Genomic DNA, 56,416 nt, shown 5'->3' on the forward strand with positions numbered 1-56,416 from the left:
AATGACGGTCTCTGCCCCGCGCACGCTCTTCAACTCTAGCTCCCTCAGTTTGCTGCGCGACAGCGCGGCGTCGAAGACGAGGCGGCCCCTCCTACAGGGGTCATTCGTTTGGAATAAAAAAAGGGCCGCACCCTGCCAAGGAGACGGCCCCGGAAAACGAAAATCCGTTAACGCGCAGTAATCACCGACAACTTGGTAATCCCTGCCCGCTCAATCGACGCCATGGCCCGCGCCACTTCGCCGTAATTCACCCCATCGTCCGCCTGCAACTGCACACGCACCTCGGGGTCCTTGGCCTTCGCCGACTTGAGGTTGAACTCCAGCAAGTCCGGTTGTATCTCGTCCTTGTTGATAAACAGTTTGCCGGCGCCGTCGATGCTCACCACCAACGGGTCTTTCTGCTCCACCGGCGCCACCGCTTCGGTCTTGGGCAGGTTGATCGGAATCGCGTTGGTCAGCAGCGGCGCAGTGACGATGAACACCACCAGCAACACCAGCATCACATCCACCAGCGGTGTCACGTTGATCTCGCTCAGCACCTCATCAGAGTCTTGCGTGGAGAAGGCCATATCAGGACGCCTCCTTCACTTTCTGCGCATTGCCCTGGGCTGCCACCTTGTGCGCCTTCGGGTGGATCAGCACACGGAACGAACTCTTCTGCGCCAGGCTGTAGAAGTCATGGGCGAAGTCATCCAGGTCCGCCGCCGTCAGTTTCAAACGGCGCAAAAAATAGTTGTAAACCAGCACCGCCGGCACCGCGACGGCGATCCCCACGCCGGTGGCGACCAGTGCCGCGCCAATCGGTCCGGCAACCGTTTCCAGGCTTGCCGAGCCCGCCGCACTGATGCCTTTCAACGCTTCCATGATTCCCCACACCGTGCCGAACAAACCAATGAACGGCGAGGTGCTGCCAATGCTCGCGAGTACCGCCAACCCGGTTTCCAGCGACCGGCGCTCGCGCACGATCTGCTGATGCAAGGCCCGCTCCAGACGATCCTGATGATTGATCGCCTGACTCAAATCCGCCGCCTGTGGCGCCTCGCCCACCTGGATGGCCGCGTAACCGGCCTGCGCAACCCGGGCTGCCGCGCCGGGCCGGGTTTCGCTCAGTTCGGCCGCCGCGTCGAGGCTCGAAGCGGCCCAGAACTGTTGATGAAACTTTCGATCCTGTGCCTTCAGGCGACCGAACTGCACGCCCTTGAGCAACGCCAGCCCCCAGGTCGCGACGGAAAAAACCACCAGCAGCCAGATCACCGCGCTTTCGATGGATTCAAGTGGAGATGTCAGTAACGTCATGGTGTATTCCTCGTGTAAACGTTTAGCGCGAAATTGGTTTCGGTTTAATGAATCTTGAAATCGATGGGCACGCTGACCCAGCCGTCCCGGGCGACATCGCCTTGCTTGGCCGGCACAAAACTCCAGCGTTTCACCGCGTTCAGCGCGGCTTCGTCGAGCGCATCACGGCCGCTGCTTTTCTGAATCTGGATCTCGCCGGGCTTGCCGCTGGCCAGCACCTGCACGCGCAATAACACCGTGCCTTCCCAGCCTTTACGCTGGGCCAGCGACGGGTATTGCGGCGCCGGGTTTTTCAAGTAGCCGGCAGTGGCAGAGGCCGGTGTCACAGGTGCGGGCGCAGGCGGTGCAGGAGGCGCAGGGGCCGCGACTGGCGCTGCCGGTTGTGGCAGCGCAGGTGGTTGTTCAACGGCTTTTGGCGCCGATTTCGGTACCGGTTTGGCGACCGGCCTGGGCTTGGAAACCGGCTTCGGTGGAGGAGGTTTCACCGCCAGTTCGTCTTCCACTGGCACAGGCGGCTCCACCACAGGCTGGACCGGTTGCGGTGGCGGCGGCTCGACCACCGGGGGCGCCGGACGTGAGAACTCGATGGTCATCGGCGGAATCTGCGGCGGCACGACAGGCAGTACTGTGGTCGGCTGTTGATTGACCCAATAAATCACCGCGCCATGCACCAGCAACGCCAGCACTCCGAGCAGGATCGTCTCCCGTCGACTCAAGATGCCCTTGGGCGCGCACTGCAAACGCAACTGGCCCAAGGGCACCCGGTGTGGCTGGCCGAGGTCGACCAACTCGCCACCAGGTGCCGGGCGCCACAGCACTTCATGCGCACTGGCAGCGGTCTGGACATTGCCCATTGCTGAACCCCCTTCTTAGAAGTCGTATCGACCGGTCATGCCCAGCATTCGTGGCGTGCCGAGCAGGCCTTCATAACCGCCGTTGGCAGCCGTCCACAGCGTCGTGTAGTAGGTTTTGTCGAAGGCGTTTTTCAGCCATAACGAAACGTCCCACTGCCCCTGGTTGAAGTCGCCGCGAAGGCCCGTGGACAGGTTGACCACTGCATAACTCGGGATCTGCCCGAAATCGGAATCTTCCACCGTGCCCACCGCTTTGGAGCGGAACGCATAGCTGGCGGTGACGTACTCTTCGAAGCCGTTGCTCAGGTTCCACTTGTATTCGCCGTTGGCGTTGCCTATCCATTTCGAAGCGCCCACCACTTGATGCCCGCTGAGGTCGCAGGATGCCGGAGCGCCCGGCGCCAGGCTGACTTCCGGCGGGCAGGGTGCATCCTTGTACGAGAGGTAGCTGACGTCGTTGTACGAGCCGTTGATGTTCAGCGTCAGGCTGCGCAACGCAAGCAGGGTGCTTTCGAATTCCACGCCACGGGAGCGCACCGAGCCGGCGTTGGTCAGGAACTGTACGCGGTTGACGTCGTCGAAGGCGTTGGTCTGATAGCCGTTGACCTGGGTCCAGAACACGTTGGCATTCAGTTGCAGGCGACGGTCCCACAGGGTGCTCTTGAAACCGAGTTCGGCGTTGTTGGCGCGCTCGGTGCCGATCAGCAGCGAATCGGCGCCGGCCACCATCGCCGTGCCGACGGCCAGATTGACCCCGCCGGATTTTTCGCCGTGGGACAACGTGGCGTAGGTGAGCAGGTCGTCGGTGAGGCGGTAGCTGAGGTTCAACAGGCCCGAGGGACTGGAGCTGTACTGGTTCAAGTCGCCGGAATCGAAGACCCCCGCACGAGCGAGTCGTGCCGCGGCCGCCGCACCGGTGACCGCGGCACCACCGGCCGGCGCATCACGGGTCACCCTGGCGTTTTTCTCTTCATAGGTGCCGCGCAACCCGGCGGTGAAATCCAGGCGCTCGGTCAGGTGCCAGGTGCCTTGGGCGAACAGCGCGAAGCTGTTGGTTTCGATATGACCATTGCCGACACTGTCGATGTTGTTCAGTGCACCGTTGGGCGTACCGTTCCAGATGTCCGCTTGCGGGCCGTAAAAGGTGAAGGATTTGTTGTCCAGGTCGGAACCGAAGTAGTAGGCGCCGAGCACGTAATCGAAGAATCCACCGGTTGGCGACGCCAGGCGAAACTCTTGGGAATACTGCTTATCCTCCACCGAAACGCCGGCGTTGTGGAAGACGGATACGTTCAGGCCGTCATCATTGCGCGGGGTGAAATTCCACCAGCGCCAGGCGCTGATGGAGGTCAGGGTGAAGTCACTCGGCAGCGTCCAGTTGGCCTCGACCGACGTACCGCCCTGGTGCACGGTGACGTGCTGGTCATCGTTCAGGTTGACCTTGCGGTGTGTGCCGTCGACCAGTGTCGCCCCCACCGCATTGGCCCGGCGCTGGTAAAGATTGACGCCATTGATGGTCGGCCCGGTGCTGAACAACACACGGGTGCCGGCGCTGGAGTCTTCTTCGTTGTAGTCGCCGATCCAGCGCAGGTTGAATACTTCGTTCGGTTTGAACAGCAACTGGCCACGGAAGCCATCGCGGGAACCACCGTTCAACTCGTGGCCGTCGAATTCGTTCTTGATATCACCGTCGCTGCGGGTGCGGTACGCAGAAAAGCGTCCGGCGAGTTCGTCATTCAGCGGGCCGGAAATCGTGCCCTTGGTCTGGAAGTATCCGTCCTCGCCCACCGAAGATTCGATGCTGCGTTCCGGGGTAAAAGTCGGCGCACGGGTGCTGATGTTGATTACGCCCGCCGTGGTGTTCTTGCCGAACAAAGTGCCTTGCGGACCGCGCAGTACTTCGAGCTGCTCGATGTCCATCAGGTCGAACACGGCCATGCCCGGCCGGCCGAGATAAACATTGTCGATGTACAACCCGACACTGCCCTCCAGGCCATCGCTGGCCGGGTTGTTGCCCAGGCCACGGATCGACACGCTGGACTGGCGCGCATGCATGTAGGCGACGTTGACGCTGGGCACCAGTTGCTGCAAATCCTGGATGCGATAGATCCGCTGGGTTTCCAGGGTCTGGCCGCTGACCACGCTCATGGGTGTTGGCACATCCTGCGCACTTTCTTCGCGGCGGCGGGTGGTTACGGTCACGGTTTCCAGTTGTGCATTGTCGGCCGTGGCGGTTTTTGCGGGGGTGGTTTCAGGGGTGGTGCTGTCGGCCGCATAGCCTTGGGCCCAACCGGCGCTTCCTGCCAGCAGCAGGGCCAGAGGCAGGCGTTTGAGCCGTTGGGGTGACGACGTTGGGGCGAGGTACAACGGACTCATAAGGCGGGGTTCCCGATCAAAAGAAATGCTTTATTGCTTGCCCGGCCGCCATCGCGAGCAGGCTCGCTCCTACACTGATCCTGCGAACACCGAAGATCCCCCTGTAGGAGCGAGCCTGCTCGCGATAGCGTCGGCTCAGACACCGCCGATATCCGGCCCTTTCACGGTCTGGCTGACCTGCCCATTCACACCCACCGGCACTTCACCCTTGAGCGTCACCCGACGCACCACACGATCCTGAGTCCCGTAGTCATCCACTGCGTAATGCTGGGTGGAGCGGTTGTCCCAGATCGCCACATCGCCAGCCTTCCAGCGCCAGCGCACGATGTTTTCCTGGCGGATCACATGGCTTTGCAGCAGCCCGAACAGGTGCGCCGAATCGGTCTGGGAATAGCCCTTGATGCGTTTGACGAAATGCCCCAGCAACAGGCTCTTCTCACCGCTGATCGGGTGCACGCGGACCACCGGGTGTTCGGTCTCGTAGACGGTCGAGGTGAAGATCTTGCGATAGCGCTCCAGCTTCTCGGCCGAGACGTCTGGCCTGGTACCGGCGTAGTCGTATTCGTTGCTGTGTACGGCGACCAGTTTGTCGGCCAGTTCACGCAGCTCCGCCGACAAACCGTCGTAGGCGGCGGCGGTATTGGCCCACAGGGTGTCGCCGCCGAAAGCCGGGGCCACCACCGAGCGCAGGATCGAAGCTTTGGGGTAGGCCTCGACGAAGGTCACGTCGGTGTGCCAGGAGCTGGCTCGCTGGCCCTCGGCACCGTCCAGTTCCAGTAGAAAACGCGTGCCTTCGCGCACCGGCACGGTCGGGTGTGCCACCGGCTCGCCGAGCAGGTGGGCGAACGCCTCCTGGCGCTGATCGTCGAGCTGGGTCTGCTCGCGGAAGAAGATCACTTTGTATTGCAGCAGTGCCTGTTGAATGGCTTCGACGGTGGCGGCATCCAGCTCGCCCGAAAGCTGTACGCCACGAATTTCGGCACCGATGCGACCGGCCACCGGGTGGATTTCAAGCGCGTGAACAGCGGGTTGTACTGCGAAAGCGGCATTGCTCATGGGTAGACCCTCATCAGACTGCTTGCGGTTGAACCGGCCGCGAAACACTGCTCTATCTATATTCAATTTAGATCTAATAGATATCTACATGCTTCGTTGACGGAATAAGAAGTTGCATTTAAAACCTCAGTCAACCCTCGTCGCAAATGCCTTCGAGCTATTTTTAGGATGCCGGAAAAGCATATGGATCTTCGCCAGTTGCGTTACTTCATCGCCCTCGACGAACACCGCAGTTTCGTGCGCGCGGCCGAGGCCATGGGTATTACCCAGCCTGCCTTCAGCCGCAGCATTCAGGGGCTGGAGCACGAGTTCGGCTGCGTCCTGGTGGACCGCGGCAACAAGGATTTGCGCCCCACCCCCGAAGGCTTGGTGGTGCTGCAACATGCCCGCAGCCTGGTGCAAGGCGCGGCCCTCTTGAACGCCGAAGTGACGCAGATGACCAAGCTCGATGCCGGTGAGCTGCGTTTCGGTTGCGGCCCGGCACCGGCGGTGAAACTGGTGCCGGATGCAGTGGCGCAATTCATCAACGCGCACCCGAAAGTGCGCACCTGTTTCGAGGTGGATAACTGGGAAAAACTCAGCCGTGCCCTGAGCCGTGAAGAGATCGAATTCTTTATCGCCGACATCCGCCATTTCGAGTCCGATCCGAACTTCCAGACCCAGGCATTGACGCCCAAGCGCGGCGTGTTTTTCTGCCGCCCCGGGCATCCACTGCTGGCCAAGGAGAGCCTGTCGACCAACGACATGTTCGATTACCCGCTGGCGACCACGATGATCCCGCCAGGCATTCGCAAACTGCTGGCGAACCTCAGTGGGCGGGTGGATTTTTCGCCGACCATCGAGACCGAACACTTTCCGGCGCTGGTGAAAGTGGTGCTGCAATCGAATGCGATTGGCGTTGGCACCGAGGAGGCGTTTATCGAGGACATTGCCCATGGTTCGCTGGTGTTGCTGCACTGGCGCAATCTGCCGCAGAACATCGAGAGCATGAATGCACGGTGCGGGATCGTCAGCCGCACCGGGTTCAGGCTGTCGCCGGCGGCGCGGGCGATGATCGAGACGTTGGTGGCGGTGGACAGGCAGCAGATGGCCGTTGCGGTTTGAGGATCAAGAGATTTAAAGCCTGGCAGCAGCCAACTCCGGCGCCACCCAATCGCTCACCTTGAACGACTTGCGAATCAGCTTCTGCTGCGAAGCCAGATCCACGGCATCCTGCAACTTGCCGAGGAACACCGGGTCAAGCGTAGAGGGGAACACCTCACTCAGTTTCTGATCCTTCAGATCCTGCGTGAGGATCACCGCCGGATAACTCGCCAGCCCCGACACCAACTGAATGTAGGCGTCCTTGTTGCTGTCCTGGGTCAGCCACTCAACGGCCTGCTGTTGGGCCTTGAGCAGTTTCGACACCGCCTCCGGATGCGCATCGACAAACTTCCCGGTCCCTATCAGCACCGCCTGCACGCTGCCGGCGCCGCCCAGGTCCTTGGTGCTCAGCGGCAACTCGGCCAGCCCCTTGGCTTGCAATGCCGTGAGCCCGGAACCGCCCCACGAGGCATCGATCTGCTTCGCCGCCAGCGCCGCGACCGCCGCGTTGAAGTCCAGGTTGATGACTTTCAAGTCCTTCTCGCTCAAACCCTGACTGGCCAGCGCCGCATCGAAGGACAACTGGCTGGCGGTGCCACGAAAAATCGCCACGCGTTTGCCCTTGAGGTCCTGCAGGGTCTTGATCCCCGAACCCGGCACCACGCCCAGGTAATGCTTCACCCCGCGCGCCGAGGCGCTGAGCAACCGCGTATCCAGTCCATTGGACTTGCCGATGATGGCCGCCAGATCGCCGAGGTAGGCCAGGTCAACCTGACCGTTGGCGAACCCCTCGTTGATCACCGGGCCTGCGCCCTTGAAGAAGCTCCACTGAATCTTGATGCCCTGATCGGCGAAAGCCTTTTCGAAGATCTGCTGATCGCGCAGCACATCCACAACACCGCCGCCACTGTGCTGGGTACCGGCACTCAGGTCCGGCACGGCGATGCGGATTTCCTTGAGTTCGCCAGCGTTGGCCGTGAAGGCCAGCAGACCCGCCAGGGCCGGTACGGCGAACAGGCTGATGACACGTTTGAAGGGAAGGTTCATGGGTGCGGCTCCTTGGGCAACGGGCGTTGAGGAGCCGAAAGTAGGCCGAAGTAGACCCAACACTTAAATACTATAAATTCACATTTTTAGACTATTTAGATCTATATCAACGCACCCGGGGCTCTCCGCCGATATGCCCAAACGGCATCAAAAATATTCTTCGAATGCATTGGATGCGGAGGCTTAGGGAGGCCATAAATGGCCTCTCTTATCTCTCAATAGTATGAGTTTTGAATTTTATAGATCAATTTTGCATACACCTTGAACCCTTGTAGGAGCGAGCCTGCTCGCGAATAGCGGAAGGTCAATCGAGACATCTTTGCCTGACACACCGCTATCGCGAGCAGGCTCACTCCTACAAAAAAGCAGGCCTGTATTGCAACCCGACAACGGAGGTCGCCCATGGCCCGTGTTTCTCTTCTCAGCCTGCCACTGGCCGCGCCGCCACTTAAAAACAGGCAACGCTGGCCCAGCCCGGGCCAACGGTTGTTGCCGTGGTTGTTGCCCACTGCCCTGTTCACGCTCTGGTGGTTCGCCAGTCGCAACCACTGGATGAGCGAGCAGATCCTGCCGGCGCCGACCCTGGTCTGGAACAGCGCGCTGGAATTGTCCCAAGGCGAGTTGTGGAGTCATTTGTGGATCAGCCTGCAACGCTTGTTCTGGGGGCTGCTGGCCGGGATCAGCGCTGGTGCTGTTTTGGGTGCGGCACTGGGTTTCAGTCGTCGACTGGAGCGCCTGGTGTTTCCGACCTTCGCCGGGTTGGCGCAAGTCCCGACCCTGGCCTGGATTCCATTGTTCATGGTGTTTTTCGGCATCGGTGAAGTGCTCAAACTGGTGGTGCTGATCAAGGCCATCGTGGTGCCGGTGACCTTGCATACACTGGTCGGTGTGCGCGATGCACAACCCAAGCTGCGCGAGGCCGCCGCCGTGTTGCGCCTGCCCAGGCACCTGATGATCCGACGCCTGGTGCTGCCTGCCGCACTGCCGGCATTCATGGCCGGTGTACGCCTCGCGCTGGCCGCCGGCTGGACTTCGCTGCTGGCTGTCGAACTGCTCGCGTCCAGTGAAGGCATCGGTTACCTGATGGTCTGGGCGCGGCAGCTGTTCATGCTCGACATCGTCTTCGTGTGCATCGTGGTGATCGGCTTGATTGGCGTGGCGATGGATCGCGGCATCGGCCTGCTGGACAGGAAACTGGTGCACTGGCCGCACCCGGCCACCGCCGAAATCCGTCGCGGGCCGCATTATCAAGGTTGGCAACGCCTGCAACCGTGGCTGCTGCCATTGGCGCTTCTGGCGTTGTGGCAACTGACTTCGGATCAGCAGTGGATTGACCCGAACATTCTGGTCAGTCCTCTGGCCGTCCTGCAGACCACTCGGGATGGCTTGCTCGACGGCACACTGCTTGGCGGCATGGCCCTCAGCCTGGGTCGGACCCTTGGCGGATTGCTGCTCGGCGGCGGGCTCGGGTTTGCCTTGGGGTTGCTGCTGGGATTGTCGCGGACCAGTGAACGCGTGCTCGGCCCAACCCTCGCCGCCATCCGCCAGATCGCCATTTTCGCCTGGGTGCCGCTGCTCACCGCGTGGTTCGGTCTGGGGGAATTGGCCAAGTGGGTGTTCGTTGCCCTCGCCGCCTTTTTCCCGCTGTTCATCGCCACCCAACGCAGCGTCGCCCACCTGTCGCCGCAACTGAACGAGGCCGCGCAGGTGTTGCGCCTGAATCTGCGTCAGCGCCTCGGGCGACTGGTGCTGCCGGGCGCGGCGCCGGGAATTTTCGCCGGGCTCAGGCTGAGCCTGATCTACGCCTGGCTCGGCACCATCGGCGCTGAATATTTCATGCCGTCCAACGGCGGCATTGGCAGCCAGATGATCGGCGCCCAGCAACTGCTGCGCATGGACCTGATCATGGCCGGCATGCTGCTGGTGGGCCTGACCGGTGCCCTGCTCAACCTCATTGGCCAACGCCTGGAAATCCGCGCCACTCGCTGGAGACACGCATGAACGCACCGATTGTCAGCTTCAATCACGTAGGCAAAACCTTCGACGTCGACGGCTTCACACTTGAGGCCATTCGTGAATTCAACCTGGACATCGCCGAGGGTGAGTTCGTCGCCATCGTCGGCTCCAGCGGTTGCGGTAAATCCACTTTGCTGCGGCTCCTGGTGGGCCTCGATACGCAGTTTCGCGGGCAGATCAGCGTCGACGGAAAAGCCGTCACCGGCATCGGCGGCGAGCGCGGCATCGTCTTTCAGGAGCACCGCTTGTTCCCGTGGCTGAGCGTGGCCGACAACATCGGCCTGGGCCTGGTCAATGAGCCACTGAGCGCGGCACAAAAGCACAAGCGCATCGCTGATTTCATCGAACTGGTGGGCCTCGGCGACTTCGCCCGCGCCTATCCGCACCAGCTCTCCGGCGGCATGGCACAGCGCGTGGCCATTGCTCGCGGCCTGGTGGCCAGCCCACGGATTCTGCTGCTGGACGAGCCCTTCGGCGCCCTCGATGCGCTGACCCGCCAACAGATGCAGGACGAACTGCTGGCGATCCGCGCGCGGGCAAAAATCACCACGGTGCTGGTCACCCACGACGTCGAGGAAGCGATCTTCCTCGCCGACCGTGTGGTGGTAATGGAGCCGCGTCCGGGGCGGATCAAGCAAGTGGTCGACATTGCCCTGCCCCATCCGCGCCAACGCAGCAGTTTCGACTTCCACCAGTTACGCGAAGAACTGCTTCACGAACTCACCAGCGACGATCACTACCAGCCCCCCGTGCCGGTGCAGGTCCGCGATCTGCCGCTGTCCTTCATTGCCTACTGAAAAAGGAAATGCTTGATGCCGCAACGTCCCAACTTTCTAGTGATCCTGGCCGATGACCTGGGCTTTTCCGACCTCGGCGCCTTCGGTGGCGAAATCAATACACCAAACCTTGATGCATTGGCCAACAATGGCCTGCGCCTGACCGATTTTCACACCGCACCGACCTGCTCGCCGACCCGGTCGATGCTGCTCACCGGCACCGATCACCACATCGCCGGCATCGGCACCATGGCCGAAGCATTGACCCCGGACCTCATCGGCAAGCCGGGTTACGAAGGGCACCTGAACGACCGCGTGGTCGCCCTGCCCGAGTTGCTGCGCGAGGCGGGTTACCAGACCTTGATGAGCGGCAAATGGCACCTGGGCCTGACCGCAGAACTGGCGCCTCACGCCCGGGGTTTCGAGCGTTCGTTTTCTCTGTTGCCCGGCGCCGCCAACCATTACGGCTTCGAGCCGACCTACGATGAAACGACGCCACGGTTGCTGAAATCCACCCCGGCGCTGTACATCGAAGACGACCAATTCATCGACGAACTGCCGAAGGATTTCTATTCCTCAGATGCCTTTGGCGACAAGCTGCTGCAATACCTCAAGGAGCGCGACCAGACCCGGCCGTTCTTCGCTTACCTGCCGTTTTCCGCACCGCACTGGCCGTTGCAGGCGCCGGCCGAGGTGGTGGAAAAATACCGCGGGCGCTATGACGCCGGCCCTGAAGCACTGCGAATCGAGCGCCTGGAAAAACTCAAAAAGCTGGGGCTGATCGAGGCCGATGTCGAGCCGCATCCGTTGATCCAGTTGACCGCACAATGGGATGCCTTGAGCGACGAACAACGGCAGATCTCCGCGCGGGCCATGGAGGTGTATGCAGCGATGGTCGAGCGCATGGACTGGAACATCGGCCGCGTCGTCGACTACCTGCGCCAACAAGGGCAACTGGACAACACCTTCATCCTGTTCATGTCCGATAACGGCGCCGAAGGGGCATTGCTGGAGGCTTTCCCGAAATTCGGCCCGCAGTTGCTGACCTATCTCAACCAGCATTACGACAACAGCCTGGACAACATCGGCCGCGCCAATTCCTACGTCTGGTACGGGCCGAACTGGGCGCAAGTGGCGACCGCGCCATCGCGGCTGTTCAAGGCCTTCACCACCGAAGGCGGGATTCGCGTGCCGGCGCTGGTGCATTACCCGCAACTGCCGCTCAAGGGGCAGATCAGCCACGGTTTCGGCACCGTGATGGACATCACACCGACCATTCTCGACCTCGCCGGTGTGCGCCATCCGGGCAAGCAGTGGCATGGCAAGCCCGTGGCGCAAATCCGCGGTAAATCGTGGCTGGGGTTTCTGTCGGGCGAGACGACGCAAGTGCATGACGAGCACACCGTGACCGGGTGGGAATTGTTCGGTCGGCGGGCGATTCGACAGGGAAAATGGAAGGCGGTGTACATCCCGGGACCGGTCGGGCCGGCGACCTGGCAACTGTATGACCTGGGCAATGATCCGGGGGAGATTCATGACCTGGCGTCGAGCCAACCGCAGAAGCTTGGTGCCTTGATCGAGCACTGGCAGCGGTATGTGGATGAGACTGGGGTGATCCTGAGTGAGTCGCCATTTCAGCCAGACTAAACATTACCCCCTGTGGCGAGGGAGCTTGCTCCCGTTGGGCTGCGCAGTAGTCCCCTTCGTTTTCGGGATAAGGGGGCCGCTTCGCGACCCAGCGGGAGCAAGCTCCCTCGCCACAAATACGAGTCAGACGTGAGCGGTTTGTGTCCTCACACCTACCGCCTCTTCCTTGCCCTCAAACCGGTTGGCCCGCGCAAACGTGCCGAAATCATTGAACCGCACGCCCATCTCGCGCATCACCTTGTGCCCCACCAGTACGGTCAACTGGCGAATGTAGAACGGCTCCTTCACCACAAAGTGATGGATGCTGTGGCTGCTACCGAAGTTGAAGCAGAACGCCTGCAACGGCCACAGCCACCATGCGTTCAGCACCTGGGTCTGCTGCATCACATTGCCCGGTTCCACGTCACCGTAGTAGTGCATGTTCGAGCTGATGAAGTGAAGGCAGAACGTGCGCAACACGTTCGGACCGATGATTACCACAGCCGCAATGTCGATCACCTGCATCACCGACAACGTCATCGCTGACCACTCGATGGGAGCGCCCATCAGATGCGCAATGCCGTTCGCTGCGTGGATGCCGAGAAACACGTACCACGCGCCCCAATGCATCAGCGCCAGCGGTGCGTAGACCTTCAGCGTACGGTAAATGATGCTGAACTTCATGGCCAAGGTCTTGGCCCGCAGCATGCGGATGAACGACGACATGATGTTGTCGCCAATCATCAAAAACCGTGCGAAGCCCCAAGGTTCGCCGTTGGTGATGGCGCGTTCTTCCAGGTCGGCTTCGGAGCCGGAGACTTTGTGGTGATTGAGGTGCAGGTGTCGGCGAATCCATGGGTTGATGGTGCTCGGCCGCGCCAGCCACACCAGCCCCATCATCAGGTTGTGCGGCACCTTCTGCTTGCGAAAGTACATGCTGTGGATCAGGTCATGTTCCAGTTCATGGGTAAGCGAGGCGAAAAATGCATTGAGCAACAGGCACGCCCACCAGGCCATATGCCCGGTCATGTAGAGCGCGGCCGAACCGACCATACCGGCCAAGGCGAAGGTCAGAATGCCCGCGCCCATGGCGTCCTGATGCTTGAGAATCGGATAACGCTCGCGCAACTCGACGCCTTTGGCCAGTACCACTTCACGGATATGCGCTGATCGCTGTGATGCATTCAGTCGCTGGGGGCTTGCAGAAGTACCGTCCATGCTTCCATCCTCTGATTATTGATGGTTGCATCCTGCCTTGCGGACCCTCGCAATGCGGTAGCCGAGAACGCCAACATGTTGACCGGAAGCGCCAATCAGCATGACTGAACCGACCTCCCTCGCCAGCTGGACCCGCGCCCTGCGCAAGCAACTCGATGCCTTGGGCATCGACAGCACCGCCCTGTGCCAGCAAGCGGGGCTCGACCCGCAACTGATGGACGACCCGAACGCGCGCTACCCGCTGTCGGGCACCACGCACCTGTGGAATCTGGCGGTGCAGGCCAGCGGCGACCCGGCGATCGGTTTGCGGGTTTCGCGTTTCGTCAGCCCGACCACCTTCCATGCGCTGGGCTATGCACTGGTGGCCAGCGGCAGCCTGCGGGAAGTGTTCGAGCGCATCGTGCGCTATCACCAGGTGGTCAGCGATGCCCTGGAACTGGAACTGACCCGCACCGATGATCGCTACTGTTTCCGTCTGAAAGTTCCAATGGGTAATCCGGCCCCGGCCTTCGAAGCCATCGATGCGTTCATGGCGATTTACGTGCGCACTTGCCGCAATCGCCTGGGTCGCGACTACGCGCCGCTGGCGACCTACCTGCGCCGCCCGGAGCCGGCAGACGCGCACCAATGGCATAAAGTCTTTCGCTCGCCTGTGCACTTCGGCGCCGACGAGGATCGACTGGAATTCGCCCTCATCGACTTCGACAGCCACCTGGACGATGCCAACCCGGAGCTGGCCGAACACAACGAAACCGTGCTCAAGCGCACCCTGGCGCAACTCAAGCCGCTGACGTGGGAGCGCAAGGTCCGCGACGCCATTGAAGAACAACTGCCCGAAGGCGAACCCAGCGCCGAACACATCGCCAAGGCCCTGCACCTGAGCTTGCGCAGCCTGCAACGGCACCTGGCCGATGAAGGCTACCGGTTCGACACGCTGCTCAACGAAAGCCGCGAAAACCTCGCGCTACTGCACCTGCGCGACCCGCAATGTTCGTTGAGCGAGATCAGTTATCTGCTCGGCTTTGCCGACACCAGCAGCTTCAGTCGTGCGTTCAAGCGCTGGACGGGGATGACGCCGGGGCAGTTTCGGGATGGGTTGCGCTGATCTAGCCTGAGAATGGGTTGCCTGGACTGGCCTCTTCGCGCGCAAGCCCCACAGGATTATTGGCTAACCCCAAATCCGAGATTCACATAAACCCCCTGTGGGAGCGAGCCTGCTCGCGAAGGCGTCAGGTCAGGTACATCCGTATCGACTGACACTCCGCTTTCGCGAGCAGGCTCGCTCCCACATTGGGCCTGCGTGATCGGTTAAATCGTGGCTAACACCCGCAACCGGGCAGCATCAAGGATTTCAATTTCGCCGTAACTCAGCCCGATGATCCCCTGTGCCTGTAAATCCTTGAGAATCTGGTTGGTGGTCTGGCGTGACAGCGACAACATGGCGGCAAGCTGCTCCTGGGGCAGTTGCAGGACGCGGCGCGGTGGGGCGGTCTCGCCATAACCTTCAGCAATCATCAACAAGCGGTGCGCCAACCTCGCCGGGGCCGGCAACAGGCTCAGTTGTTCGAGGTTGATGAAGGTCATGCGCAGTTTCTGGCTCATCAGCAACGCCAGTTGCCGCCAGTGCTGCGGATGCTCGTCGAGCAGTGCCAGCAAGGTGTTCTGGGGAATGTGCAGCAGCGTGCACTGGCCTACGCCGTAGGCATCGTGGGTGCGTGGCTGGCCATCGAACAGGCAGATTTCGCCGAACCAGTGCGGCGGCTCCATCAGGCTCAGCAACGCTTCCTTGCCCTGCTCGCTCACGGCGCCGACGCGCACCGCGCCTTCAAGCACCGCGTACAGTCCGCAGGGCGGATCGCCACGCTTGAACAACCGCTGGCCCGGTGACAAGCGCCGTACCCTGGCCACCGACAGCAAACTATCCTGTAGGGAAACAGGCAAATGGCTGAACCACTGACCACTCATCAGGCGTGGACGCCAGACCTGCATATCCATGAAAACTCCTAGAGATTGTCGCCTGGCTGACAGTGCGGGAAGTGGCCCCGGGGCATGATCGATCACCCCACAGGAGAACAACAATGAAAAGCCTCGTCGACCACCTCAGTCAATACGCCGCCTACCACCGTGACCCACGCAACATCGCCTCGCACTTTATCGGCATTCCACTGATCGTGGTCGCCGTCGCGGTGTTGCTGTCGCGGCCGGAGTGGTCGCTGGGCGGCGTGTGGCTGTCACCGGCGGTGCTCGTCTCGCTGGCATCGGCATGGTTTTACCTGCGCCTGGAATTGCGCCTGGGCGTGTTGATGACCGTGTTGCTCGGGCTGTCCGTCTGGGCAGGACATGCGCTGGCGCAGCAAGGCACGCTGGTCTGGCTGGGCAGCGGTGTGGCGATGTTCATGATCGGTTGGGCGATCCAGTTTGTCGGTCATCATTACGAAGGGCGCAAGCCGGCATTTGTCGATGATGTGACCGGGTTGATTGTCGGGCCGCTGTTTGTGGTGGCCGAACTGGCGTTCATGCTGGGGATGCGGCATGAGCTCAAAGAGCAGATCGAGGCACGGGCGGGTGGTGTGCGGGTCAATCCGAAGCGTGCGGCTGTTTAGATTGCTATCGCGAGCAAGCTCGCTCCCACAGGGATCCGCGGTGCACACAGATCAATTGTAGGAGCGAGCCTGCTCGCGAAGCTTTTGCCTTAGATATTGGCGACTTTCTGCCAGACCTTCGGTTTGAAGAACAACGTCTCGCCTTTTGCCAAACCAACCAGGCTGTCGTGATCCTTTACCACTTCGGCTTCGATCAGATCGCTCTGCCCTTCGACCTTCAACGTCACCCGTGTTGTCGCGCCCAGCGGACGAATATCGCGCACTTCAGCCGCGTGGTGGTCTTCCAGTTCATGGCGCGACAGCGACACTTCGTGCGGGCGGAACAGCACATGTTTGTCTTCGCCCAAGTGCAGACGGTTCGAATCACCGAGGAAGTGATAGACGAAATCGCTGGCCGGGTTTTCGTAGACGTCACCCGGTGAGCCGATCTGCTCGATCACACCTTTGTTCATCACCACGATGCGGTCGGCGACTTCCATCGCTTCTTCCTGGTCGTGGGTCACGAACACCGAGGTCAGGTTGATATCTTCGTGCAGACGCGCCAACCAGCGGCGCAGTTCCTTGCGAACCTTGGCGTCAAGGGCGCCGAAAGGCTCGTCGAGCAACAGCACTTTCGGCTCCACCGCCAGCGCCCGGGCCAAGGCAATGCGCTGACGCTGTCCGCCGGAGAGTTGTTCAGGGTAGCGATCCGACAACCAGTCCAGTTGCACCATGTTCAGCAGTTCGTGGACCTTGGTGGCGATCTGGCTTTCGCTCGGGCGCTGGTTTTTCGGCTTCATGCGCAGGCCGAACGCGACGTTGTCGAACACCGTCATGTGGCGGAACAAGGCGTAGTGCTGGAACACAAAACCGACGTTGCGATCACGCACGTCGTGGCCGGAGACGTCTTCACCGTGGAACACGATGTTGCCCTGGTCCGGGGTTTCCAGGCCGGCGATGATCCGCAGCAAAGTGGTCTTGCCGCAGCCCGACGGCCCGAGCAGTGCGACGAGTTCGCCGCTCTGGATGTCCAGGCTGATGTTGTCCAGCGCCTTGAAGGCATGGAAGTTCTTGCTGACGTTACGCACTTCGATCGACATGAATTATTCCTCCGCGGCGCTGGCGCGCAGGCGGTTGATACGGTTTTCGCTCCACTGCTTGAGCAGCAGGATGAAGAGCGCCAGGATCAGCAACAGGCTCGCCACGGCGAACGCGGCCACGTGGTTGTATTCGTTGTAGAGGATCTCGACGTGCAGCGGCAGGGTGTTGGTCACCCCGCGAATGTGCCCGGAAACCACCGATACCGCACCGAACTCACCCATGGCCCGCGCGGTGCACAACACCACGCCGTAGATCAGGCCCCATTTGATGTTGGGCACGGTGACGTGCCAGAACATCTGCCAGCCGTTGGCCCCGAGCAGGCGCGCTGCCTCCTCTTCCTGAGTGCCTTGCTCCTGCATCAGCGGGATCAGCTCACGGGCCACGAACGGCACGGTGACGAAAATCGTCGCCAGCACGATGCCCGGCAGGGCGAAAACGATCTGGATGTCGTGGTCCTGCAACCACGGGCCAAACAGGCCCTGGGCGCCGAACATCAGCACATAGACCAGACCCGCGATCACCGGCGACACCGAGAACGGCAGGTCGATCAGCGTCACCAGCATGCTCTTGCCGCGGAACGAGTACTTGCTCACGCACCACGCGGCGCTGACACCGAACACCAGGTTCAGCGGCACCGAAATCAGCACGGCGATGACCGTGAGTTTCAGTGCCGACAGCGCGTCCGCCTCAAAGATCGCGGTGAAAAATGCACCGAGGCCGAGCTTCAGGCCCTGGGACACCACGATGAACAGCGGCAGCAACAGGAACAGGGCAAAAATCAGCCAGCCAAGACCGATCAGGATTCGCCGCGAAGTCGCGCTGCCACGGCGGGCAGCGTTCGAGGAAGCGGCAGCAATAGACGATTGGGACATGGGTGCGCCTCCTTATGGGGTTTCGATGCGCCGCTGCAACAAGTTGATCAGCAGCAACAGGACGAAGGAAACCACCAGCATCAGTACACCAATGGAGGTAGCGCCGGTGTAATCGTATTGGTCGAGTTTGACCATGATCAGCAGCGGCAAGATCTCGGTTTTCATCGGCATGTTACCGGCAATGAAAATCACCGAACCGTACTCGCCGACCCCGCGGGCAAAGGCCAAAGCGAAACCGGTGAGCCATGCAGGCAGCAGTGCCGGCAGCAGGATATGACGGAAAACCTGCAAGGGTTTTGCCCCCAGGCACGCCGCCGCTTCTTCCACTTCACGAGGGATATCCGCCAATACTGGCTGTACGGTACGTACTACGAATGGAAGTGTCACAAAAGTGAGGGCAAGGGTGATGCCCAAGGGGGTGTAGGCGATCTTGAAACCCAGATCCGCTGCAAATTGACCAACCAGACCGGTAGGGGTGTACAACGCCGTCAGTGCAATACCAGCCACTGCCGTGGGCAATGCGAACGGCAGGTCGATCATTGCATCGATCACTTTTCGTCCAGGGAAGGTATAGCGCACTAATACCCAGGCCAGCAGCGTACCGATGATGCCGTTGATGATCGCGGCACACAGCGCAGTGCCGAAGCTGAGCTTCAACGCCGCCAGCACCCGTGGCGCCGAGATGATTGCCCAGAACTGATCCCAGGTGAGTTGAGCGGCATGCACGAACATCGCCGCCAGTGGTATGAGCACAATCAGGCTGAGGTACACCAAGGTGTAGCCCAGCGTCAGCCCGAAGCCGGGTATGACGGGGGAGATACGACGCGACATAAAAGTCCTTGGTTAAAAAGCGTTCCGCTAAAACCATCCCTGTGGGAGCGAGCCTGCTCGCGAAGGGGGAGTACCCGTCGACATCCCTGTCGACTGAAACACCGCCTTCGCGAGCAGGCTCGCTCCCACAGGTTAAGCACCCAGGCTGACTGCATGGGTGCTCATTGATGGCTATTTAAGATTACTGCGCCTGGTAGATCTGGTCGAACACGCCCCCGTCATTGAAGAATTTCGGCTGCGCGGCTTTCCAGCCGCCGAAGTCCTTGTCGATGCTCACCAGTTCCAGTTTCGGGAACTGCTGGGCGTACTTGGCGGCCACATCCTTGTCACGTGGACGATAGAAGTTCTTCGCCGCGATTTCCTGGCCGGCCGGGCTGTACAGGTGCTTGAGGTAGGCTTCGGCGATCTGCTCGTTGCCCTTTTTCTCGGCATTTTTGTCGACTACCGCCACCGGTGGCTCGGCGAGAATCGACAGCGAAGGCACGACAATGTCGAACTTGTCGGCGCCACCCTCTTCTTTCAGGGCCAGGAAGGCTTCGTTTTCCCAGGCCAGCAACACGTCGCCTTGACCGTTGTTGACGAAGGTAATGGTCGAACCGCGAGCACCGGTATCCAGCACTGGCACGTGCTTGAACAGGGTTTGCACGTATTCCTTGGCCTTGGTTTCATCACCGCCGTTGGCTTTGAGGCCATAGGCCCAGGCCGCGAGGAAGTTCCAGCGCGCACCGCCGGAGGTTTTCGGGTTCGGCGTGATCACCGAGACGTCATTCTTGACCAGGTCGCCCCAGTCCTTGATGCCTTTCGGGTTGCCCTTGCGCACCAGGAATACGATGGTCGAGGTGTAAGGCGTGCTGGCGTCCGGCAGGCGTTTTTGCCAGTCCGCCGGCAGGGTCTTGCCGAGCTTGGCGATTTCGTCGATGTCACCGGCCAGGGCCAGGGTCACGACGTCGGCACGCAGGCCATCGATCACCGCCCGGCCTTGCTTGCCCGAACCGCCATGGGATTGCTGGACCTTCACGGTGTCGCCTGCGTGGTCCTTCTGCCAGAACTTGATGAATTCGGCGTTGTAGTCCTGGTACAGCTCGCGGGTCGGGTCGTACGACACGTTGAGCAGCTCGTAATCCTTGGCTACCGCGGAACCGGCAAAAAGGGCGCTGGCCAGGGCGGCCAAAGCGAAGTGGCGAATCGACGACATGATGAAAGCTCCTGGAATTCTTGGTTTGTTGGCTTTTTTATGGATTTCTGGAATCGCGTTGCCGATTCAAAGATCGCAGCCTGCGGCAGCTCCTACAGGTGATTGCGTGCTTCTGCAGGAGCTGCCGCAGGCTGCGATCTTCTTCAGCCCGGTTTGTTGCCCGGCTGCTGCAAACGGAATTTTTCTTTGCGTTCGATCTGCACCACCTGGGCGTTGTGCACGGTGATTTCCACGGCGCCAAAGCGCAGGTCGCGCAGGGCACTCTGGATTTCACGCAGGATGGTGGCTTCGTCTTGACCGTCGACGCTACGCAGGGATGCGCTCATATTGCTGCTCCTTCAACTGAGAGGTTGCCTCGCAGTGTCGGCACTGCTTGCGGCGTGAGAGCAATACTAGAGAGGAGTAGATATTCTTAAAAAGACTATTTGAGAATGTTTATATAACCAAAAGAAATTATTTGATGGGACAAGGGTTTGAGCTGAACAGCCCTCTTTCAGGCACACCAAAAAACCCTGTGGGAGCGAGCCTGCTCGCGATGAGGGAGTGTCAGTCACCAAAGATGTCGACTGATATTCCGCTATCGCGAGCAGGCTCGCTCCCACAGGTTTTTTGTAAATCAGGCGATCACCGGCGCATGATTCCAATCCAGCTGCGCCGCCGGCACCGGCCGCCCGAACCAGTAACCCTGACCAAAATCACATCCGTGCTCGAGGAGGAAAGCCGCCTGTTCGACCTGCTCGATCCCTTCGGCATGCACCTGCATGCCCATGCTCTGCGCCAACGCAATGATCACCCGTGAAATCGCCGCATCGTCCTCATCCCACGGCAATCCAGCGACGAAGCCCTGGTCGATTTTCAGCTTCTGCACCGGCAGACGCTTGAGTCGCAGCAGCGATGAATAACCCGTGCCGAAGTCGTCGATGGCCAGGCGCACACCCAGCTCGCGCAGTCGATGCATCTGTTCCAGCGCGACTTCCGGGTCTTCCATCACCGCGCTTTCGGTGACTTCCAGCTCGAGAAACGACGGCTCCAGCCCGGTTTCCCGCAGGACTTGCGCTACTTGCTGATACAGCTCGCGACGGGCGAACAGCCGCGAAGAAACGTTGACCGCAACGAACGACAGCATCACCCCGCCTTGCTGCCACTGGCACATCTGCCGGCACGCCTGCGCCATGACCCAGGCATCGATTTCAGCAATCAGGCCGGTTCGTTCGGCGACCGGAATGAATTCCGCCGGCGATACCAACCCCCGTTGTGGATGCTGCCAACGCACCAGTGCCTCGACGCCAATCAGGCAACTGGTCTTGAAGTCGTGAACCGGCTGGTAATAAACCCGCAGCTCTTGCCGGTCCAGGGCGCGACGCAATTCAAAGGCGATCTCGACCCGTTGCTGGGCGTGGGCCGTCAGCTCTTCGGTGTACAGGGCATAATCATTGCGCCCCGTGCTTTTGGCCTTGAAAAGTGCAGAGTCGGCATTACGCAGCAGTTGCTCGACGCTCAAGGCATCGCTGGGGAACAGGCTGATGCCGATGCTGGTGTTGATGGACAGCTGGTGCCCATCAATAAGGAACGGCTCTTTAAGGCCATCGATGATCCGCTGGGCCAACGCAGCGGCCTGAACCAGTTGCGGACAGCTTTCAGCGAGTATGCCGAACTCATCCCCGCCCAGCCTGGCCAGGGTGATACCCGGACCGAACATGGCGCCCAGACGCTCGGCCACAGCCTTGAGCAACTGATCGCCGATGGTGTGCCCAAGGCTGTCGTTGATCATCTTGAAGTGATCGAGATCGATCATCAGCAGCGCGCAGCCACGCTTGTGGGCCTGCGCCGAGGCCAGGGCCTGTTCGGCACGGTCGGTGAACAGCAGGCGGTTCGGCAGGTCGGTCAGCGGATCGTGGTGCGCCAGGTGCATCAACTCGTGTTCGGAGTTCTTGATTGCACTGATATCGGAAAACACCGCCACGAACTGGCTCGGCTGGCCATTGTCATCGTGGATCAGGCGGATCGTCTGCCATTGTGGGTAAATTTCGCCGCTTTTGCGCCGGTTCCAGATTTCCCCGCTCCACTCCCCTGTGCGTTCAAGCGCGGCGAACATCGCCTGATAGAAGTCAGATGGATGACGTCCGGACTTGAACATAGTGGGGCGCTGCCCGAGCACGTCCTCACAACCATAACCGGTGATTTCCATGAACGCCCGGTTCACATGGACGATCACACCTTCCCGATCGGTGACCAGCACGCCTTCGCGGGTGCAGTCGAAAACAGCCGCCGCCTGGCGCAGGCGCTCGCGATTGGTATTGCGTTCGTGCAATGTGGCGCCGATCCCCAGACACCGCAGCAGCCGCGCCCGTGCAACGAAGATCAACCCGGCGCTGAACAGCACCCAAACATAACCGTTGATCAGTTGCCATCGCAGTCGCTCAGCAGAGCTATCGAAGAAACTGTTTAATAAATAGCCACTGATCTGTAGCCAAACCACAGAAAGCAACAGATAGAGCAGCGCTGCACGCAAGGCATCGCGATAGGTGGCAGACATCCGACGATCCATGTCCCTACAATAAGGTGGGGATTATAGTTTAAAGACACATCCAGCCACTCTTATCTGAAAGGGCGACTGGTTTTCTGTGTGGGCTTAGTGATAATGCAATGGCTGTTTTTTTCTTTATCGAGGGCCCTATAGCCTATGTGGTACGAAGGTTTTCTTGGCTTGTCGCCCTGGTCTCTGGTTGCAGTCACCCTGCTGATGACCCACGTCACGATCATCGCCGTCACGGTCTATCTGCATCGTTACTCGGCCCATCGCTCCCTGGAGCTGAATGGGGGCCTTAAGCATTTCTTCCGTTTCTGGCTGTGGCTGACCACGGCACAGAACACCCGCGAGTGGACCGCCATCCACCGCAAGCATCACGCCAAATGCGAAACCGTCGATGACCCGCACAGCCCGGTCATCAAGGGTTTGTCCACAGTGCTGCGCAAAGGCGCCGAGTTGTACCGCGCCGAAGCGGAAAACCCCGAGACCCTGCGCATCTATGGCAAGAACTGCCCCGAAGACTGGATCGAGCGCAACCTCTACAGCCGCTATCCGCTGATGGGCATCGCGATCATGGGCGTCATCGACCTGCTGCTGTTCGGCACCATCGGCATCACCATCTGGGCCATCCAGATGATGTGGATCCCGGTATGGGCCGCTGGCGTGGTCAATGGCCTGGGCCATGCCATCGGCTACCGCAACTTCGAATGCCGCGATGCGGCGACCAACCTGGTGCCGTGGGGCATCCTGATTGGCGGCGAAGAATTGCATAACAACCATCACACCTACCCTAACTCGGCAAAACTGTCGGTGAAGAAGTGGGAGTTCGACCTGGGCTGGGCGTGGATTCAAGTCTTCAGCTTCCTGCGCCTGGCCAAGGTTCAACGGGTCGCGCCGATTGCCCATCGCGTCGAAGGCAAGGGCAACCTGGACATGGACACCGCCATGGCGATCCTCAACAACCGCTTCCAGATCATGGCCCAGTACCGAAAATTGGTGATCGGCCCGCTAGTCAAGCAAGAGCTGGAAAAGGTCGATCACTCGGTACGTCACCAGTTCCACCGGGCCAAACGCCTGCTTTCGCGGGAGACCAGCCTGCTGGATGACAAACACCATGTACGCATCCAGAACATGCTCGAGCACAGTCAGGCGCTGAAGGTAATTTACGAGAAACGCCTGGCCCTGCAGCAGATCTGGGTCAAGACCAGCTCAAATGGTCACGACATGCTGGCGGCCATCAAGGATTGGGTGCACGAAGCCGAAGCCAGCGGGATTCAATCGCTGCGCGACTTCGCCGATCAGTTGAAGACTTACTCCCTGCGCCCTGCCGCTGTCTGATTGCAGCGCCGGCCGCAAAACCTGTGGGAGCGAGCCTGCTCGCGAAAAGGGAATGTCAGTCAAATCAAAGTTGACTGATACGCCGCTTTCGCGAGCAGGTTCGCTCCCACATTGATTTGTGGACGCAAAAACTCGTGTCCAGTACCGCCCGGCGGGAGCCCTCTCCTTCGCCACAAAAAGCGGGAACTTCATCTAAAAAGCCCAATCTCAAAGACACTTCGCTTTCCCCCGGCGGGCTTGGCGTTGGCCGCCATTGAACACGCGGCATGCCCTTTGAGATTTGTGTCGATGGCCCCAAAAAACCTGCAAGACTCATCTCCGTCACATTGGCCCGAGGCCGCGCAGACCCTGATGGCGCTGATGCACGCCCAAGGCGAAGTCGCACGCCTGAGCGAACGCGAACAGTTGTTCAACACCTTGCTGGCGAGCGTCAACGCGGTGCTGTGGGCATTCGATTGGGAAACCCGCCGGGTGCTTTACGTCAGCCCAGCCTATGAGCGGATCTTCGGTCGCTCGGCCAATCTGCTGCTGGACGACTGCGATCAATGGCGCGACAGCATCTATCCCGACGACCTGGACTATGCCGAAAGCAGCCTGGCCGAAGTGCTGGACAAAGGCGCCGTGGAAGACCGCGAGTATCGAATCATTGCCGCCGACGGGCAGGTGCGCTGGCTCAGCGACAAATGCTACGTCAACCGCCAAGCCGAGCCGGGGCAACCAGTGATCATCGTCGGCATTGCTGAAGACATCACCGACAAGAAGCGGATGGAAAGCGAGCTGCACCGCCTGGCCACCACCGACGCGCTGACCCAGAGCAGCAATCGTCGGCATTTCTTCGAATGCGCCCACCGCGCGTTCGCACACGCCCGGCAACGGGGCGAGCCGCTGTCGTTCCTGATGCTGGACATCGATGACTTCAAAATAATCAACGACACCTACGGTCACCAGGAAGGCGACAACGTGTTGCAACGCATCGCCGATAGCGGCCGCGCAGCGTTGCGCCGTGGCGACCTGTTCGGGCGCATTGGCGGTGAGGAATTCGCAGCGGTATTTCCCGGCTGTACGCCGCAGATGGCCCTGCAAGTGGCTGAACGCTTGCAACAGCAGATTCAGCGATTGCGTTTCACCCATGAAGGCCAGACGTTCGGCATCACCGTCAGCCAGGGCCTGACCAGCCTGACCGCCGCGGACGAAAACGTGGAAAACCTGTTTTCCCGCGCGGATGCCGCGATGTACCAGGCCAAGCGCGAGGGCAAGAACCGGATTGTCACCGCCTGACAGGTCCTGCAACCTCCTGTAGGAGCGTCGACCGGCTGCTCCTACTTGCGCAAACGCATCAACTCCGGCAAGCCGATCTTGAGCAACCGCGCCGTCCGGCTCTTCGCCAGCGCCTCGATGCCCTCATGCTCGCTCAGGCGCGCCAGCTGCGCCGCCATGTTCATCACCAGCGATTCGCGCGAGTAAACCCCGCCACCGAGCTGGTAGGCCGCCGCAATCAGCTCCCGCAACTCCAGCGGTAGGCGCCAGCGCGTGCGCAGAGCCGAACCATAGGCCGCGCCATATTCAGCCAGCGCTTCGCCCACCTCCTCCTGCTCATCCAGTTCGCCGCCGGCCTGTTTCCATTCCTGCAAACAGCGCAGCAACGCCAGATCGCCGAGACGATGCAACATGCCGGCGCAATAGCAGCGCTCCTGATCCAGATCAAGCAAGCGCGCCAGGGTTCGCGCGTATTCGGCGGTGTGCAGGGACAGTTCCCAGTTACGCTCGGCATAGTCGGCCAATTGCGGATCGCTGAGCCGTGCGCTGCGCTTGAGCGCCAGCCCGAGAATCAGGTTCATGCTCTGCCCGGTGCCCAGGCGATGCAGTGCCTGGGACAGGGTATGCACAGCGGCACCGTGGTGCTGGGCCGCGCTGTTGGCAGCGGCGATCAGCACGGCCGTGACCTGCGGATCGGTGCGGATTTCGTCTTCCAGCACCGTCAGGTTGAGGCCATTGGGGTTTAGGCTGCGTTTGACCGCCACTTGCACGTCGGTCATCAGCGGCGCACCGTCGACCAATTCACGTCGACGCTCCAGATAAACCGACAATGTCATGCCCGGCGCCAGCGACGGCACTTCGCACGAAACCTCTTCACCGGCGTTCAGCAGTAACCCCTGCAACCGCTGAGTCAGGCTTTCCATGTTCAAGGGCTTGGTCAGGTACGCGGCCGGCGCCAGCGGCAAGGCCTCGCGCACGCTGGCACTGTCGTTGCGACTGCTCATCAGAATGAACGGCATGGGCGGATTACGTTTGCGCTGGCGGACGCTGCGCAGGACATTCAGCCCATCGACGCCCGGCAACTCCCAGTCGGCGATCACCAGGTCATAGGGGTTGGCGGCCAATAGCTCCAGCGCTTGCTGACCATCGGCGCACAGATCCAGCCGCGCATCGCAGCGTACGTTCAACAACACTTCCTTGAGCAGATCCCGGGACCAGGGATCGGCCTCGGCAATCAGTACTCTCGGAACCGCGGGTAAAATGACAGTTGTCATACAGCTCTCCCTGGCAATGCTGGAACCTTAGCCAATGCTGGCCATTCGATACAGCGCTAATGGGGTTCCAGGGGCATGAAAAAACCCGCCGAAGCGGGTTTTTTGTGGATCAGGTCACACTGAGCGATCAGAGCTCGGAGAAGCACTCTTCGATGATCGCCAGACCTTTGTCCAGTTGCTCGTCCGGCGAGGTCAGCGGTACCAGGACGCGCAGAACGTTGCCGTAGGTGCCGCAGGACAGCAGGATCAGACCCTTGTCGCGAGCCTTGGCCACAACGGACGCCACGGCGGCAGCGTTCGGCTTGTGGCTGTCGCCGTTTTCGAACAGCTCGACGGCGATCATCGCGCCCAGGGCACGGACTTCGCCGATCACCGGGTACTTGGCCTGGATGGCCTTCAGACCGGTTACCAGACGCTCGCCAACAGCCTTGCAACGATCCAGCAGGTGCTCTTCCTCGAACACTTCCATCACGGCCAGGGCCGCGGCGCAAGCGATCGGGCTACCGGCGTAGGTGCCGCCCAGGCCGCCTGGAGCGATGGCGTCCATGTATTCGGCCTTGCCGCACACACCCGCCAGCGGGAAGCCGCCAGCGATGGATTTGGCGAAGGTGGTCAGGTCGGCGGCAACGCCCATCTGTTCCATGGCGAAGAAGGTGCCGGTACGGCCAGCGCCAGTCTGTACTTCGTCAGCGATCAGCAGGATGCCGTGTTGGTCGCACAGGGCACGCAGACGCTTCATGAATTCTTTCGGAGCGACGTAGAAACCACCTTCGCCCTGAACCGGCTCGATGATGATCGCGGCGATGTCTTTCGGCTCGGCGTCGTTCTTGAAGATGCGTTCGATGGAAGCGATCGAGTCGTCGATGCTCACGCCGTGCAGTTCGTTCGGGTACAGCGCGCGGAAGATGCCGCCTGGCATCAGGCCCATGCCGGCCGAGTAAGGCACGACTTTACCGGTCAGGCCCAGGGTCATCATGGTGCGACCGTGGTAAGCGCCGGTGAACGCAATCACGCCGGCACGGCCAGTGGCGGCACGGGCGATCTTGATGGAGTTTTCCACGGCTTCGGAGCCGGTGGTCACCAGCAGGGTTTTCTTGTCGAAATCACCTGGGACCTTGGCGTTGATTTTTTCGCACACTTCCACGTACGGCTCGTAGGCCAGTACCTGGAAGCAGGTGTGGGTCAGCTTGTTCAGCTGCTCGGTCACGGCGGCGATGACTTTCGGGTGCAGGTGGCCGGTGTTCAGTACGGCGATACCGCCGGCGAAGTCGATGAATTCACGACCTTCAACGTCGGTTACGGTCGCGTTCTTCGCGGAATCGGCGAAAATCGGGTGAATCTGGCCAACACCACGTGGAACAGCAGCGGTACGGCGGGCCATCAAAGAAGCGTTAGTCTTGCTCATACATTCCTCATTCACCGCTCATCGGGCGGCGTGGTTCAAGGATAAAGCGACGGGGAGCAACGGCGGCAGCATGCGATGATCGACTGCCACAGCGTTCCCGGCCACCGAGAAAATTCCGGTTTGAAGCGGCGCAAAGGGACAGCGCTCTCGTGCCCTTTGCGCTTGAAGCAATGCTCTTGCTGGCTTAGATACCCAGGCAGAGGTATTTGATTTCCAGGTAATCTTCGATGCCGTACTTGGAGCCTTCACGGCCCAGGCCCGAGGCCTTGATGCCGCCGAACGGCGCGACTTCGTTGGAGATCAACCCGGTGTTGACGCCGACCATGCCGTATTCCAGGGCTTCAGCCACACGGAACACGCGACCCAGGTCGCGAGCATAGAAGTACGAGGCCAGACCGAACTCGGTGTCGTTGGACATCGCGATCACATCGGCTTCGTCTTTGAAGCGGAACAGCGGAGCCAAGGGACCGAAGGTTTCTTCCTTGGCCACGGCAGCGTTATTCGGCACGTTGGTCAGGATGGTCGGCTCGAAGAAGTTACCTTCCATCGGCTTGCCGCCGGACAGCACGGTGGCGCCTTTGGAAATGGCGTCGGCAATGTGTTCTTGCACCTTGGCCACGGCTTTTTCGTCGATCAGCGGGCCAGTGGTGGTGCCTGCTTCCAGACCGTTACCGATCTTGAGCTTGGCCACTGCGGCCTTGAGCTTCTCGGCGAACGCGTCGTAGACCGAATCCTGAATGTACAGGCGGTTGGCGCAGACGCAGGTCTGGCCGTTGTTGCGGTACTTGGAAATGATCGCGCCTTCGACGGCCTTATCCAGGTCCGCGTCGTCGAACACGATGAACGGCGCGTTGCCGCCCAGCTCCAGGGACACTTTCTTGATGTCCTTGGCGCATTCCGACATCAGTTGACGACCGATTTCGGTCGAACCGGTGAAGGACAGCTTGCGCACGATCGGGTTGCTGGTCAGCTCGCTGCCGATGTCGCCGGCGCTGCCGGAAACCACGCTGAACACGCCAGCCGGGATGCCGGCACGCTGGGCCAGTTCGGCCAGGGCGAAGGCGGAAAACGGAGTTTGCGAAGCAGGCTTGAGCACCATGGTGCAACCGGCGGCCAGGGCCGGGCCGGCTTTACGGGTGATCATTGCAGCCGGGAAGTTCCACGGGGTGATGGCAGCGGTCACGCCGATTGGCTGCTTGATCACGATCAGGCGCTTGTCTGGCTGGTGGCCCGGAATCACGTCACCGTAGATGCGCTTGGCTTCTTCGGCGAACCACTCGATGAAGGAAGCGGCGTAAACGATTTCACCCTTGGCTTCGGCCAATGGCTTGCCTTGCTCCAGGGTCATCAGGCGAGCCAGGTCGTCCTGGTTCTCGATGATCAGTTCGAACCAGCGACGCAGCTTGGTCGCACGTTCCTTGGCGGTCAGTGCACGCCAGGCCGGCAGCGCCTTGTCAGCAGCTTCGATCGCACGGCGGGTTTCGGCAGCGCCCATTTTCGGCACGGTACCCAGAATTTCGCCCGTCGCCGGGTTGTTGACCTTGATCGTCTGACCATTGTCCGCATCAACCCACGCGCCATCGATGAAGGCTTGCTGGCGGAACAACTGGGTGTCTTTAAGCTGCATGTCGGCTTTCCTTAACAGCACCGCAATAAGCGGAGCAAATTATGATTGTTGAAAGGCGCCTCGATAGGCTGCCGTCAGGGAAATCATTCACCGGGCTGAAGCACATAAATAGCGCACTGATTCAAATCGCGCGGTTCAGCACCCAGAGATGAGCGTTTGAAATCTCAAACGAATCCTAGGATCAAAGGGGGTAAAGGACAATAGCCTGTTCGAAAAAAAGAACGAAAACGACGCTTTTGCCTATTTTTTCTGATCAACGTAGCAAACGCGCGTTACAGCTTTAAAAAAACGCAGGCGATTCAGCAGCATGGACGCCCGCAGCGCATATGAGTATCATGGCGCCCGCTGCACCAGTAGCTCAGCTGGATAGAGTACTGCCCTCCGAAGGCAGGGGTCGTGGGTTCGAATCCCGCCTGGTGCACCATACGCTGTAACGAGAAAGCCTCAGGCCGTTAGGTCTGGGGCTTTTTTGTGGGTGTATGAAGGCTAAGCGCCTAATGATCAATGCTGTTTTTTTCAAACAGTCGGGCGATGTCTCTCGCGCTATGCAGCACGCGTTCGACCTTGATCCCATCGTCCATCAAACAGTAGAAAACCAGATATCGGCCATGGGGAAGCATTCGCAATCCCTTGGCGCAATCGTCTCTTGAAACACCCAAACTCGGTTGTTCGATCAATCGTGTGCACTGCATGCGTAGCTCGCCCACAAACGTCCGGGCCCGTTCCGGGTTGTCCCGGGCGATAAAACGAGCGACTTGCAGCAGATCGTCCCGTGCCAATGCAGAGAAAAGCAATTGCCTCATGGACGGTTTTGCTCGGCAGCTACCTCATCAATCAGTGCATCAAGCTCGGCAAACACGGTATCGGCAGCAATGGCCGGACGCGGATCGTTGCGGCTGGCTGCAATGGCTTCACGAAGTTCGGCAGCGTGTAGCCGATCCAGCAGCTGTTGATAGGCCGCGTGCGGTAAAAGATAGGCGGCTGGGCGATTGTGGTTGAGCACGGCAACAGGTTCAGAACCCGCTTGCTCGATCACCGTGCTCGGGCTGCGCTTGAGCTCGGTGATGCTGACCGAACGGCTTGCAAGTAGCTGCTCCATGGCGGCTCCAAAAAGTACGAAAAAAAGTACCTTATAGTGTTCCATTCTCTGCAGGGGGGTCAACGAATCTCCGACCGGTGCTGTCCTGGCCCACAAAAAAACCGCCGAAGCGGTTTTTTTCATTCTGTCGTCCAGTCGAACTCGTCGTACTCATCATCGTCCTCGTCTTCCTCGAAGAACTCCTCTTCAAGGTCGTCGTCTTCAACAACGTCTTCTTCCGGCTGGTTCAGCAGAAAATCCTTGCGACTCTCGGTAATCGCTCGCCGCAGTTCTTCACCCTTTTGCGGGCAGTTGAGCATTTGGGCGATGCGGTCGATTTTTTTTGCCACGGCATCCTCCAACGCATCGGCTATAGCCTGATAGTGCGCGCTTTCGGGTCGGGATGCCAAATTCCCCGAGCACTGCGCACTTCAGTTTATTCCTGAAGACGGTTAGCGGTGATAGCGCCGCACCACGCTGCTGTTTTTCAGGACGTGACCTTTGATTTTTTCCAGCAGCTGCGCACGGGTCAGGCCGGCGGGCAAGGCGTCCGGGGCCAGGTCCAGGGCGTAGATCTGGATGATGTAGTGGTGCGCGCTGTCGCCAACGGGTGGGCAGGGGCCGATGTAGCCGGTGGTGTTTTTGCTGTTGGTACCGCCGACGCCCTCGAGGCCGGGTTTGGTCCCGGCACCGGCCGGGATCTGGTGGGTAGCGGCCTTGATGCCGTAATGCACCCAGTGATCGACGCCCTGGCCTTTTTGGCCGTCCGGGTCGTGCATGACGATGGCGTAGCTTTGGGTGGCTGCCGGGCCGGTGTTCCAGTTCAACGCCGGGGAAATGTTGTGTCCACCGCAACCGGCGGCATCACTGGCGGCGACCGAGGTGAACAGACGGTCATCGGAGACACCGGGAATGTTCAGGGTGAAACGTTCCTGGGCCTGCGCCGGGAACTGCACGCAAAGGGCGACTGCCAAGGCCGCGAGCCAAGTGTTGATTGAGGTCAATCGGGTCATACCGGAGCACCTTGTGCGTGTTGGGCCGTCGTCGGCGTGCAAACTATAGCCGGACCGTTCACGCCGTGGCAGGGGCAATTGGCTGAACCTCGCGATAAGTACCAGACTCATAAGTGAAACGTCTGTCTGGAGAGTAATCATGACTCTGCATCGCGTTGCGCGTGTGGCCAATGTGCCCGAAGACCGGGGTCTGGAAGTGCAGGTCCAGGACAGCAAGATCCTGCTGTTGCGGGCCGGTGAGCAACTGCGCGCGTATCAGGCCGAATGCCCTCATGCCGGAGCCCCGCTGGCTGACGGTGCGGTATGCAACGGGCGCCTGACTTGTCCGTGGCACAAGGCGCAGTTTCGGATCGAGGATGGCGGGCTGTGTGAACCGCCAGCCCTGGACAGCCTCAAGCGCTATCCCCTCGAAGTCCGTGACGGCGACATCTGGGTCGGCGACCAGCCGTTGCCGGACGCCCACACGCCTCCGGCCGACGATCCACGAACCTTCATTATTATCGGCGCTGGCGCGGCAGGTACGGCGGCGGCAGCGGCGTTGCGCGAGAAAGGTTTCGGCGGCCGGTTGCTGTTGATCGACCGCGAAGCCGACGCCGGATACGACCGCACCGCGCTGAGCAAATACGTGATCGCCGGTGAGATGCCGCTGCACGAAGTCCCGCCGCTGCGCGACGAGGACTTTTACCGCGAGCAGCGGATCGAGCGCCTGCGAGGCGAAGTGGCAAGCCTGGATGCGCCAAACAGGACGCTGCGGCTGACTGACGGCCAATCACTGACATACGACGCCGCGCTGCTGGCCACCGGCGGTGTACCCAATCCGTTGCCGCTACCCGGCGCCGACCTGCCGCAAGTGTTCGTCTTACGCTCCAAAGCCCATGCACAGCAGATTCTGGACAGCGCCAGCGCCGGCCAGCGGGTCGTGATCATCGGCAACAGTTTCATTGCCATGGAGTCCGCCTCGTCCCTGCGCCAGCTTGGCCTGAATGTAACCGTGCTGGCCCGCCACGAAGTACCGTTTGCCAAGCAGTTCGGTGACACGGTCGGCAAGGCCATTCGCGTGCGGCATGAAGCCAATGGCGTCGTGTTTCATACCCAGGGCAATGCGGCACAGATCGAAGGGACGGGCAAGGTCGAAGCCGTGCGCCTGGACAACGGCCAACGCTTGCCGGCCGATCTGGTGCTGGTCGGCATTGGCGTCAAGCCAGCCACTGAGGCCTTCACCGGGCTGCCGAAAGAGCAGGATCACTCGTTGCGTGTCGACGGCACAATGCGCGTGGCCGACAGCCTCTGGGCGGCTGGCGATATCGCCACCTTCCCGCTGAACAACCAATACCTGCGCATCGAGCACTGGCGACTGGCCCAGCAGCAAGCACGGATCGCCGCGGCGAATATGCTGGGTGGTGACGAGCATTATCTCGACGTGCCGTTTTTCTGGACCTGGCATTTCGGCAAAACCTACGACTACCTCGGGCACGCCGAAGCCTGGGACGAGGTCGAGTTCAAGGGCGACCCTTACGATCCACCCTTCATTGGCCTGTTCGGAAATAACGGCGTGGTGTCGGCGGCGGTGGCCTGCGAGATGGACCGAGCCATGGCGACGCTCGCCGAGCGGATGAAACAAACGTTGGCATGGGAAGAGGCATGGCGACTGATCCGTGACGTTCCCTAGCGCAAAACGCCCGGCGCCTGCACGATGCAGAGGCCGGGCGTTGCCGGGTACAAGGTCGCCGTTATTCGGTGGTGCCAGCACCCTCGAACTTGCTCATGACAAAACCGGCAAACTCTTCGACGGTCATTTTCTGGCCGTTGAAGTCCACCTGATTGTTGGCGTAATGCAAATTGGTGACGATGTTGTTGCCGTCCAGTTTTGCCAGCTGGCTGCCGACCGCCATGCTGCTGAACATGTCTGCGGTGGCAGTGGCCTGGTCGGCAATCAGCTTGGCATCGGTCTGACCGTCGATTTGCGATTGCACGGTAAGCACATCGACCAGCATGGGCTTGGACACTTGCAACTTGAAGTCCAGCAGCGCAATCAGCTGCCTGACCAACTGATCGGTCGGCAGATCGATGGCTTGTGGCTTGGTCAGGTCGAGCACCATGTTGGCGCGGCTCTCACCGTTGGCGGTGTTGAACGACAGGTTTTCCAGGGCCACCTGTGGACCGGCCGCCAGCAGTTTTTCCAGGCTGGACTTGAGCAGTGCTTCTTCAGCTTCGGTCAGTTTCAGCTCCGGTGCCGGCAGACCGGCCGCCGTCGCTTCGGCCGCCGCCCGCTCATACGGCTGCAGTTTGGTCTGGTAAACCTGCATCAACGACAGGGTCGCCGGAATGTCGAGGTTCTTCAGGCTCATGGCCAGCGCGCCGGAACCGATGGTCTTACCGTTCAGGGAGACTTCGCCGACCTTGTAATCGGCACGCCCGGAAGCGTTGCTGCCCGATTCTCCGGTCAGGTTTTTCATCTCGAATTTCTTGAAGTCCAGCACCGACTGCTTGACGCCAAAGGTCGATTTGCCGCTGGCCAGTTCAAGGACGTTTTCGCCGGTGTAGAAACCGTAGGTACTTTTTGTCAGGTTGCTGGCCAGGGTCAGGCCATTCAATTCAACCTGCACCGGTGCCTGGTCTTCGGACACGGTGATCACTTTCAGGCTGTCCATGTAGCCGTTGGCCTTGACCTTCTGTGCCTGGGCGCTGGCATCGACGTCCATGCTCAAGCCGGAGAATTTCATGCTCGACTTGTCATCCAGCGCCATTTCCAGCGGCTGCAACTCGAAGGTGCCATTGGTAGCGTTGTCATAGCCGATGTTGACCACGCCGGTCAGCGGGGATTTGTCCTTGGCGGCGGCAAACCACTTCTCAGTGGACGGGGTCTTTTCCAGTTCGTAGTGATTGGTCGCCAGGACTGGCAACCACTTCAGTGACATCAGCCGCGAGAACGGCAACGGGCCGTGTTCGATGTGATCGACAAACAGCAACTCGACCGGCGCTTCGCCGAACATTTCGCCTTCGCCCTTGAGACGGTAGTGCGCGGTGCTGCTGAATACATGACGCTCCAGTGACACCAGTTCCAGAGACGCGGTGCCATTGGAACCGACCATGGCCGCCTGCAATTCCTTGTTGGCATTGGCAATCGAGGTGTTCAACACACCTTCGATTTTGGTGCCGGTGAACCAGGCTCCGCCTGCGCTGACGGCACCGATTGCGACAACGATTCCCAGTAGCACGCCTGCTGATTTATTCATGTATGACCCGTTCAATGTCCGTTGTTGAAAGCGAGGTCGTCTTCCCTGAACCCATGACAGGTTGCGGCTCGACTGCGCTGAAAGTGGAAAGCAGATTAGCACCGGGCGCGACGAACGGCCCAATGATTAAAGGTGAAAGAGTGTCTTGGGGGGATGTTCATGAAGGGCGGAGAGTTTCGGCGGATGTTATGCCGTCTTCGCGAGCAGGCTCGCTCCCACAGGGGAATGCATTCCAATGTGGGAGCGAGCCTGCTCGCGAAGACGGCATAACAGCCACCAAAGAATCAGGAATACTGGACCTCGATCTCATCCAGCTGATGATCAAAGCTTTTGAGCCGTGCAGTCCAGGTGTACACCAGCACTTCGAAGTCGCGGTTGATCACCGCCCCGCCCTTCACTTCCGCGCGCGGGTCGCAGACGTCCAGTTGATAACGTTCGCGGGCCATGGCCGTGGCGACATCGGCCAGTTCCCGGGCATTGCTGAGCCAGTGCCGACCGTCGTCAGCCACCTGCCGGTCCAGCGCCAGGCATTGTTTTTTCAGGCTCTCGAGGCTTTTTTCCAGCGGCGTGCCGGTCAATTCGCCCATGACTTCCTGAAACGTGCGCCCCGGCTGCCAGTAACTGCCCCAGAAATAACGGTCGAACACCGTTTCGACACGACGCAACGCCACCTTGGTGTCCCAGATCAGGACCAGGGTCTTGCCTTGTTCGAGTTGTCTTTTCTTGATGCGTTGATTCTGGACCGAGGCCCAGGCCACCACCGCAATGGACATCACCGCAATCAGCGCGACGGCACTGTCGAGGAACGCCAGAGCCTTGTCGATCTGGTGGGCCAGCATGATGCCGTAGAAATAAGTGGCCGACAGCAGCACTAATGCCACGATGGCGCACCAGAAGCCGAGAGCATAAGGGTTTTTCATTCTTGGTTTCCCCCTGACCTGCGCGTGCCTTGTGCGAAGAAAGGGCGCTTTGCACGGACGCCCGTCCAACACTTCAAAGCATAGCAATGGCCTCAGGGTTTGCCGGAGTTCGACGCTTGCGTTCGTCCGCTTTCCCAACCGCCGCCCAGCGCGAGAAACAAATCGATCTGGCTGGCGGCAACCTGGGTGTTCGCGGCCGCCAGTTGCGCCGTGACGTCGGTGTAGGTGCGGATGGCTTGCAGGTCAGCCAGGAAAGACTCTCGGCCAGCCTGGAAAAAGCGATGGGTCTGGTCGGCCGCCAGTTTCGCCGATTGCTCGGCATCGGCCAGAGCGTCGCGGCGTTGCAGCAATGCGGCGTACTGGGCGAGGCTGGTCTGGGTTTCGCGAATGGCATTGAGTACCACCCCATCGAAATGCGCCAGCGTCGCCTGGGTCACCGCTTCGGCTTCGCGGATGCGCGCCCGGGCGCCGTTGGTCGGCACCTTCCAGGTCAGCGACGGGCCGAACCCCCAGCGGTTGGTGGACGGGTCGCCGAGATCGTCCAGGATACCGACGGTACCGATGGTCGCGCCGATGCTGATATTCGGGTACAGCTCGCCCGTGGCGACACCGATACCGGCAGTGGCGGTCGCCAGTCGACGTTCCGCCTGCCGTACATCGGGACGACGCTTGAGCAATGCGGCGCCATCGCCTACCGGAATCAATTGCGCGATTTTCGGCAGCTCGTCGCAGGTGGCGGTGCCGGCCGGCAGTTGATCCACCGGTTTGGCCAGCAACATCGACAAGCGGTACAGCCCGGCCTGACGCGCTGCCTCATAACGCGGCATGTCGGCGCGCAGGGATTTGAATTGGGTTTGCGAGCGAGTGACCTGGGTTTCGTCACCACGTCCGGCATCGCGCAGGCGCTGGATCAGCGTGGTGCTCTGGGCTTGCAGGTCGAGGGAGTGCTGGGCAATTTCCCGCTCTTCATTGGCCGCGCACACTTGGGTGTAGGCGCGAACCACATCGGCCACTACGGTGATGCGTGCTGTATCGGCGGCGGCCTGCGTCGCATCAGCATTGGCCTTGGCCGCTTCGATGCCGCGTTGCAAGGTGCCGAACAGGTCGAACTGGTACGACGCGCTGATGCCGATATCGCCAATGTTGGCCACGGGCACTTTTTCCGGGATCAGGAACGCCTGGCCGGACTCCTGCAAGCGCTGGGCGCCCATCTGCACGCCGCCGCTCCAGCCGCCCGCCGCTTGCGCCTCATCGACCTGAGCGCGAGAGCGGGACAGACTGGCCGCCGCCACGCGCAAATCGGTGTTGGAGGCCATGGCCTGCTGCACCAACTGGTCGAGTCGCGGGTCCTGATACAAACGCCACCAATCGGCCGGCACCGGCGCGGACACCACCGTTTTGCCGTCGACCGCCAGATCGCCCTGGAAGTCTGGGCGATGGACCGCCGCCTCTTCAGGCAAATGATAATCCGGCCCGACCATCTGACATGCCGACAGCAGCAAGCCTAATCCGGCGACTGCCAAACCCGAGGCCCTGCTCATTGCGCCGACTCCCGCTTCTGATCGTCGATGATCGATACCGTGGCGGTGCGCCCGGCGATCATGCGGAAATCTTCCGGCACGTCATCGAAGGCGATGCGCACTGGAATTCGCTGGGCCAGCCGAACCCAGCTGAAGGCCGGGTTGACGTTGGGCAGCAGGTTGTTGCCACTGGTGCGGTCGCGGTCTTCGATACCGGCGACGATGCTTTCCACATGCCCGCGCAGGCGCGCATTGTCGCCGATCACCCGGATGTCGACGCTCTGGCCGATGTGGATGCCGTTCAGTTTGGTTTCTTCGAAGTAGCCATCGATATGGAACGAGTTGCTGTCGACCACCGACAACACCGGACGCCCGGCGCTGATGAACTCCTGGGCCCGTGGCGCACGGTCGTTGACGTAGCCGTCCACGGGGCTTCGGATCACCGAGCGGTCGAGGTTGAGCTGCGCACTGTCCACCGCCACCTGGGCTTCCATCAAGGCCACTTGGGCGCGGGCCACTTTCGACTGGCTTTCTTCCAGTTGCTCACCCGGCACCAGATTACCCAGGCCCTTGTTTCGCTTGGCCTCGCGCTGGGCCTGGGCCAGGGTTTCTTCACGGTCGGCGACCGCTGCTTTGGCCTGGCGCAGGGCCAGCTTGAAACGGTCCTGATCGATACTGAACAGCACCTGGCCGCGCTTGACCAACTGGTTATCGCGCACCTCCACTTGCTGGATCAGACCGGACACGTCCGGGGCGATTTGCACGATGTCGGCACGGATGTGCCCGTCGCGGGTCCAGGGCGCGAACATGTAATACATCACCATGCGCCAGACCACGACAACGGCGAAGCTCACGATCAGCAGGGTCAACACCACGCGACCCAGGGTTAGAAACGGTTTTTTCATGTCATCAGGTATCGACTGAGTGAGTCCACGGCGCCAAGCAGCAAGGCGTAGAGGGCCACGTTGAACAATGCCCGGTGCCAGACCAGACGGTAAAAGTGCAGGCGCGTCAGCACCCCGTGCACCAACAGGTACAACACATACGTAATGCCCATCAGCACCAATAGCGTGGGCAGGAACACCCCGCTCAGATCCAGGTCGCCGATCATAAAGGTGCTCCATCAATGCCATGGGGAAGCGGCTCTTCGGGCTCGGCGGCACCGACGAACTCGACGCCGGGCAACAGTGCCAGACGCAGGCCACTCAGGGCGTGCAGCAGATGCCGACGGGTTTCATCATCGCCGGCACCGCTGAGGGCGCGGCGCGTGCGGTCGAGGGTCATCAGCAACGGGCTCGGTGCCTGCAAGCGCTCACCAGCCTTGAGACAGGCCTTGAAGTACTCGCCCACTTCGGCCACCACCTGGCGCAACAGCACCTGCGGCACACCAAGGACCCGCGGCGTATAAGCGAGCAGGTCCAACAGATTCAGCGCCACTCGCACTTCCCGCAGCGCCACGCCGGAGTCCTGGCCGGTCATGGCCAGGCGCGGCAGATGCTGCATCAGCCGATCGAGCATCCGAATGCCCAGAAGTCGATGTTCAGACAACGTGGCCGGCTCGGAGAGGCTGACAATGTCACGCCAGCTGAAACGGGTCAGGCGCTTGGCCGCCAGTTCAGCACCGAACGGCCGGGCAATCAGGGTCCAGATGAACGCGAACAGCAGCCCCATGGGGCCGGCCAGGTTGGAGTTGGCGAAACTGAGGAAGTCCGCGTCGTAAGCGCCCTGAATACTGATGAAGGACGAGGTGTTGACCAGAGTCAGCAGCATGCCCAGGTAGAACTGCGGCTTGACCGTCAGGGTGCCGACGCAAATGAACGGCACGGCAAACGCCAGCACCAGCATCGGAAAGTCGTGCAGGTTGGGCAGCACCAGAAACAGATAAAGGCTGGCGAACACCACAGACATCGCTGTCCAGAAAAAGAACCGATAAATCTGCGGCGCCGGGTCGTCCATCGAGGCAAAGAAACTGCACGCCACCGCCGCCAGGATCACGGCGCTACCGCCATCGGTCCAGCCAAGCAGAATCCACAGCACCGAGGCCACGATAATCGCGGTGACGGTGGAAGCAGCGGAGTAGAACATCAGGCCGCGATCCAGAAACGGGGATAGCCGCCCCAGGCGCCAGTGCCGATACACCGCGCGCCAGCTGTCCTGGCTTTCGCACTGGATGGCGTATTGCAGGCTGCGGCAGTCCTGCCACAAATCGATCCACTCGCCGAGGCGGTAAATGGCGTTGGAGAACAGCAGTTGCTTGCGCTCATCCAGCGCTTCGGGAGCAGGTTGCAGGGCCTCAAGTCGATCCTTCAGGGCTTGCCAGCGGTCGAGATCGGCTTCCTTGTGCTCGAGCCATTCGGTGGTGGCGGCCAGCAACGGCGCGAACTTGTCCACAAGCTCGGGGGTGCGCCGTTCCAGGGCGTAAAGCGCATCGTCGAGGGCATCGATCACTGGCAGCAGGTGAATCATCCGTCCGCGCAATTCCTTGGTGTTGCGCACTGTCTGCGGACGCGAGCCTTCGTGGGGCAACTGACCGATCATCAACTCCAGGGAGTTGAACGTGGCGACCATCGACGCGCGCAACGCGCTGACTTCTTCAGGCTGCACGTTGCGGCTAAGGAAACGCAGGCTGCAGGTCGAGGCATCGGTAAACCATTTGCCCACCGAATCATTGAACACAGGCGCCAGGCGCCGGGGCCAGAACATCGCACCGACCACCGCCGCCACGACGATGCCGAGAAAGATTTCTTCGGTCCGCGCTTCGGCCACGTCCCACACGCCCAGCGGGTTGTTCACCACCGGCAGGGCGATCAACGGCAAGGTGTAACCGGCGAGCATCAAGGCGTAGTTGTTGGCCGTGCGCAAATGCAGGGACAGAAACAGCAGCGTGCCGGTCCACAGTGCAATCACCACCACCAGCACGTAAGGGCTCTGCACGAACATTGGCACGAACAAAACCGCCGCCGCAGCGCCGATAAAGGTGCCGACCGCCCGGTACAACGCCTTGGAACTGGTAGGGCCGAGAAACGGACTGGAAACGATGTACACCGTGGCCATCGCCCAGTACGGACGCGGCATTTGCATAAGCAAGGCGATGTACAGCGCGATCATCGATGCGGCGAAGGTGCGGACTCCATAGAACCAGTCCCGCGCCGGGGGCATGCCCGAGAAGAATCCGTTCACGAGTTAGCCACCGATGGCGGCGTGGCCGCTTCAAAAGCTCTCAGTACCCGCAGCGTAGCCTCCAGATCACTCTGGTCAATGCCTTCAAGGACTTCGTGGCGCAAGCGCACCAGCTCCACTTCGACCGCCTGCACCAGCTCCCGACCGGTTTCGGTCAGGCTCAGGCATTTGGCGCGGCGATCCTGTGCATCTTCGGTGCGGCAGACGTAACCGGCATGGCACAACTGATCGAGCAGGCGCACCAGCGACGGGCTCTCCATCCCTGCCGCTTGCGCCACCGTCACCTGGCGCACGCCCTCACCCAGACGCCCGATCATCAATAGCGGAACGGCGCAGGCTTCGGAGATTCCATAGTTGACCAGCGTGGTCTGGCAGATTTTGCGCCAATGCCTGGCGGCCACCACCATGGCGCTGCTGATGCTCATCTGGAGAACGTCGAGGTTATTCGGCACGAGGGAAAACACACACTGTTAGTTTGCTAACTATCAATATGGCATTGGAGGAGATTTTCCGTCAAGTTTTGAAACATATTGGCTTCCATCCGTCGCGAAGCCATAGGGGGTGAACCAGCCACAGTACTGAAGATGTATATACTTTGTCAGTATTACAACCGAGAAGGCAGCCATGTCGAAACAAGCCGTTTTTACAATGAAACTTGAGCCTGAATTGCGTGAACAGTTCATGGCAGAGGCAGAAGCCGCTCATCGCCCCGCCTCGCAGATCGTCCGGGAAATGATGCGTCAGTTTGTTCAATCCCAACGGGAGTCTCGCGAGTACGAAGCATTCCTGCAGCGCAAGGTCGACACCGCACGCGCTTCGATGCGCGCCGGCGACGGGCTGACGAATGATGAAATCGAGGCAGAGTTCGCTGCCAGGCGCAGGCGGGCCGAGCGACAAGAATGAAAATAATATGGACGAAAGAAGCAGCACAGGACCGTGCAGACATTTGGGATTACCTGCATGCCGTTAACCCGAAAGCAGCCATCGACATGGACAACCGGTTCAGCGATGCGCTATCCCGGCTTGCCCGATACCCGGAAAGCGGCCCAGCCGGGATCATTTCAGGCACTCGCGAGCTGATTCCACATCAGAGTTACCGAATTGTTTATGAACAGGGACTGGACGCCATCTGGATACTCGCCCTGGTCCATACATCCCGACGGTGGCCGCCCGGTCTATGACGATTCACCCCCCCGCCCCTTCCTCAGCAGCACATCCAGCTGATCAATCACTTCGGCCCAATCCGCGTCGTCGAGAATTTCGTCTCGCAGAAGCTCCGCCTGACTCGGGCTCCAGAAAAATGCATCCGCAAGGTGCAGTTCCGGTTTGAGCGGTGAATGGGTGGCGATGAATTGATCGATACTTTCGGCGTCGTCCGGCAGGCCGAGTTGTTTGAACAGGGATGGAAGGTTGTGGGTTGGGCTTTCCATGACAAACTCCTGATGACCAATTTAGGGACCGCTGCGCGGTCATCGCGAGCAGGCTCGCTCCCACAGGAAAATTCGATCTCCCTGTGGGAGCGAGCCTGCTCGCGAAAACGTCAGCATTGGCGACACAAAAATCAATGACTCAACTCCCGCACCTCGGCATGCGGCACCATTTTCAGAAACTCGGGCATGTCCATGCGCACCAGATTGACGTGGTTGCCGGCCTCCAGATAGATGTCTTTCTGCCGGGTCAGCAGCGGATCGATCACCACCTCCAACCCATAGGACTCACCCAGCGCCGGTACGGCGCCGCGTTCGCAATCGTCGAACAGATGCGCCAGGTTGCTTTCGCGAGACACCTGCCACTCACCGCTACTGCGGACTTTGCTCAGGTCAAGGTGACGGCTGGCGGGCAGCACGGCCATCAGGTAATGCCCATGGTGATCGTCGAGGATCACCGATTTTGCCACCCGTTCGGCAGGAATACCTGCGACCCGTGCCGTTTCGAGGCTGCTGGCCGAGTGTGGGTGGCTGACGATGTCGTAGTTGCATTGAGCCTTTTCCAGGCTTCGCTGCACGGTTCTTGCCATACGCATGATGCACCTCGGTGTCCGCAACAATCGCTGGCGGACGCTGGTTAACAATTCTTTCGGTACTGAAAGTCTAGGCCCGATGACGTGTTCCGGCGGGAAATCCGCCCATCGGATGTCGACGACAATTGAGCAAAATTCATACCGGCCAAGGCTCAACTAAACTGTGTTCAGAGCCACCCCAAGACTCTCTCGGAGGGTCAAGTGAACACGCGCTGTTGTGCCATTGCGCTGCTGTTGGCGTTGAGCGGATCGACCTGGGCCGCCGACACGGTTGTATTGCTGGTGCCCAACCCCCTCGGGATCTGGCTGATCACCTTCGGCCTCGCGTTTCTGATCGCTGAGGCGGCACTGCCCAATTACGGTGTGATCGGCCTGGGCGGCATCGTGATGTTCGTGATCGGTGCGGTGATTCTGTCCAATACCGAAGTGCCCGTGCCGTTGATGATCGGCCTGGCAGTGGTCAGCGCTCTGCTGCTGATCTACCTGGTGCTTCACGCCCTGAAAACCCGGCCGCGCCACACCGTCAGCGGTGATGCCGGGCTGGTCGGCAGCGAAACGCCGGTCACGTCAGTGCAGCTCGGCAACGCCTATGGCGGCTGGGTTCATCTGCAAGGAGAACGATGGCAAGTGCTCAGCGCGACGCCACTGCAACCCGGACAACGGGTACGGGTGGTGGGGCGCAAGGGTTTGCTGCTGCAAGTGGCCGCGGCTGACGCGGCGCCGGGTGGAGAATAGTCATGGGTTTGCAATTGGGTCTTGTCGCGCTCCTGCTGTTGCTCATCGCACTGGCGGGATCGACGTTTCGCATCCTGCGCGAATACGAGCGCGGCGTGGTGTTCCAGCTCGGGCGCTTCTGGCAGGTCAAGGGCCCTGGTCTGATCCTGCTGATTCCGGTGGTCCAGCAAATGGTCAGGGTCGATTTGCGCACCGTGGTGCTGGACGTTCCGCCGCAAGACGTGATCACACGCGACAACGTGTCGGTCAAGGTCAACGCGGTGCTGTATTTCCGCGTGCTCGATCCGCAAAAGGCAATCATCCAGGTTGAAGACTTTCTGATGGCCACCAGCCAATTGGCGCAAACCACGCTGCGGGCGGTGCTGGGTAAACACGAACTGGACGAACTGCTGGCCGAACGCGAACGGTTGAACCTGGACATCCAGCAAGTACTCGACGCCCAGACCGACGCTTGGGGCATCAAGGTTGCCAACGTCGAGATCAAACACGTGGACCTCAACGAATCGATGATCCGCGCCATCGCCAAGCAGGCCGAAGCAGAACGGGAGCGGCGAGCCAAGGTGATCCACGCCGAAGGCGAATTGCAGGCCTCGGAAAAACTCATGCAGGCCGCCGAAATGCTTGGCCGCCAACCGGGTGCCATGCAGCTGCGCTACATGCAGACCCTGAGTTCGATTGCCGGCGACAAGAGCTCGACCATCGTCTTTCCACTGCCGATCGAGTTGCTCAAGGGCATGGCGGACTTGTCATCGAAACCCTGAAGGTTGCGATGACGCCACTCATTGCCCGGTATTGCCGGACAGGTACAACCTCGCGGCAACACCACCGGCTTTCATTTGACGAGCGATCTGCCATTGCGCCGGCAACGGTGCAAACTCGTCAGGTACGTCGGCGGTACCGATCAGCCAGATTCGCCCCGTGCCCTTGGGCAGGTCGCTCAAGTGTTCCAGATACACGTCTGGCGTCGTCAAGGTACCGAAACCATAGTCGTTCGGCCGGCTCGAAGTGCCATCGGCCCGTGGCGGGGTGTACAGCAGGGGCTGGGTATTGGTGCGGTTGTAGTAGACGTAACTCAAGTACCAGAGCATGTCACTGGTGACGATCCGGTCCCCCGACTGAAAATGCAGGTTAACGTCTTCCACCAGGACATTGACCTGATCATGGACGTCCACCGTCGCGTTGTTTTTCAGGCCCACCAGTTCAACACCGACAAACAGCACCAGCACCGTCAAGGCCAGCACCCGGGAACCGGAGTACAGGCGGTCGATTGCCAATGCCGCCAACAGCGGCAGGCCAAGGGCATACGCGGTGAGGTAGCGCTCGATGAATATCGGCGAAAAATAGGACACCGCAAACACCAGCAGCATCGGGACAAAGGTGTAGACCGCGAGCAACGCACTGCCGCGGGACACGCTTCGATCACGTGCCAGCGCCACCCACACCAACACAGGCAGGGCCAGCGGCAAGGCGATAAATACCAGCGAGGGCAGGGTTTCGCCGTCGTCTTGGGTCAGTATCGTCCAGACCATCGACGGTAAAGAATCCAGGCTGACGGGCAACTCCCAGCCGACATCGCCATTGGCCTTGAGTTGATCCACGTGTCGTAGCAGGTCGACAAACCCCGGCAGCCAAGGCAGATAGAGCGCCACGATAGCCACATTGGCCAGCCACCAGTCACCCCGCTGGATGTGCCGCAGGCGATGCCCCGGCTGCACACGGATGATCCCCAGGTACAGCCAATGGCACAGCACGCAAAGGGCCGTGAAGTAATGGGTGTAAAACGCCGCGCTCATCAGCACGACGTAGATCACCAGGTAGCGCCGACGCTGGGGCCTGCGGATCCAGTACACCAGCGCAATGGTTGCCCCCAGCAACCACAGCCCCAGCAGCGAATACATTCTCACTTCCTGGCTATACCGCACAGCCGTGGGAAGCAGGGCCAACAGGAAACCGGCCAGTATCGCGGCACGGCAGGTGGCGAGCCGATCGACCAGCCACACACCGAGTCCGACCGAGGCAATCCCCGGCAGGGCGCTGAGACAGCGGATTGAAAAGATGCCGTCGCCAAACATCGCGATCCAGCCGTGCAGCAACATGAAGTACAGCGGCGGGTGGACGTCGTAGGCAGCATGCAACCAGATATCAGGTATCGAATAACGGGCCAGCAGCAGGCTGGAACCCTCGTCGCCCCAAATCGCGGCGGCAGTGAGATCGTAAAAGCGCACCAGCGCGGCCAACACCAGAATCGGCACCAGCCAATGCTCCCGAGTCCAGCGGATCAATGGTTGCGCACACCTGGCGAAACCAGGATTGGCGTGCGGTCCCTGAGTGTCGCCCATTGGCGTTTCTCTGCGCGCCTCCATTGCCTCCCCTTGCGACGTTGAGTGAAGAGCCAGATTGTTTGCGTATCACTTTAGCCCTTCAAGCCGAGTAACGTCGATGCTGACCCGGTAATGGAGCGATGGCCGGCGGTGGCACCGTCAGCGCAGCGTCGTCTGCGCCACGGGATACACCGACTCCCAACCGCCACCCAACGCCTTGTACAACCCGACGGCCGCCAGCGACACGCCGGTCGAACTCTCGACCCACTGCTCCTGCGTCGCCAGCAACGCCCCTTGCACGGTGAGTACGCTGACGAAATCCACCACGCCCTCGACGTACTGCTGTTGCGCGGTGTCCAGAGCAATGCGGTTCTGGCGCACGGCTTCGGCCAGGCTGTCGCGACGCAACTGGCTGGCGTTGTAGGCGGTCAGTTGGTCATCGATTTCATGCCAGGCGCGCAGCACGGTTTGCTGATAGGCGATAGCGGCTTCCTGTTGTTGTGCTTCACGTAATTCGAGCACACCGCGCAAGCGGCCGCCGTCGAACAACGGCAAGCTCAATTGCGGACCGATCCCGAACGAGCGCGAACCCCAGGAGCCGAAATCGCTCAGTTGCATGGCCTGGGAACCGATGTTCCCCGACAGGGTGATGCGCGGATAGAAATCGCCCTTGGCCACGCCAATGCTGGCCGTGGCGGCATGCAGCCGTGCTTCGGCCTGGCGAATGTCCGGCCTGCGCTCAGCCAGTTGCGAGGGCAAGCCAATGGCGACCTGACGCGGAGTCTGTGGCACCGGTGCGTCTGTGGATAACTCCGCCGCCAATGCCTGGGGCGGTTCGCCCATCAACAGACTCAAGGCGTTGATCAGTTGCCACTGGCGCTGCTCCAGTGTGGGCAGGCGCGATTCGATGGCCGCTACCTGCGCGGCGGCTTCGGCGACATCCAGATCCGTCGCGACGCCGTCGGCCAGGCGCAGTTGCGAGAGCTTCAGGCTATGACGGGCGACGTCGAGATTCTGTTCGGTGACGAGCCGGGTGTTCTGCACGCCGCGTAGTTGAATGTAGTCCTGGGCGGTTTCGGCCAGCACCGACAGCAGCACACCGCGTCGGTCGTTCTCGGCGACTTCCAGGTTGGCGTCGGCCGCTTCGGTTTCCCGCCGCACGCGCCCCCAGAAATCCAGCTCCCAGGAGGCGGAAAAGCCGGCATCCCACAGGTTGAAGGCAGATTGGCCGTTGTGCCCTGACGGGTCGTTCAGGCCTTCACCACTGTTACGGTTGCGTCCGTAACGGCCGCTGGCGGCCGTGTTGGGGTAGCGCTCGGCGGTGATGACCTGACGCACTGCGCGACTTTGCTGCAAGCGGCTGCTGGCCAGCTTCAGATCGAGGTTGTCGGTCAGGGCGCGCTGGCTCAGGGCCGAGAGTTTCGGGTCGTGGAACACCTCCCACCAGCGCTCGGCCATTGTTTCGGCGACGGCCTGGCTGGCGGCTGCCTTTGATGGTTTCGACCATTCGGTGATTTCGGTGGCTTCGGGCTTTTTGAAATCGGGGCCGACGGTGCATGCGCTGAGACTCATGATGAGCAAGGCACTGAAGGTGAGTGGCTGCCACTGCCCTCTTCGCGAGCAAGCCCGCTCCCACAGGGGAATGCGGTCAACTGTGGGAGCGGGCTTGCTCGCGAAGGCGTCAGCACGATCAACGAAAATCTTCATCGCTGAACAACCTCCTTCTCCTTGGCGGTAGCCGTATCAATACTCGCCTCCACCGACATCCCCACCCGCAAGCGCTCGGCCAGCGACTGCCCCGGCTCCAGCACGATCTTCACCGGAATCCGCTGCACCACCTTGGTGAAGTTGCCGGTGGCGTTGTCCGGTTTGACTGCGGCGAACGTCACCCCGGTGGCCGGTGCAATGCTTTCGACACGACCGTTCAATGCCGCACCGCCCAGGCTGTCGACGCGCACTTGCACAGCCTGCCCAGGCTGCACATCCGTCAATTGGGTTTCCTGGAAATTGGCCATCACATAAGCCTGCGCCAGCGGCACCACTGCGAGGATTTTGCTGCCCGGAGTGACGTAGGCACCGACCCGCACCGCGCGTTCGCCGACCATGCCGTCCTGAGGCGCGACGATCCGCGTGTAAGACAACTCGTAGCTGGCCATTTCCAGCTTCGCTTGCGCCCGCTTCAGCCCCCCTTCGGCGGCATCGCGCTGAGCCGCGAGGATATCCACCTGCTTGCGTTCCGCCGCCAGCACTGCCGTGGCGTTGGCCAGCCGTGCGGACGCCTGGTCGATGCGCGTTTGCGCCTGTTGCGCATTTTGCACCGTGCCGGCGCCCACCCCGGCGAGGTGGTTGTAGCGATTCAATTCATGCTCGGCAAAGGCCATTTCCGCCTTGGCCGAAACCACCGAGGATTGCGCCTGGGCAATCACCGACGCCTGGCGCTCCAGGGTCGCCCGGGCATTTTGCAGTTGCGCCCTGGCCACCAGCGTTTCGGCATCGGCGGCCTCGGCGGCGGCGCGTAGATCCCGGTCATCGATCAGCGCCAGCAACTGCCCGGCCTTGACCTGCTGGTTGTCCTCGACCAGCACTTGCTTGATAAACCCGGCGACCCGCGGCACGACCAGGGTGAAATCCGCCGAGACATAAGCATCGTTGGTGTTCTGCTGAGTACGCTTGCCGAACAGGCCGGGCATCGTCAGGTACAGCAATACGCCAACGGCCAACGCGGCGACCACGGCCACCGCGACTTTCTGCTTTGCTTGAGTGTTCATAAAAACCTTCTGTATCAGTGGAGCATTCAGGTCGGTGCACGCGGCGGATAGATCCGCGTCGGCAGCCAGAAAATCAGCAGGATCAAGGTCACAGCGATACCGGCCATGCACAGGTAAAGATCAGAGGAAGTGAGCACCACCGCTTGCTCATGCAGACGATGAGCGAGGCTTGCGCTGTCGCGCTCGGCCAGCGGCGAGTTGCCGAGGCGATCGACCAGCATGGTCGAGTGAAAATGCAGACGTGCCGTGGTCAGCGCTTCGATCACACCGGTAGCGATGACCGCCGAAAGGCCTTTGACGGTGTTGAACCAGGCCGATGCGAATGGCCCTTGCATCGGGTTGATGCTGCCGGTGGACAGCATCAGCAGCGGCAACACCGCCATGGGCTGGCCGAAAATCTGCAGCCATTGCAGCACATAGAAATCGTCGCGAATCCACGCGGACGTCAGTTGCGAACCGCCGACGCACGACAGCGCCAGCATGCTCAGGCCAAGGCCCAACACCCAGCGGCAATCGACCCAGCGAAAGTTGCACAGCGCCGCCACCAACGGCAGCGCAATCAATTGCGGCAGCGCCGCCAGCAGCATGATCGGCGCGGTCTGCACCGGACGATAACCCTGGACCTGCGCCAGGTAGCTGGACGGGATAATGATCACCGCCTGCAACACCACCAGCACGCCCGCCAGGGTCAGCAGGGCGAAAGACAGGTTACGGATGCCGAGCATCTGCATCTTGAAAAACGGCATCGGCTGCGACCATTCGCCGGTCAAGAACAGCACCAGCAGCAACAGCCCGCCGCCGAGCAATCCGCAGATCAGGTTCGACTCGAACCAGTCCAGGCGATTGCCCTGCAAGATGCCGATCACCAGCATGCAGATGGCGGGAAAACCCAGCAACACACCGCGCCAGTTGAAGGACTTGAAGCGTTCCAGACGCAGCGGGTCCCGGGGTAAGCCATACGCCACCGCGGCCATGGCAATCAGGCACGGCGCGATGATTTGCCAGAAGGTCCATTGCCAGCCGACATATTCGGTCCACAACCCGGCCAATGGCGTGCCCAGGCCAGGGCCGAACGTCGCCGTCAGGGCATAACCGGCCAGGCCATACAACTTCACATTGGCCGGCAAAAACCGCAGGGCCACGGTCATCAACATGGGCGGCAATGCGCCACCCGCCAGGCCTTGCAAGGTGCGCAGCAACAACAGGCTTTCGTAATTCGGGGCGAACGGGCACAACACACCCAACAGGGTGAACAGGCCGATGGCCCACAGGGTGAAACGCCGCAACGAGAACGTCACCGCACACCACGGCGCGAAGGCCATGGCCGCCACGGAAGTCGCGGTGTAACAGGCGACCAGCCAGGTGCCTTCGTCGTAGCCGATGGCCAACGCACCGCGGATGTCGGCCAGGGCGACTTTGGTCACCATCTCGTTCAGGCCCGACACCAGCACCGCCAGCAGCACGCCCACCAGGCCGATGATGATTCGCGGACCGAAGACCTGTGGTGAAGCTGTCGGGCCGGTCGCGGCGATGGGGGCCGGGGCCGTGAGGGAAGTCATGTATTGCAAGCTCCGGCGTGGAAAGACCGAAGCATTCTAGGAAGCGTGATGCCTGACGAAAATCAACTTATTGGCAGGTTATAAGTGTGCCAGACGCAACGATACAACCCCCTGCCCCTGTAGGAGCGAGCTTGCTCGCGATGGACGCCAACGATAACGCGTGCTGACTGATTGATCGTGTCGTTCAGACGTTTTTCGCGAGCAAGCTCGCTCCTACAGGGGGGGGAAATTGCGTTCACCTCAGTCCGGCTGTGCAGCCAGCCAGGTTTCATCGCAGCAGGATTTCAGCGTTTCGCGCAGCCAGCGATGTGCCGGGTCCTTGTCGAAGCGCGGGTGCCAGGCTTGGGTCAGCATCAAGGTCGGCAACGGGATGGGCAGGTCGAACGAGCGTAGCTTCAACCCCAGCCGCCGCACACTCAGCAAGGCCTCCTTGGGCACCGGCAGTATCAGGTCGGAATCGGGCAAGGCGAACATCGCCGCATGAAAACTGGGCGCGATCACCGCCACCCGCCGCTCCAGCCCCAGGGCATTGAGCGCGGTATCGATGGGCCCACGGGCAATGCCACGCCGGGACATGCTGATATGGGAATAACCGGCATAGCGCTCTGCCGTGATCTCTTCGTCCAACAGCGGGTGATCCTCACGCACCAGGCCGACGAAGTGGGTGGAAAACAGGTTCTGGACTTTCACTTCCGGCGTCAGCGGACGGGTGTTACTGATGCTCAGATCGATCCGCCCTTCGCGCAACGCCTCATCATCGCCATCGCCTTCGGGTACGAAACGCAATTCACAGTGCGGTGCCTGTCGGTCAAGGGTGTCGAACAGTTTGCCGCCGTAGACGCCGACAAAAAAGTCGTTGGCCCGAATACTGAAACGCCGCCGCAACGAACTCAGTTCCACCGCATCAGCCGAGCGAAACAGCAACCCGGCCTGCTCCACCACACTGCGCACTTGCTCGCGCAATTCCAGCGCCTTGGGGGTCGGCACCAGGCCACGCCCGGCACGCACCAAAATCGGATCGCCAATGGCTTCGCGGATGCGCGTCAACGTCCGGCTCATTGCCGCCGGACTCAGGCTCATCCGCCGCGCGGCGCCCACCACACTGCCCTCGTCGAGCAAGGCGTCGAGGGCGACCAACAGGTTCAAGTCTGGCAATTGCATTGCGAGCACTCGTGTCTGATCAGGGTTGATTCAGACGCAATGCTAGCAAACATCACCGAACCATCCCCCACCGTTTCACCGTCACCCGCTCCAAAGAATCAAACACCAGATTCTCCACCAGCAACCCAATCAGAATCACCACCGCCAACCCGGCAAACACTTTGTCGGTATACAGCTCATTGCGGTTCTGAAAGATGTACCACCCTAGCCCGCCCTTCCCACTGGTCGCACCAAACACCAGCTCAGCAGCAATCAACGTACGCCAGGCAAACGCCCAGCCGATTTTCAGCCCGGCGAGGATCGACGGCAGTGCTGCCGGGATCAGGATGAACAGCACGAAACGCATGCCCTTGAGGCCGTAGTTGCGCCCGGCCATGCGCAGGGTTTCCGAGACGCCGAGGAAGCCAGCGTAGGTGTTCAGCGCCAGCGCCCAGAGCACCGAATGCACCAGCACGAAAATCAGGCTGTTCTGGCCCAGTCCAAACCACAGCAGCGCCAGCGGCAGCAGGGCGATGGCCGGCAACGGGTTGAACATCGAGGTCAGGGTACTGAGCAGATCACGACCCAATTGCGTCGACACCGCCAGTGTGGTCAGGGCAAATGCCAGGGCGATGCCGATCAGGTAACCCTTGAGCAACACCACAAGGGAAATCCACACCTTGCCCAGCAATTCACCGCTGAGCAGGCCGTCGTACAACGCGTGAGCGGTTTGCACAAAACTCGGCAGCAGCAGGTCGTTGTTCTGATACCGCGCAACCGCTTCCCAAAGCACGGCGAGCAAAATCAGGATCAGGCTCTTACGTAGCCAGCCCTGTTGCCACAGACGTTGGCCGAGGAGTAATTCACGCTCCAGCCGCACGCTGGTCAGTGGCTGAAAAACCGTTTCGAACTCTTCACGCGGGGATGATAAATGGCTCATCGGGCCCTCCTTTCAACTGGCTCAATAAGCGATGCGGATGTCGGCGAAACCCAGTTCATGATCGGCTTGGGTCGGCTGGCCTTCGTCGAACAACAGCCGATGGATGCGCCGCGCTGATTCCTGGAACGCCACCCCGCCAAGGCTGTGCAAATCGTATTGATGGCTGTGGACTTCCGCCCGCACCCGCCCCGGATGCGCAGACAGCAACAGGATGCGGTTGCCCACCACCAGCGCCTCTTCGATGGAGTGCGTGACGAACAGCAGCGTGAAACGCACTTCCTCCCAGAGCAGCAATAATTCTTCCTGCATCTTGCGTCGGGTCAGGGCATCGAGGGCGGCGAAGGGTTCGTCCATGAGGAGGATTTTCGGCTGCATCGCCAGTGCCCGAGCAATCGCAACCCGCGCCTTCATCCCGCCCGACAGGGTATGCGGATAAGCATCGGCAAACGCTGCCAGACCGACCTTCTCCAGATAGTGCAACGCCCGCTCTTCGGCCTCTTTGCGCTTGAGGGTTTTCGAGGCCAGCAGCGGGAACATCACGTTCTGCTTGACGGTTTTCCACGGCGGCAGTTGATCGAACTCCTGGAACACCACGATCCGGTCCGGCCCCGGCGCATCGACGCGCCGGCCTTGCAGGCGGATCTCGCCTTCCACGGGCTGGATGAATCCAGCCGCAGCCTTGAGCAACGTCGACTTGCCGCAACCGGACGGTCCGAGCAGGACAAAACGGTCCGCCGGATCGATCTCGAAACTGACTTGATGGGTCGCCCGCACCACACGCTGCCGCGTGCGGTATTCGAGGCTGACGTTATCGACCGACAGCAGCGCCTGGGCTGCCGCGATCGATTTGCTGACCGTGTGGCCTTGCAAAGGGGCATTCATTTCGGTCAGCTCCCTTGCAGCGGTTTGGCGTCCTGGAAGAAGTAGTCCTTCCATGAATCCGGTTTGTTTTTGATCGCGCCGACACGGTAGAGGAACTCGGCCAGCGGGTAAGTGTTTTTCGGCGTGACGCTGAATTCGAACTGCGGGTTGTCGATGATTTTCAGCAACGCGGCGCGGTCGATCTTGGCCTTGGTAACGCGGATGTAAGTGTCCGCCGCCGCGCCTTTGTCGTGCTGGGCAAACGCGGCCGCTTCGGTCAGCGCATCAATGAATGCCTTGTAGGTTTTCGGGTTCTCGTCGCGGAATTTCTCGGTGGCGAACAGCACCGTCGGCGAGTTCGGACCGAGCAGGTCATAGGTGTTCAGCACCACGTGCACGTTGGGATTGGCCAGTTCCTGATCCTGGAACGGCGGGTTGGAAAAGTGCCCACTCAGCTCGGTGCCGCCGGCCACCAACGCCGCTGTCGCGTCGGGATGTGGAACGGCGATGGTGTACTTGTCGAGGCGATTGAAGTCCTTGTCACCCCACTGCTTGGCCGCCGCGTATTGCAGGAAGCGCGACTGCACCGACACGCCCACCGCCGGCACCGCAATACGGTCCTTCTCGGTGAAGTCAGCGATAGTTTTGACCTTGGGGTTATTACTCACCAGGTAGTACGGAAAGTTGCCCAGGGAAGCCACGGCCTTGACGTTCTGCTTGCCATGGGTGCGGTCCCAGATGGTCAGCAGCGGGCCGACACCGGCACCGGCAATATCGATCGAGCCCGACAGCAACGCATCGTTGACCGCCGCACCGCCGGAGAGCTGGGTCCAGTCGACCTTGATGTCGATGCCCTCCTGCTTGCCGTACTTCTCGATCAGGTTCTGATCGCGCACCACATTGAGCAGCAGGTAGACGATACCGAACTGCTCGGCAATGCGGATTTCACCTTCGGCGTGGGCCACGGTCGGCGCCACCAGGCTGCCGGCAATCAGGCTCAAACCCAGGCCGATGGCGGCGGCCAGCGGTGCGAATGGAAGACGTTTGGACATGATCAGATCTCCGACAAATCAGAAAGGCGCGTCGCCCTGGATGGTGGTGCGATACAGCTTGCGGCGCAGATGGCTGGGGCATCCGGCGGCGAGGTGGATCAGCGAACGGTTGTCCCAGAACACCAGGTCATGGGGCTGCCATTGATGGCGGTAGATGTTTTGCGGCAGCACGCTGTGGGCGTAGAGCTCGGTCAGCAGTTGCTGGCTCTCGTCTTCCGGCAGGCCAACGATGCGGGTGGTGAACCCTTCGCTGACGAACAGTGCCTTGCGGCCGTTTTCCGGATGGGTGCGCACGACCGGGTGCACCACTTCAGCGACCTGGGCGAGTTGCTCCGGGGTCAGGGTCGGGCGCCAGTTGCCTTCGAATTTTGTTTCGCTGTATCGCGCCGTGTACGAGTGTGCCGCCGAGCGGCCTTCCACCGCTTTGCGCAATGCGACCGGCAGGTTGTCCCAGGCTTTGTGCATGTCGGCGAACAGCGTGTCGCCACCCTCCGCTGGCAGCTCTTGGGCATGCAGCATCGAGCCCAGGCTCGGCAGCTCCTTATAAGAAAGATCGGAGTGCCAGAACTTCCCGGCATCACCGAGGCCGATGTTCTGGCCGTTCTCGATGATGTTGGAAACGATGAGGATTTCCGGATGCCCTGCCAGCAGGAACTGCTTGAGCACGTGGATCTGCAACACGCCAAAGCGACGGCTGAAATCGATGTGCTGTTCGGGGGTGATGCGCTGGTCGCGGAACACCACCACATGATGGTCCAGGTGCGCGCGGTGAATGCGTGCGAAGTCCTGATTATTGATTGGACGGGACAGATCGAGGCCGATGATTTCGGCCCCCACCGCTCCGCTGAACGGGCGGATTTCAAAGAACTGTGGCGCGATGCTTGGCGAAGCTGAAGCTGCAGACATAAATCACTCCCACGCACGGCACGCTCAAAGGCGCGCGCGTCGATCAGAAACTCACGGAGATCCCGTGTTGGTTCGTGTCGTGCGGCGCGCCGATTGGTCGGCAGGTACGCAGGAGGTTGACTTTATAGACATAAGAATTGAAATTTAAATACCGATAGCGAATAACGATATGGCGATTGCTAAGGAGATGGGGGGAATCGTGGTGTGACTTTATTTGTCACTTTCTGACAGGATTGTGGTGTTTTGGCGGACGCTATCGCGAGCAAGCTCGCTCCTACAGGGGTTCTCCGTTGGGCACAAAATTGTGTTCCAGCAAAAATCCATGTGGGAGCGAGCTTGCTCCGGGCGGCGTTCCGACGAAGAGGCCATCAGCCTCGATGAATTTCTAGCGCTCGTGCAGCGCCTCGGCTCGCGCGCGGATGATCGGCTTGAGCAGGTAGCTGAGGACAGTCTTCTTGCCGGTGATGATGTCCACCGAAGCCACCATCCCCGGAATGATCAGCAACGGCTTTTCATCGGTGCCCAAGTGACTGCGGTCGGTGCGCAGCTTGATGATGTAGTAGGTGGTCTTCTTGTCTTCGTCGGTGATGGTGTCAGCGCCGATCTGCTCAAGCCTGGCCTTCAGACCGCCGTAGATGGTGTAGTCATAGGCGGTGAATTTCACCGTCGCTTCCTGCCCCGGATGCAGGAACGCGATGTCCTGCGGGCGGATCTTCGCCTCGACCAGCAAGGTGTCGTCCAGCGGCACGATTTCCACCATGTCGCTGCCTGGCTGGATAACCCCGCCGATGGTATTGACCAGCAACTTGTTGACGATACCCCGCACCGGCGAAGTGACCAGCGTCCGGCTGACCCGGTCTTCCAGGGCCTTGCCGGTGGCCTGGGCCTTGTTCAGGTCGGTGCGTGCTTCGTTGAGTTGGGTCAGGGCTTCGCTACGGAATTTGCCACGGGTTTCATCGACCTTGCGCTGCACTTCCTTGATTGCCGATTCGGCACGTGGAATGGCCAGGGTGGTGGCGTCGAGCTGACCACGGGTCTCGGCTTCGGCACGCCTGAGGCGCAGGACTTCCACCGGCGATACCGCGCCCTGGGCCACCAACGGCTCGGACATGCTGATTTCCTGACGCTGGAAGCCCAATTGCTGGCGATACTGCGCCTGCTTGGACGTGAATTCGCGCAGCTCCTGCTGGCGCTGGATCAGCTGCTCCTGCAAGCCGCCAATCTCGTCGTGCAACTGTTGGCGGCGGCTTATATAGAGCGACTCTTCGCTCTTGGCCTGACCCGGCACGGCCTTGAGTACATCTTCGGGGAAGTTCAGCGGGCGATCTTCGACCTCGGCGCTCAGGCGTTCGACCCGCAGCAGCATCGACAACCGATCGGCCTCGGTTTCACCGACGTTCGAAGCAAATCGCGTGTCGTCCAGGCGAATCAGCGGTGCGCCGGCCTCGACGATCTGGCCTTCCTTGACGAACAGCTCGGCAACGATGCCGCCCTCGAGGTTCTGGATTTTTTGGATCTTCGACGATGGAATCGCCTTGCCGTCGCCCTTGGTCACTTCGTCGATGACCGCGAAGTTGGCCCAGAGCATCAGGAATACAAAGAAAGCGATGATCGCCCAGATCGTCAGCCGCACCACTCGCGGCGCATCCTCGATCAGCGCCTTGTTGACCTCCGGCAGCGGCTGGCCCTGCAGCGAAGCAGCGCCTTTGAAGTAGCGACGGATCGAATCCTTACCCGACTTAAGCAACACTGATCTGCCCCTTCTTCAACGCTTCCATCACCGCGGCTTTCGGGCCGTCGGCGAGTA

General features: G+C 60.7%; 54 protein-coding genes and 1 tRNA gene (1 of these 55 cut by a window edge). 14 read left to right on the forward strand and 41 right to left on the reverse strand.

Translation table 11 applies throughout. From position 1 onward, the window contains the following. Window positions 1-167: 167 nt before the first annotated feature. From C8K63_RS28505 to C8K63_RS28525, 5 genes are all read right to left on the reverse strand, one after another. Entirely contained in the window at window positions 168-569 is a 402-nt protein-coding gene (locus tag C8K63_RS28505; protein ID WP_003220570.1) for a biopolymer transporter ExbD, read from the reverse strand. A gap of 1 nt (window position 570) precedes the next feature. After that, entirely contained in the window at window positions 571-1,296 is a 726-nt protein-coding gene (locus tag C8K63_RS28510; RefSeq protein ID WP_108219734.1) for a MotA/TolQ/ExbB proton channel family protein, read from the reverse strand. Window positions 1,297-1,340: 44 nt separating this feature from the next. Then, window positions 1,341-2,150 carry an energy transducer TonB gene (locus tag C8K63_RS28515; RefSeq protein ID WP_108219735.1) on the reverse strand — a complete coding sequence of 270 codons (810 nt, stop codon included), beginning with the start codon at window positions 2,148-2,150 and terminating at the stop codon, window positions 1,341-1,343. Between the two features lie 15 nt (window positions 2,151-2,165). Beyond that, window positions 2,166-4,526, reverse strand: coding sequence for a TonB-dependent receptor (locus C8K63_RS28520; protein ID WP_108219736.1), 2,361 nt, complete (start codon window positions 4,524-4,526; stop codon window positions 2,166-2,168). A gap of 135 nt (window positions 4,527-4,661) precedes the next feature. Next, window positions 4,662-5,582, reverse strand: coding sequence for a TauD/TfdA family dioxygenase (locus C8K63_RS28525; protein WP_108219737.1), 921 nt, complete (start codon window positions 5,580-5,582; stop codon window positions 4,662-4,664). Window positions 5,583-5,765: 183 nt separating this feature from the next. Between C8K63_RS28525 and C8K63_RS28530 the strand changes: the two genes are divergently transcribed. After that, window positions 5,766-6,686, forward strand: coding sequence for a LysR family transcriptional regulator (locus C8K63_RS28530; RefSeq protein WP_108219738.1), 921 nt, complete (start codon window positions 5,766-5,768; stop codon window positions 6,684-6,686). Window positions 6,687-6,698: 12 nt separating this feature from the next. On the opposite strand, the gene C8K63_RS28535 is transcribed toward C8K63_RS28530, so the two are convergent. After that, on the reverse strand, window positions 6,699-7,712 hold the full coding sequence (locus tag C8K63_RS28535) for an ABC transporter substrate-binding protein (RefSeq protein ID WP_108219739.1): 1,014 nt from the start codon (window positions 7,710-7,712) through the stop codon (window positions 6,699-6,701). 402 nt (window positions 7,713-8,114) lie between these two features. On the opposite strand from C8K63_RS28535, the gene C8K63_RS28540 reads away from it, so the two are divergent. From C8K63_RS28540 to C8K63_RS28550, 3 genes are read left to right on the forward strand one after another with little or no spacing between them, the layout of a single operon-like run. Further along, window positions 8,115-9,713, forward strand: coding sequence for an ABC transporter permease (locus tag C8K63_RS28540; RefSeq protein ID WP_108219740.1), 1,599 nt, complete (start codon window positions 8,115-8,117; stop codon window positions 9,711-9,713). Continuing rightward, entirely contained in the window at window positions 9,710-10,525 is an 816-nt protein-coding gene (locus C8K63_RS28545) for an ABC transporter ATP-binding protein (RefSeq protein WP_108219741.1), read from the forward strand. The genes C8K63_RS28540 and C8K63_RS28545 overlap by 4 nt, the downstream gene beginning before the upstream one ends. A 15-nt stretch (window positions 10,526-10,540) precedes the next feature. Then, on the forward strand, window positions 10,541-12,151 hold the full coding sequence (locus C8K63_RS28550; protein WP_108219742.1) for an arylsulfatase: 1,611 nt from the start codon (window positions 10,541-10,543) through the stop codon (window positions 12,149-12,151). A gap of 123 nt (window positions 12,152-12,274) precedes the next feature. Here the strand turns inward: C8K63_RS28550 and C8K63_RS28555 are convergent, their stop codons facing one another. Further along, window positions 12,275-13,348: a fatty acid desaturase gene (locus C8K63_RS28555; protein ID WP_108219743.1), complete on the reverse strand. Its 1,074-nt coding sequence runs from the start codon at window positions 13,346-13,348 to the stop codon at window positions 12,275-12,277. Window positions 13,349-13,448: 100 nt separating this feature from the next. Here C8K63_RS28555 and C8K63_RS28560 point away from each other — a divergent pair, with 100 nt between their 5' ends. After that, window positions 13,449-14,453 carry an AraC family transcriptional regulator gene (locus C8K63_RS28560; RefSeq protein WP_108219744.1) on the forward strand — a complete coding sequence of 335 codons (1,005 nt, stop codon included), beginning with the start codon at window positions 13,449-13,451 and terminating at the stop codon, window positions 14,451-14,453. Window positions 14,454-14,656: 203 nt separating this feature from the next. On the opposite strand, the gene C8K63_RS28565 is transcribed toward C8K63_RS28560, so the two are convergent. Then, window positions 14,657-15,343, reverse strand: coding sequence for a Crp/Fnr family transcriptional regulator (locus C8K63_RS28565; protein WP_108219745.1), 687 nt, complete (start codon window positions 15,341-15,343; stop codon window positions 14,657-14,659). A gap of 83 nt (window positions 15,344-15,426) precedes the next feature. Between C8K63_RS28565 and C8K63_RS28570 the strand changes: the two genes are divergently transcribed. Beyond that, complete coding sequence (locus C8K63_RS28570) at window positions 15,427-15,951, forward strand: DUF962 domain-containing protein (protein WP_108219746.1); 525 nt, start codon at window positions 15,427-15,429, stop codon at window positions 15,949-15,951. Window positions 15,952-16,040: 89 nt separating this feature from the next. Here C8K63_RS28570 and C8K63_RS28575 read toward each other — a convergent pair whose 3' ends face one another. From C8K63_RS28575 to dibA, 6 genes are all read right to left on the reverse strand, one after another. Next, window positions 16,041-17,030, reverse strand: a complete 990-nt coding sequence (locus tag C8K63_RS28575; RefSeq protein ID WP_046040728.1) for a sulfate/molybdate ABC transporter ATP-binding protein — start codon at window positions 17,028-17,030, stop codon at window positions 16,041-16,043. Window positions 17,031-17,033: 3 nt separating this feature from the next. After that, window positions 17,034-17,903, reverse strand: a complete 870-nt coding sequence (cysW, locus tag C8K63_RS28580) for a sulfate ABC transporter permease subunit CysW (protein WP_008045439.1) — start codon at window positions 17,901-17,903, stop codon at window positions 17,034-17,036. A gap of 12 nt (window positions 17,904-17,915) precedes the next feature. Then, window positions 17,916-18,734, reverse strand: coding sequence for a sulfate ABC transporter permease subunit CysT (gene cysT, locus C8K63_RS28585; RefSeq protein ID WP_007972956.1), 819 nt, complete (start codon window positions 18,732-18,734; stop codon window positions 17,916-17,918). 181 nt (window positions 18,735-18,915) lie between these two features. Further along, window positions 18,916-19,929, reverse strand: coding sequence for a sulfate ABC transporter substrate-binding protein (locus tag C8K63_RS28590; RefSeq protein ID WP_108219747.1), 1,014 nt, complete (start codon window positions 19,927-19,929; stop codon window positions 18,916-18,918). 143 nt (window positions 19,930-20,072) lie between these two features. Beyond that, window positions 20,073-20,255, reverse strand: coding sequence for a sulfur starvation response protein OscA (gene oscA, locus C8K63_RS28595; RefSeq protein WP_007975618.1), 183 nt, complete (start codon window positions 20,253-20,255; stop codon window positions 20,073-20,075). Between the two features lie 290 nt (window positions 20,256-20,545). After that, a complete protein-coding gene (dibA, locus tag C8K63_RS28605) occupies window positions 20,546-22,465 on the reverse strand; it encodes a phosphodiesterase DibA (protein WP_108219748.1) in 1,920 nt (639 codons plus the stop codon). Between the two features lie 147 nt (window positions 22,466-22,612). On the opposite strand from dibA, the gene desA reads away from it, so the two are divergent. Together desA and C8K63_RS28615 are read left to right on the forward strand one after the other, a co-directional pair. Beyond that, the gene (gene desA, locus C8K63_RS28610; RefSeq protein ID WP_108219749.1) at window positions 22,613-23,797 is read left to right on the forward strand and encodes a delta-9 fatty acid desaturase DesA; all 1,185 of its coding nucleotides are present in this window, start codon (window positions 22,613-22,615) and stop codon (window positions 23,795-23,797) included. Between the two features lie 288 nt (window positions 23,798-24,085). Next, on the forward strand, window positions 24,086-25,075 hold the full coding sequence (locus C8K63_RS28615; protein WP_108219750.1) for a sensor domain-containing diguanylate cyclase: 990 nt from the start codon (window positions 24,086-24,088) through the stop codon (window positions 25,073-25,075). A gap of 41 nt (window positions 25,076-25,116) precedes the next feature. Here the strand turns inward: C8K63_RS28615 and C8K63_RS28620 are convergent, their stop codons facing one another. The 3 genes from C8K63_RS28620 to gabD all read right to left on the reverse strand — a co-directional run bounded on the left by C8K63_RS28620 (window position 25,117) and on the right by gabD (window position 29,360). Further along, window positions 25,117-26,328: a response regulator gene (locus C8K63_RS28620; RefSeq protein ID WP_108219751.1), complete on the reverse strand. Its 1,212-nt coding sequence runs from the start codon at window positions 26,326-26,328 to the stop codon at window positions 25,117-25,119. A 127-nt stretch (window positions 26,329-26,455) separates the two neighbouring features. Beyond that, window positions 26,456-27,733: a 4-aminobutyrate--2-oxoglutarate transaminase gene (gabT, locus tag C8K63_RS28625; RefSeq protein ID WP_108219752.1), complete on the reverse strand. Its 1,278-nt coding sequence runs from the start codon at window positions 27,731-27,733 to the stop codon at window positions 26,456-26,458. Window positions 27,734-27,917: 184 nt separating this feature from the next. Then, on the reverse strand, window positions 27,918-29,360 hold the full coding sequence (gabD, locus tag C8K63_RS28630) for an NADP-dependent succinate-semialdehyde dehydrogenase (protein WP_108219753.1): 1,443 nt from the start codon (window positions 29,358-29,360) through the stop codon (window positions 27,918-27,920). A 347-nt stretch (window positions 29,361-29,707) separates the two neighbouring features. On the opposite strand from gabD, the gene C8K63_RS28635 reads away from it, so the two are divergent. Then, window positions 29,708-29,784, forward strand: a tRNA-Arg gene (locus C8K63_RS28635). A gap of 70 nt (window positions 29,785-29,854) precedes the next feature. Here C8K63_RS28635 and C8K63_RS28640 read toward each other — a convergent pair. The 4 genes from C8K63_RS28640 to C8K63_RS28655 are packed head-to-tail and all read right to left on the reverse strand — an operon-like array spanning window position 29,855 to window position 31,451. Further along, on the reverse strand, window positions 29,855-30,163 hold the full coding sequence (locus tag C8K63_RS28640; protein ID WP_108219754.1) for a type II toxin-antitoxin system RelE/ParE family toxin: 309 nt from the start codon (window positions 30,161-30,163) through the stop codon (window positions 29,855-29,857). Beyond that, window positions 30,160-30,582 (reverse strand): type II toxin-antitoxin system Phd/YefM family antitoxin, encoded by a 423-nt coding sequence (locus C8K63_RS28645; RefSeq protein WP_223530027.1) that lies wholly within the window; start codon window positions 30,580-30,582, stop codon window positions 30,160-30,162. Before C8K63_RS28645 ends, C8K63_RS28640 begins: the two co-directional genes overlap by 4 nt. Continuing rightward, window positions 30,579-30,848, reverse strand: coding sequence for a hypothetical protein (locus tag C8K63_RS30555; protein ID WP_256595032.1), 270 nt, complete (start codon window positions 30,846-30,848; stop codon window positions 30,579-30,581). Before C8K63_RS30555 ends, C8K63_RS28645 begins: the two co-directional genes overlap by 4 nt. A 42-nt stretch (window positions 30,849-30,890) precedes the next feature. Further along, window positions 30,891-31,451: a YbhB/YbcL family Raf kinase inhibitor-like protein gene (locus tag C8K63_RS28655; RefSeq protein ID WP_108219757.1), complete on the reverse strand. Its 561-nt coding sequence runs from the start codon at window positions 31,449-31,451 to the stop codon at window positions 30,891-30,893. A 139-nt stretch (window positions 31,452-31,590) separates the two neighbouring features. On the opposite strand from C8K63_RS28655, the gene C8K63_RS28660 reads away from it, so the two are divergent. After that, window positions 31,591-33,120: an FAD-dependent oxidoreductase gene (locus tag C8K63_RS28660; protein WP_108219758.1), complete on the forward strand. Its 1,530-nt coding sequence runs from the start codon at window positions 31,591-31,593 to the stop codon at window positions 33,118-33,120. A 61-nt stretch (window positions 33,121-33,181) separates the two neighbouring features. Here the strand turns inward: C8K63_RS28660 and C8K63_RS28665 are convergent, their stop codons facing one another. The 7 genes from C8K63_RS28665 to C8K63_RS28695 form a co-directional block, all read right to left on the reverse strand. After that, a complete protein-coding gene (locus C8K63_RS28665; protein WP_108219759.1) occupies window positions 33,182-34,687 on the reverse strand; it encodes a YdgA family protein in 1,506 nt (501 codons plus the stop codon). Window positions 34,688-34,971: 284 nt separating this feature from the next. Continuing rightward, complete coding sequence (locus tag C8K63_RS28670) at window positions 34,972-35,607, reverse strand: NADH:ubiquinone oxidoreductase subunit N (RefSeq protein WP_108219760.1); 636 nt, start codon at window positions 35,605-35,607, stop codon at window positions 34,972-34,974. Between the two features lie 92 nt (window positions 35,608-35,699). Continuing rightward, the gene (locus C8K63_RS28675) at window positions 35,700-37,148 is read right to left on the reverse strand and encodes an efflux transporter outer membrane subunit (protein WP_108219761.1); all 1,449 of its coding nucleotides are present in this window, start codon (window positions 37,146-37,148) and stop codon (window positions 35,700-35,702) included. Next, window positions 37,145-38,032 carry an HlyD family secretion protein gene (locus C8K63_RS28680; protein ID WP_108219762.1) on the reverse strand — a complete coding sequence of 296 codons (888 nt, stop codon included), beginning with the start codon at window positions 38,030-38,032 and terminating at the stop codon, window positions 37,145-37,147. Before C8K63_RS28680 ends, C8K63_RS28675 begins: the two co-directional genes overlap by 4 nt. Then, on the reverse strand, window positions 38,029-38,238 hold the full coding sequence (locus C8K63_RS28685; RefSeq protein ID WP_007987399.1) for a DUF1656 domain-containing protein: 210 nt from the start codon (window positions 38,236-38,238) through the stop codon (window positions 38,029-38,031). The genes C8K63_RS28680 and C8K63_RS28685 overlap by 4 nt, the downstream gene beginning before the upstream one ends. Then, window positions 38,235-40,307 (reverse strand): FUSC family protein, encoded by a 2,073-nt coding sequence (locus C8K63_RS28690; RefSeq protein ID WP_108219763.1) that lies wholly within the window; start codon window positions 40,305-40,307, stop codon window positions 38,235-38,237. The genes C8K63_RS28685 and C8K63_RS28690 overlap by 4 nt, the downstream gene beginning before the upstream one ends. Continuing rightward, the gene (locus C8K63_RS28695; RefSeq protein ID WP_177413324.1) at window positions 40,304-40,732 is read right to left on the reverse strand and encodes a MarR family winged helix-turn-helix transcriptional regulator; all 429 of its coding nucleotides are present in this window, start codon (window positions 40,730-40,732) and stop codon (window positions 40,304-40,306) included. The genes C8K63_RS28690 and C8K63_RS28695 overlap by 4 nt, the downstream gene beginning before the upstream one ends. A gap of 199 nt (window positions 40,733-40,931) precedes the next feature. On the opposite strand from C8K63_RS28695, the gene C8K63_RS28700 reads away from it, so the two are divergent. Further along, the gene (locus C8K63_RS28700) at window positions 40,932-41,210 is read left to right on the forward strand and encodes an antitoxin of toxin-antitoxin stability system (RefSeq protein WP_108219764.1); all 279 of its coding nucleotides are present in this window, start codon (window positions 40,932-40,934) and stop codon (window positions 41,208-41,210) included. Next, entirely contained in the window at window positions 41,207-41,488 is a 282-nt protein-coding gene (locus C8K63_RS28705) for a type II toxin-antitoxin system RelE/ParE family toxin (RefSeq protein WP_108219765.1), read from the forward strand. The genes C8K63_RS28700 and C8K63_RS28705 overlap by 4 nt, the downstream gene beginning before the upstream one ends. Here C8K63_RS28705 and C8K63_RS28710 read toward each other — a convergent pair. After that, a complete protein-coding gene (locus C8K63_RS28710; RefSeq protein ID WP_108219766.1) occupies window positions 41,483-41,737 on the reverse strand; it encodes a DUF2789 domain-containing protein in 255 nt (84 codons plus the stop codon). The genes C8K63_RS28705 and C8K63_RS28710 overlap by 6 nt on opposite strands. Window positions 41,738-41,868: 131 nt before the next feature. Next, window positions 41,869-42,330: an aminoacyl-tRNA deacylase gene (locus C8K63_RS28715; RefSeq protein WP_108219767.1), complete on the reverse strand. Its 462-nt coding sequence runs from the start codon at window positions 42,328-42,330 to the stop codon at window positions 41,869-41,871. A 198-nt stretch (window positions 42,331-42,528) separates the two neighbouring features. On the opposite strand from C8K63_RS28715, the gene C8K63_RS28720 reads away from it, so the two are divergent. Both C8K63_RS28720 and C8K63_RS28725 read left to right on the forward strand, forming a co-directional pair. Beyond that, the gene (locus C8K63_RS28720; protein WP_108219768.1) at window positions 42,529-43,062 is read left to right on the forward strand and encodes an NfeD family protein; all 534 of its coding nucleotides are present in this window, start codon (window positions 42,529-42,531) and stop codon (window positions 43,060-43,062) included. Between the two features lie 2 nt (window positions 43,063-43,064). Next, window positions 43,065-43,823: a slipin family protein gene (locus tag C8K63_RS28725; RefSeq protein ID WP_108219769.1), complete on the forward strand. Its 759-nt coding sequence runs from the start codon at window positions 43,065-43,067 to the stop codon at window positions 43,821-43,823. An 18-nt stretch (window positions 43,824-43,841) separates the two neighbouring features. Here C8K63_RS28725 and C8K63_RS28730 read toward each other — a convergent pair whose 3' ends face one another. From C8K63_RS28730 to C8K63_RS28780, 11 genes are all read right to left on the reverse strand, one after another. Further along, entirely contained in the window at window positions 43,842-45,425 is a 1,584-nt protein-coding gene (locus tag C8K63_RS28730; RefSeq protein WP_108219770.1) for a glycosyltransferase family 39 protein, read from the reverse strand. A 117-nt stretch (window positions 45,426-45,542) separates the two neighbouring features. Further along, the gene (locus C8K63_RS28735; RefSeq protein WP_108219771.1) at window positions 45,543-47,090 is read right to left on the reverse strand and encodes an efflux transporter outer membrane subunit; all 1,548 of its coding nucleotides are present in this window, start codon (window positions 47,088-47,090) and stop codon (window positions 45,543-45,545) included. Further along, on the reverse strand, window positions 47,087-48,151 hold the full coding sequence (locus C8K63_RS28740) for an HlyD family secretion protein (protein ID WP_108219772.1): 1,065 nt from the start codon (window positions 48,149-48,151) through the stop codon (window positions 47,087-47,089). Before C8K63_RS28740 ends, C8K63_RS28735 begins: the two co-directional genes overlap by 4 nt. Before the next feature lie 26 nt (window positions 48,152-48,177). Further along, on the reverse strand, window positions 48,178-49,710 hold the full coding sequence (locus tag C8K63_RS28745; protein ID WP_108219773.1) for an MFS transporter: 1,533 nt from the start codon (window positions 49,708-49,710) through the stop codon (window positions 48,178-48,180). Between the two features lie 240 nt (window positions 49,711-49,950). After that, window positions 49,951-50,871: a LysR family transcriptional regulator gene (locus tag C8K63_RS28750; RefSeq protein ID WP_108219774.1), complete on the reverse strand. Its 921-nt coding sequence runs from the start codon at window positions 50,869-50,871 to the stop codon at window positions 49,951-49,953. A gap of 52 nt (window positions 50,872-50,923) precedes the next feature. Further along, on the reverse strand, window positions 50,924-51,790 hold the full coding sequence (locus C8K63_RS28755) for an ABC transporter permease (RefSeq protein WP_108219775.1): 867 nt from the start codon (window positions 51,788-51,790) through the stop codon (window positions 50,924-50,926). Between the two features lie 21 nt (window positions 51,791-51,811). Further along, window positions 51,812-52,672 (reverse strand): ABC transporter ATP-binding protein, encoded by an 861-nt coding sequence (locus C8K63_RS28760; RefSeq protein WP_108219776.1) that lies wholly within the window; start codon window positions 52,670-52,672, stop codon window positions 51,812-51,814. A 5-nt stretch (window positions 52,673-52,677) separates the two neighbouring features. Beyond that, window positions 52,678-53,703, reverse strand: coding sequence for an ABC transporter substrate-binding protein (locus C8K63_RS28765; RefSeq protein ID WP_108219777.1), 1,026 nt, complete (start codon window positions 53,701-53,703; stop codon window positions 52,678-52,680). Between the two features lie 18 nt (window positions 53,704-53,721). Next, entirely contained in the window at window positions 53,722-54,609 is an 888-nt protein-coding gene (locus C8K63_RS28770; protein ID WP_108219778.1) for a TauD/TfdA family dioxygenase, read from the reverse strand. 385 nt (window positions 54,610-54,994) lie between these two features. After that, entirely contained in the window at window positions 54,995-56,359 is a 1,365-nt protein-coding gene (locus C8K63_RS28775) for an HlyD family type I secretion periplasmic adaptor subunit (protein ID WP_108219779.1), read from the reverse strand. Further along, a protein-coding gene (locus C8K63_RS28780; protein WP_108219780.1) for a type I secretion system permease/ATPase crosses the window boundary here: on the reverse strand, window positions 56,349-56,416 show its 3' end. Its footprint extends 2,089 nt past the window's final position; only the last 68 of its 2,157 coding nucleotides appear in the window; the start codon falls outside the window, past its right edge — the gene reads right to left on this strand; it ends in the stop codon at window positions 56,349-56,351. The genes C8K63_RS28775 and C8K63_RS28780 overlap by 11 nt, the downstream gene beginning before the upstream one ends.

The sequence above is a fragment of the Pseudomonas sp. GV085 genome (genome assembly GCF_003050925.1).
Lineage (GTDB): Bacteria > Pseudomonadota > Gammaproteobacteria > Pseudomonadales > Pseudomonadaceae > Aquipseudomonas.

Bases quoted from the DNA above. Each gene is read 5' to 3' on its own strand.
- C8K63_RS28615 (WP_108219750.1), top strand. From the start codon at position 24,086: ATGGCCCCAAAAAACCTGCAAGACTCATCTCCGTCACATTGGCCCGAG.
- C8K63_RS28700 (WP_108219764.1), top strand. From the start codon at position 40,932: ATGTCGAAACAAGCCGTTTTTACAATGAAACTTGAGCCTGAATTGCGT.
- C8K63_RS28710 (WP_108219766.1), bottom strand. From the start codon at position 41,737: ATGGAAAGCCCAACCCACAACCTTCCATCCCTGTTCAAACAACTCGGC.
- C8K63_RS28505 (WP_003220570.1), bottom strand. From the start codon at position 569: ATGGCCTTCTCCACGCAAGACTCTGATGAGGTGCTGAGCGAGATCAAC.
- C8K63_RS28745 (WP_108219773.1), bottom strand. From the start codon at position 49,710: ATGACTTCCCTCACGGCCCCGGCCCCCATCGCCGCGACCGGCCCGACA.
- cysT (WP_007972956.1), bottom strand. From the start codon at position 18,734: ATGTCGCGTCGTATCTCCCCCGTCATACCCGGCTTCGGGCTGACGCTG.
- C8K63_RS28590 (WP_108219747.1), bottom strand. From the start codon at position 19,929: ATGTCGTCGATTCGCCACTTCGCTTTGGCCGCCCTGGCCAGCGCCCTT.
- desA (WP_108219749.1), top strand. From the start codon at position 22,613: ATGTGGTACGAAGGTTTTCTTGGCTTGTCGCCCTGGTCTCTGGTTGCA.
- C8K63_RS28570 (WP_108219746.1), top strand. From the start codon at position 15,427: ATGAAAAGCCTCGTCGACCACCTCAGTCAATACGCCGCCTACCACCGT.
- C8K63_RS28640 (WP_108219754.1), bottom strand. From the start codon at position 30,163: ATGAGGCAATTGCTTTTCTCTGCATTGGCACGGGACGATCTGCTGCAA.
- C8K63_RS28730 (WP_108219770.1), bottom strand. From the start codon at position 45,425: ATGGAGGCGCGCAGAGAAACGCCAATGGGCGACACTCAGGGACCGCAC.
- C8K63_RS28540 (WP_108219740.1), top strand. From the start codon at position 8,115: ATGGCCCGTGTTTCTCTTCTCAGCCTGCCACTGGCCGCGCCGCCACTT.
- gabT (WP_108219752.1), bottom strand. From the start codon at position 27,733: ATGAGCAAGACTAACGCTTCTTTGATGGCCCGCCGTACCGCTGCTGTT.
- C8K63_RS28675 (WP_108219761.1), bottom strand. From the start codon at position 37,148: ATGAGCAGGGCCTCGGGTTTGGCAGTCGCCGGATTAGGCTTGCTGCTG.
- C8K63_RS28755 (WP_108219775.1), bottom strand. From the start codon at position 51,790: ATGAGCCATTTATCATCCCCGCGTGAAGAGTTCGAAACGGTTTTTCAG.
- C8K63_RS28765 (WP_108219777.1), bottom strand. From the start codon at position 53,703: ATGTCCAAACGTCTTCCATTCGCACCGCTGGCCGCCGCCATCGGCCTG.
- cysW (WP_008045439.1), bottom strand. From the start codon at position 17,903: ATGTCCCAATCGTCTATTGCTGCCGCTTCCTCGAACGCTGCCCGCCGT.
- C8K63_RS28740 (WP_108219772.1), bottom strand. From the start codon at position 48,151: ATGAACACTCAAGCAAAGCAGAAAGTCGCGGTGGCCGTGGTCGCCGCG.
- C8K63_RS28555 (WP_108219743.1), bottom strand. From the start codon at position 13,348: ATGGACGGTACTTCTGCAAGCCCCCAGCGACTGAATGCATCACAGCGA.
- C8K63_RS28510 (WP_108219734.1), bottom strand. From the start codon at position 1,296: ATGACGTTACTGACATCTCCACTTGAATCCATCGAAAGCGCGGTGATC.
- C8K63_RS28705 (WP_108219765.1), top strand. From the start codon at position 41,207: ATGAAAATAATATGGACGAAAGAAGCAGCACAGGACCGTGCAGACATT.
- C8K63_RS28515 (WP_108219735.1), bottom strand. From the start codon at position 2,150: ATGGGCAATGTCCAGACCGCTGCCAGTGCGCATGAAGTGCTGTGGCGC.
- C8K63_RS28535 (WP_108219739.1), bottom strand. From the start codon at position 7,712: ATGAACCTTCCCTTCAAACGTGTCATCAGCCTGTTCGCCGTACCGGCC.
- C8K63_RS28545 (WP_108219741.1), top strand. From the start codon at position 9,710: ATGAACGCACCGATTGTCAGCTTCAATCACGTAGGCAAAACCTTCGAC.
- C8K63_RS28695 (WP_177413324.1), bottom strand. From the start codon at position 40,732: ATGAGCATCAGCAGCGCCATGGTGGTGGCCGCCAGGCATTGGCGCAAA.
- C8K63_RS28725 (WP_108219769.1), top strand. From the start codon at position 43,065: ATGGGTTTGCAATTGGGTCTTGTCGCGCTCCTGCTGTTGCTCATCGCA.
- oscA (WP_007975618.1), bottom strand. From the start codon at position 20,255: ATGAGCGCATCCCTGCGTAGCGTCGACGGTCAAGACGAAGCCACCATC.
- C8K63_RS28665 (WP_108219759.1), bottom strand. From the start codon at position 34,687: ATGAATAAATCAGCAGGCGTGCTACTGGGAATCGTTGTCGCAATCGGT.
- dibA (WP_108219748.1), bottom strand. From the start codon at position 22,465: ATGTCTGCCACCTATCGCGATGCCTTGCGTGCAGCGCTGCTCTATCTG.
- C8K63_RS28530 (WP_108219738.1), top strand. From the start codon at position 5,766: ATGGATCTTCGCCAGTTGCGTTACTTCATCGCCCTCGACGAACACCGC.
- C8K63_RS28645 (WP_223530027.1), bottom strand. From the start codon at position 30,582: ATGAAAAAAACCGCTTCGGCGGTTTTTTTGTGGGCCAGGACAGCACCG.
- C8K63_RS28520 (WP_108219736.1), bottom strand. From the start codon at position 4,526: ATGAGTCCGTTGTACCTCGCCCCAACGTCGTCACCCCAACGGCTCAAA.
- C8K63_RS28770 (WP_108219778.1), bottom strand. From the start codon at position 54,609: ATGTCTGCAGCTTCAGCTTCGCCAAGCATCGCGCCACAGTTCTTTGAA.
- C8K63_RS28680 (WP_108219762.1), bottom strand. From the start codon at position 38,032: ATGAAAAAACCGTTTCTAACCCTGGGTCGCGTGGTGTTGACCCTGCTG.
- C8K63_RS28565 (WP_108219745.1), bottom strand. From the start codon at position 15,343: ATGGATATGCAGGTCTGGCGTCCACGCCTGATGAGTGGTCAGTGGTTC.
- C8K63_RS28560 (WP_108219744.1), top strand. From the start codon at position 13,449: ATGACTGAACCGACCTCCCTCGCCAGCTGGACCCGCGCCCTGCGCAAG.
- C8K63_RS28750 (WP_108219774.1), bottom strand. From the start codon at position 50,871: ATGCAATTGCCAGACTTGAACCTGTTGGTCGCCCTCGACGCCTTGCTC.
- C8K63_RS28550 (WP_108219742.1), top strand. From the start codon at position 10,541: ATGCCGCAACGTCCCAACTTTCTAGTGATCCTGGCCGATGACCTGGGC.
- C8K63_RS28760 (WP_108219776.1), bottom strand. From the start codon at position 52,672: ATGAATGCCCCTTTGCAAGGCCACACGGTCAGCAAATCGATCGCGGCA.
- gabD (WP_108219753.1), bottom strand. From the start codon at position 29,360: ATGCAGCTTAAAGACACCCAGTTGTTCCGCCAGCAAGCCTTCATCGAT.
- C8K63_RS28715 (WP_108219767.1), bottom strand. From the start codon at position 42,330: ATGCGTATGGCAAGAACCGTGCAGCGAAGCCTGGAAAAGGCTCAATGC.
- C8K63_RS28670 (WP_108219760.1), bottom strand. From the start codon at position 35,607: ATGAAAAACCCTTATGCTCTCGGCTTCTGGTGCGCCATCGTGGCATTA.
- C8K63_RS28660 (WP_108219758.1), top strand. From the start codon at position 31,591: ATGACTCTGCATCGCGTTGCGCGTGTGGCCAATGTGCCCGAAGACCGG.
- C8K63_RS28525 (WP_108219737.1), bottom strand. From the start codon at position 5,582: ATGAGCAATGCCGCTTTCGCAGTACAACCCGCTGTTCACGCGCTTGAA.
- C8K63_RS28735 (WP_108219771.1), bottom strand. From the start codon at position 47,090: ATGAAGATTTTCGTTGATCGTGCTGACGCCTTCGCGAGCAAGCCCGCT.
- C8K63_RS28620 (WP_108219751.1), bottom strand. From the start codon at position 26,328: ATGACAACTGTCATTTTACCCGCGGTTCCGAGAGTACTGATTGCCGAG.
- C8K63_RS28685 (WP_007987399.1), bottom strand. From the start codon at position 38,238: ATGATCGGCGACCTGGATCTGAGCGGGGTGTTCCTGCCCACGCTATTG.
- C8K63_RS28575 (WP_046040728.1), bottom strand. From the start codon at position 17,030: ATGTCGATCGAAGTGCGTAACGTCAGCAAGAACTTCCATGCCTTCAAG.
- C8K63_RS28655 (WP_108219757.1), bottom strand. From the start codon at position 31,451: ATGACCCGATTGACCTCAATCAACACTTGGCTCGCGGCCTTGGCAGTC.